Source organism: Streptomyces sp. NPDC059003, assembly GCF_042740445.1.
Taxonomy (GTDB): domain Bacteria; phylum Actinomycetota; class Actinomycetes; order Streptomycetales; family Streptomycetaceae; genus Streptomyces.
This window is the reverse complement of the sequence record NZ_JBHYJH010000017.1, coordinates 1-45325: the sequence shown is the minus strand read 5'-3', so window position 1 is coordinate 45325 and position 45325 is coordinate 1. Positions and strand designations below refer to the sequence as shown.

Genomic DNA, 45325 nt, shown 5'->3' with positions numbered 1-45325 from the left:
CTAGCACGCCGCCCTCTCAAGGCGGTAGCGCCGGTTCGAATCCGGTCGGGGGTACTGTGGTCTGGTCTAGACCACCTATGGGCTATGGTGTAATTGGCAACACGAAGGTTTCTGGTTCCTTTGTTCTAGGTTCGAGTCCTGGTAGCCCAGCGCAGTACAGCAGCACCAGCTAGCCCCCGTTGTGTAGCGGCCTAGCACGCCGCCCTCTCAAGGCGGTAGCGCCGGTTCGAATCCGGTCGGGGGTACGAGCAGGGCCCTCCCCACGCGGGGAGGGCCCTTTCTTGTTGTCGCCCGTTGGCGGTGCAGGTCGGCGCGCCTCCAACTCCTGCCCGCGGCTGCGGCGTTGGAGCCGCGGGCGAGGAGCGGGGCGCGCCGTGCGTCCGAGTGCGGAGGGCGGCTAGTTGGAGCGGCGCAGCGCGTCCGACAGGCGGCTCGCCGCGTCTATCACCGCTTGGGCGTGCATCCGCCCCGGGTGCCGCGTCAGGCGCTCGATCGGGCCCGAGACCGACACCGCCGCCACCACCCGGTTCGACGGGCCGCGCACCGGCGCCGACACCGACGCCACCCCCGGCTCCCGCTCACCGATCGACTGCGCCCAGCCCCGGCGCCGTACGCCGGACAGGGCCGTCGCCGTGAAGCGGGCGCCCTGCAGGCCCCGGTGCAGCCGCTCCGGCTCCTCCCAGGCCATCAGGATCTGCGCCGACGAGCCCGCCTTCATCGTGAGCGTCGAGCCGACCGGGACCGTGTCCCTGAGGCCCGAGAGGCGCTCCGCCGCGGCGACGCAGATGCGCATGTCGCCCTGGCGGCGGTAGAGCTGCGCGCTCTCGCCCGTCACGTCCCGCAGATGCGTGAGCACCGGGCCCGCCGTCGCGAGCAGGCGGTCCTCGCCCGCCGCCGCGGCCAGCTCGGCGAGGCGCGGGCCGAGGATGAAACGGCCCTGCATGTCCCGCGCCACCATCCGGTGGTGTTCCAGAGCCACGGCGAGACGATGTGCCGTGGGTCGTGCGAGCCCGGTGGCCGCGACCAACCCGGCGAGGGTGGCCGGACCGGACTCCAGAGCGCTCAGGACAAGGGCTGCCTTGTCCAGAACGCCTACGCCGCTAGAGTTGTCCATGAAACGATACTCGCGTCTCACTCTGTGAAACGCAAGTTCAAAAATCCCAGGAACCCGCCACCCTGGAGAAGCGATCCGCGGACCAACGGATACGCGACCGACGTCCGGCATGCGTGCTGAGGAGGCCGACGTCGGCGAACTCATTCTCTAGTTGGGTCGGCGCGTGACGCCGGTCGGAGGGAAAGCGATGGGTAGGACACTCGCGGAGAAGGTCTGGGACGACCACGTCGTCCGGCGCGCCGAAGGCGAGCCCGACCTCCTCTTCATCGATCTGCACCTGCTGCACGAGGTGACCAGCCCCCAGGCGTTCGACGGCCTCCGGCAGGCGGGCCGGAAGGTGCGGCGGCTCGACCTCACCATCGCCACCGAGGACCACAACACCCCGACCCTCGACATCGACAAGCCCATCGCGGACCCCGTCTCGCGGGCCCAGCTGGAGACGCTGCGCAAGAACTGCGCCGAGTTCGGCGTCCGCCTGCACCCGCTCGGCGACGTCGAGCAGGGCGTCGTCCATGTGGTGGGCCCCCAGCTGGGACTGACCCAGCCGGGCACGACGGTGGTCTGCGGCGACTCCCACACCTCCACGCACGGCGCGTTCGGCGCCCTCGCGTTCGGCATCGGCACCTCCCAGGTCGAGCACGTCCTCGCCACCCAGACGCTGCCGATGGCCCGGCCCAAGACCATGGCCATCACCGTCGACGGCGAACTGCCCGACGGCGTCACCGCCAAGGACCTGATCCTCGCCATCATCGCGAAGATCGGCACCGGCGGCGGCCAGGGCTACGTCCTGGAGTACCGCGGCTCCGCCATCGAGCGGCTGTCGATGGAAGCCCGCATGACCATCTGCAACATGTCCATCGAGGCTGGCGCCCGGGCCGGGATGATCGCCCCGGACGAGACGACCTTCGCGTACATCAAGGACCGCGCCCACGCCCCCCAGGGCGAGGACTGGGACGCCGCCGTGGCGTACTGGCGGACCCTGCGCACCGACGACGACGCCGTCTTCGACGCCGAGGTCTACATCGACGCCGCGTCCCTGTCGCCGTTCGTCACCTGGGGCACCAACCCGGGCCAGGGCCTGCCCCTGTCCGCCAACGTCCCCGACCCGGCTTCGTACGAGGACGCTTCGGAGCGCCTCGCCGCCGAAAAGGCCCTGGAGTACATGGGGTTGAGCGCCGGACAGCGGCTGCGGGACATCAAGGTCGACACCGTCTTCGTAGGCTCGTGCACCAACGGCCGCATCGAGGACCTGCGCTCGGCGGCCGCCGTGGTCGAGGGGCGCAAAGTCGCCGACGGCGTACGGATGCTGGTGGTGCCCGGCTCGGTGCGGGTCGCCCTGCAGGCCGTGGAGGAGGGTCTTGACAAGGTGTTCACCGCCGCAGGCGCCGAATGGCGGCACGCGGGCTGCTCGATGTGCCTCGGCATGAACCCCGACCAACTGGCGCCCGGCGAGCGCTCCGCGTCCACCTCCAACCGCAACTTCGAGGGCCGGCAGGGCAAGGGCGGCCGCACCCACCTGGTGTCCCCCCAGGTGGCCGCCGCCACCGCGGTGACCGGCCACCTCGCCTCGCCCGCCGACCTCACCGACACCCCCGCGACCGCCGGAGTCTGATCAGCCATGGAAGCCTTCACCACGCACACAGGACGGGCCGTCCCGCTGCGCCGCAGCAACGTCGACACCGACCAGATCATCCCCGCCCACTGGCTCAAGAAGGTCACCCGCGACGGCTTCGAGGACGGGCTCTTCGAGGCCTGGCGCAAGGACCCCGAGTTCGTGCTCAACCAGCCCGAGCGCCAGGGCGCCACCGTGCTGGTCGCGGGCCCCGACTTCGGCACAGGATCCTCGCGCGAGCACGCCGTCTGGGCGCTGCAGAACTACGGCTTCAAGGCCGTCATCTCCGCCCGTTTCGCCGATATCTTCCGCGGCAACTCGCTCAAGAACGGCCTGCTCACCGTGGTTCTCGAGCAGAAGACGGTGGACGCCCTCTGGGAGCTCACGGAGGCGGACCCGACCGCCGAGATCACCGTTGACCTGCACGATCGCCAAGTCCGCGCCCAGGGCGTCACGGCGGACTTCGAGCTCGACGAGAACGCCCGCTGGCGGCTCCTGAACGGACTGGACGACATCAGCATCACGCTCCAGAACGAGGCCGACATCGCCGCGTACGAGTCCGGGCGCCCCGCCCACAAGCCGAGCACGGCACGGGTCTGACACCCCCTCGCGGACCCTCCGCGGGCCCCGCCCGCATCCGATGTACCCCCAATCGTGGACGGTTGGGGGTACATCTGTGTCTGCCTCCGAAATGGCCCGGATGACCTGAACGGGTGGTCCCAACTGCCTTGATCCGAGGGGAAGAAGAGGCTGGAAATCCCCTTGCACCCGAGGAGTGCAGGTATCCTCAGGAAGGCGCCCGAGGAGGGTAGTTACCCCCTGCGGAGGCGACAACTCGCCCCAGATGGCACAATCGGTGCATGGGACGCGACGACCAACTCGAGCTCTACGGACTCGTCGCGGACCGGCTGAAGGAAGCGCACTCCCGAGTGCGCGCACTGCAAGTCCCGGAGGGCGTACGGATGGCGCTGACCCGGAAGCTGCTGGTCATTACGGCCGCGGCCAAACACGATCTCGCCGATGCGGCAAGGCGTCTGGAGCGATTGATGGCAGACCTCGACGAGGGCGTCGAGGGCCGAATCCCCGAAGACGACTGAGCATCAAGCCCCAACGGGCCTTCGAGGAACTCCTCGAGAGTCCAGAACGTTGCGGCACAAGGGTGATTAGCCCGTTTCGTGTTTGATTTGCGGTATATATCTGCCTAACGTGCGAAAAAGCCTGGCGCATTCGCTTCAGGCAATGTCTCCGAAGGGGAAGACGTGAACAAGGCGCAGCTCGTAGAAGCGATTGCCGACAAGGTCGGTGGCCGGCAGCAGGCCGCCGACGCCGTGGACGCGGTTCTGGACGCCATCGTCCGTGCCGTCGTCGGCGGTGACCGGGTTTCGGTCACCGGCTTCGGCTCGTTCGAGAAGGTCGACCGTCCGGCCCGGTACGCCCGCAACCCGCAGACCGGGGAGCGCGTCCGGGTCAAGAAGACCTCGGTGCCGCGCTTCCGCGCGGGCCAGGGCTTCAAGGACCTGGTGAGCGGCTCGAAGAAGCTCCCGAAGAACGACGTCGCGGTCAAGAAGGCGCCGAAGGGCAGCCTGTCGGGCGGCACCTCCACCCGTTCGACCGTCAAGAAGGCGGCGGCCAAGAAGGCGACCACCGCCAAGAAGGCCGCGCCGGCGAAGAAGGCGACCACGGCCAAGAAGGCCACCGCCAAGAAGACCACGGCGAAGAAGGCCACCGCCGCCAAGAAGGCGACGACGGCGAAGAAGGCCACGGCCAAGAAGACCGCCACGAAGGCGGCCGCCAAGAAGACCACGACGGCCAAGAAGGCCGCGCCGGCGAAGAAGGCGACCACGGCCAAGAAGGCCGCCGCCAAGAAGGCGCCCGCGAAGAAGGCCACGGCCAAGAAGGCGCCCGCCAAGAAGTCCACGGCGCGCAAGACCACCGCCAAGAAGACCACTGCCCGCAAGCGCTAAGGGCACTGGGGCACTCACGCGCCGGGCCGGGCTCCCCTCGGGGAGCCCGGCCCGCGGCGTGCGTGCCCGGAATCAGGCGGAGCCAGCCGGAACCAGCCGGGCTCAGAACGTCTGCAGCGTCACCAGCGTGATCCGGCGGTCCGTGCCCCCGCCGCTCCCGCTGCCCCCGCCGTCGACCTCGATGCGGACGCGCTGCCCCGGGCGCAGCAACCGCAGGCCGCCCGCGTCGAACGCGGGGGCGTCGAACGGCACGGGCGTGCCGTCGTCGAGGAGCACGCTGCCGGTGCGGGTGTCGGGGTCGTACGTGTACGCGGTCGCCTGCATGGGGGAAGCCTACTCAGTCCGGTATCAGGAGCCCCGCGGCCACGGCGGCCGTGCGCGGGCCCACGCCGAGGGCGAGCGCGGCCCGCAGGTCGTCGCCGGTGTCCACGTCCTGGCGTACGGAACCGACGCCGGTGAGCGCGAGTTCCACGGCTCCGGACGCCGTGTGCCGGGCGCGGGAATCGGTGCCGAATTGGGGGAGCAATTCCGTGTCCGGGGCCGCGGTCAGGAGCGTGGTCCCGATTCCGGCGGCATCGGGGAGAAACGACCGGGGGAATTCGGCGGCGCCGTCGAGGACCCGGGTCAATTCTCGGGGGCGCAGGGCCGGCAGATCGGCGTTCAGGGCCGCGACGGGAGCCTGGGGCCTGCTGCCGCGTATGAATGCCGCTCCGTGGGCCAGGGCGGCGTTGAGGCCGGACCGTGGCGTGTCGGGGGCGGTGCGGGCGCCGAGGGCGGCCAGGGCGCGGCTCGCGCGGGCGTCGTCCGTGATGACCACCACATCGCGCACCGCGGCGCAGGCGAGCGCGGCGGCCACCGTGTCCTGTGCGAACGCGAGGGCGAGCGCGGGGCGCAGTTCGTCGCCCGCGGCCGGGATGAGCCTGCTCTTGGCCCGCGCCAGGGGTTTGAGCGGTATCACCAGGGTCCACTGCACGGGCGCTCCGTCCTTCGCGTCGGGGCCCATTGTGGCCCGCGAGGAGCGGGCCGCCGGGGGCCGGGGTGTGTGAATCGGCCGGTCAGAGGCTTGGTGGCGGCCTGCGGGGGCGGTGGTGGCGGACGCGTGGGCGTACGGTGTTCTCGACAGGACGGCAGCCTGGGGCGACACTTGTGCGGCCGACCAGGCTCATGGAGGAAGGTGTCCGAGTGTCCCGCCGCAGAATCGGCTTCTGGTACCGCCTGGCGGCGGTGATCTGCAAACCGCCGCTGTTGGTTCTGTTCAAGCGGGACTGGCGGGGAATGGAGAACATTCCGGCCGACGGCGGTTTTATCACCGCCGTGAACCACAATTCGCATCTCGACCCGCTGGTGTACGCCCACTTTCAGTACAACACCGGACGGGTGCCGCGATTCCTCGCCAAGCACGGCCTCTTCAAGAAGGGCTTCGTCGGGGCGGTCATGCGCGGCACCGGGCAGATCCCGGTCTACCGCGAGACCACCGACGCCCTCAGCGCGTTCCGGGCCGCCATCGACGCGGTCGAGCGCGGCGAATGCGTCGCGTTCTACCCCGAGGGCACCCTCACCCGCGACCCGGACCTGTGGCCCATGACGGCCAAGACCGGCGTCGCGCGCGTGGCCCTGCAGACCAAGCGCCCGGTCATCCCGGTGGCCCAGTGGGGCGCCAACCACGTCCTGCCGCCGTACGCGAAGAAGCCCGAGATCCTGCCGCGCAAGACGCACCACGTCCTGGCCGGAGAGCCGGTGGACCTGGAGCGCTTCTACGACAAGGAGATGACCCCCGACCTCCTGAAGGAGGCCACGGAGGCCATCATGGCGGCCATCACCGCGCTCCTCGAGGAACTGCGCGGCGAGCAGGCCCCGCAGAAGCGTTACGACCCGCGTGAGGCGCGGATCGCACAGCGCCGCAAGGCCAGGGAGGCCGCCGCCGACAGCGGTGCCGAAGAGGCGGGCGGCCTTACGGGGCAAGGCAGTTCGGCGGAGCGCGAGAGCGGTTCGACGCGGCACGAGGGCAGCGCGGAGGAGAGCAAGTGACCCGATCCCTGAAGGCGGCCGTCTTCGGATCCGGCTCGTGGGGGACGGCCTTCGGCATGGTCCTCGCCGACGCCGGCTGCGACGTCACCCTGTGGGGCCGCCGCGCCGAGCTCGCCGACGCGGTCAACTCCACCCGCACCAACCCGGACTACCTGCCGGGCGTCGAGCTGCCCCGCACCCTGCGGGCCACGACCGACCCCGCCGAGGCCGCCGACGGCGCCGACTTCACCGTGCTCGCCGTGCCGTCCCAGACGCTCCGCGGCAACCTCGCCGACTGGACGCCGCTGCTCGCGCCCGACACCGTCCTCGTCTCCCTGATGAAGGGCGTCGAGCTCGGCTCCGCGATGCGCATGAGCGAGGTCATCGAGGACGTCACCAAGGCGCCCGCCGAGCGGATCGCCGTCGTCACCGGGCCGAACCTGGCCCGTGAGATCGCCGCCCGCCAGCCCGCCGCGTCCGTCGTCGCCTGCACCGACGAGTCGGTCGCCCAGCGCCTCCAGGCCGCCTGCCACACCCCGTACTTCCGGCCGTACACGAACACCGACGTCGTCGGCTGCGAGCTCGGCGGCGCCGTGAAGAACGTCATCGGCCTCGCCGTCGGCATCGCGGACGGCATGGGCCTCGGCGACAACACCAAGGGCTCGCTCATCACGCGCGGGCTCGCCGAGACCACCCGGCTCGGGCTCGCCATGGGCGCGGACCCGCTGACGTTCTCCGGGCTCGCGGGCCTCGGCGACCTGGTGGCCACCTGCTCGTCGCCGCTCTCGCGCAACCACACCTTCGGCACCAACCTGGGCAAGGGCATGACCCTGCAGGAGACGATCGCGGTCACCAAGCAGACCGCGGAAGGCGTCAAGTCCTGCGAGTCCGTGCTCGATCTGGCCCGCAGGCACGGCGTCGACATGCCGATCACGGAGACGGTCGTGGGCATCGTGCACGAGGGCACGCCGCCGCTGGTCGCGCTCAAGGAACTGATGTCGCGCAGCGCCAAGCCGGAGCGGCGCTGAGCCACCGGTCGCGGGCGGCACACCGCCGCAGCCCGGGCCAGCGGGTACCCTCGACGCGATATGAGCAGCGAGAACCTCCCCCAGAGCCCCCGCAAGCCGCGTGTCGCCGTCGTCTTCGGCGGCCGCAGCTCTGAACACGGCATTTCCGTCGTCACCGCCGGTGCCGTGCTGCGCGCCATCGACCGTTCCAAGTACGACGTGCTGCCCATCGGCATCACGACGGACGGCCGCTGGGCACTGACGGCCGACGAGCCCGACCGGATGGCCATCACCGACCGCAAGGTCCCGAGCGTCTCCGAGCTCGCGGAGTCCACCGACGGCGGCGTCCTCCTGCCCCTCGCCCCGGGCAACCGCGAGGTCGTCTACAGCGAGCCGGGCTCGGTGCCCAAGGCGCTCGGCGAGGTCGACGTCGTCTTCCCGATGCTGCACGGCCCCTACGGCGAGGACGGCACCCTGCAGGGCCTCCTGGAGCTGTCCGGCGTGCCGTACGTGGGCGCCGGCGTGCTCGCCTCGGCGGTCGGCCAGGACAAGGAGTACATGAAGCGGGTCTTCACCTCCTTCGGGCTTCCCGTCGGCCCGTACCTGGTGATCAGGCCGCGCGAGTGGGAGCGCGACGAGAAGGCCGCCCGCGCGCGGATCGCGGACTTCGCGGGCGAGCACGGCTGGCCGCTGTTCATCAAGCCCGCGCGCGCGGGATCGTCGATCGGCATCACCAAGGTCGACTCCTTCGAGGGCCTCGACGAGGCGATCGCGGAGGCCCAGGCGCACGACCCGAAGGTCATCGTCGAGGCGCTGCTGCGCGGCCGTGAGATCGAGTGCGGCGTCCTGGAGTTCGAGGACGGCCCGCGCGCGAGCGTGCCCGCCGAGATCCCGCCCGTGCAGGCGCACGCCTACTACGACTTCGAGGCGAAGTACATCGACTCGACGCCCGGGATCGTGCCCGCGCCGCTGACGCCCGAGGAGACCGCCGAGGTGCAGCGGCTCGCGGTCGCGGCCTTCGACGCCACGTCCTGCGAGGGGCTCGTGCGCGCGGACTTCTTCCTCACCGAGGACGGGCAGTTCGTGATCAACGAAATCAACACGATGCCGGGCTTCACGCCGATCTCCATGTACCCGCAGATGTGGGAGAAGAGCGGTGTCTCCTACGAGGAGCTCGTGGACCGGCTGATCCAGGCGGCGCTGCGGCGCTCCACGGGGTTGCGCTAGCGCGCGGCAGCGGGGGTGGCGCCCGCTCCGGGGGTGCCTTCGCTACGCGATGCCTTCCGGGATCGTCTTCTTGATGGGGGCGGCGAAGTCCGTGAGCGGACCCACGCCGTCCCCTGTCCGCTCCTCGGGGAGCGCCACCTCCACGTACGCCTTGCGCAGCGTCGTGGTGAAGCGGAACGACCCGTCCGGCCGCTTCTGCAGCAGCCAGCCCACGCCGTTCACGCTCACGCCGTCGGCCTTCGGGTCGTTCATCTCGGCCGGTCGCGGCACACCGCAGCGCAGTATGATCGCCGGGTCGCCCCACCCCGCGGTGAGCGGCGAGGCGGGCTTCGGGTCGTGCCGGGAGAGCCCGCTCACCTTCCCCGGCAGTTTTCCGTCCAGGTCACGGCAGAGCGCGGTGACGCCCGCGTCCGGAGAGGGAACCGCAGTCGTCCCGCTGTCGTCCGTTGAGGAGCAGCCCGCGGACGCGATCAGGAGTGCGAAGGCGGGCAGCCCGACAAGGGAGCGGAGCCGGCGGGAAACGTTCACCGGCCAAGGGTAGACGGGGGCTACAAGTGCACGACCGGGCAGGTCAGGGTGCGGGTGATGCCGTCCACTTGCTGGACCTTGGCGACCACCATGCGGCCGAGTTCGTCGACCGTCTCCGCCTGCGCGCGCACGATGACATCGTAGGGTCCGGTCACGTCCTCGGCCTGGATCACTCCCGGGATCTTGCCGATCAGCTCGGCGACGGTCGACGCCTTGCCGACCTCGGTCTGGATCAGGATGTACGCCTGTACCACGGAACCTCCAGGGCGGCCACGAGGATCATGTGGGGAGAAGGGACGCCACGGTACCGCGTCGCCGCTCGCCACGGGGAGACCCGGGGGAGCTGTGGCGCGCACATCGCGGCGGACGGACAACAGAGGTTGACGGTCACGTCGACCGTACCGACGACAGGGACGGCTCGCGACCGCAAGCGGACCGCGGCGACCGTGGCAATCGTGGCAGAAGTGCCAGAAGGAGCAGCACGCGCATGAAGGGCACCGTCGGCGAGTTGGGGGAGTTCGGGCTCATCAGGGAGCTCACCTCGCGGCTCACCTCAACTCCGGCCGTACGCATCGGGCCCGGCGACGACGCCGCGGTCGTGGCCGCCCCGGACCGCAGGGTCGTGGCGAGCACCGACGTCCTCCTGGAGGGGCGGCACTTCCGCCGTGACTGGTCGACGGCGTACGACGTGGGCCGCAAGGCCGCCGCGCAGAACCTCGCGGACATCGCCGCCATGGGCGCCGTGCCCACCGCGATCCTGCTCGGCCTGGTCGTGCCCGCCGAACTGCCCGCGAGCTGGCCGACGGAGCTGATGGACGGCCTGCGCGACGAGTGCCAGGTCGCGGGCGCCGCGGTGGTCGGCGGCGACGTCGTACGCGGCGACACCATCACCGTCGCCATCACCGCGCTCGGCGACCTGCGCAACCACGAGCCGGTCACGCGCGCCGGGGCGCAGCCCGGCGACGTCGTCGCCGTCACCGGCTGGCTCGGCTGGTCCGCCGCTGGGCACGCCGTGCTCTCCCGCGGCTTCCGCTCGCCGCGCGCCTTCGTGGAGGCCCACCGCAGGCCCGAGCCGCCGTACCACGCGGGTCCCGCGGCCGCCGGGCTCGGCGCCACCGCCATGACGGACGTCAGCGACGGCCTGATCGCCGACCTCGGTCACATCGCGGAGGCGAGCAAGGTCCGCATCGACATCCGCTCCGGCGACGTCGACGTGCCCTCGCAGATGAACGACATCGGGCAGGCCGTCGGCGTCGACCCGCTCCAGTGGGTGCTCGGCGGCGGCGAGGACCACGCGATCGTCGCGACGTTCCCGCAGGACGTGAAGCTGCCCGCGCGCTGGAAGGTCATCGGCGAGGTCCTCAACCCGTCGGCCATGCCCCAGGTGACGGTCGACGGCGCCCCCTGGACCAACAAGGGCTGGGACCACTTCGGGGACAACGGGGACGCGGAGTGAGGACGCCGCCGAGTGCCGCGACGAGTGCCCCGCCGCGGGTCCTCACGGTCGCGGGCTCCGACTCCGGGGGCGGCGCCGGGATCCAGGCGGACCTGAAGACCATGCTGGCGCTCGGCACGCACGGCATGAGCGTGCTCACGGCCGTCACCGCGCAGAACTCCCTGGGCGTGCAGGGCGTCTGGGAGCTGCCGGTGGAGGCGGTGCGCGCCCAGTACCGCAGCGTCGCCGACGACATCGGCGTCCAGGCCGTGAAGACCGGCATGCTGGCCTCCGCCGAACTCGTCGAGGCCGTCGCCGAGTTGATCGGGGGCACGGACGCGCCCGCCGTCGTCGACCCCGTCGGCGTGTCCAAGCACGGGGACGCGCTGCTCGCCGCGTCCGCGCTCGACGCGGTGCGCACGAAGCTCCTTCCGACCGCCGCCGTGGCTACCCCCAACCTCGACGAGGTCGCCCAACTCACCGGCGTCCGCGTCGAGTCCGAGGACGGGATGCGGCGCGCCGCGGCGGCCGTGCTCGCGTACGGCCCCGCGTGGGTCGTCATCAAGGGCGGCCATCTGCCCGGCGGCGCCGACGCGGTGGACCTGCTGACCGACGGCTCCGAAGAGCACTGGCTGCGCGCACCGCGCCACGACAACCGCCACACGCACGGCACGGGCTGCACCCTCGCCAGCGCGATCGCCGCGCAGCTGGCGAAGGGGCAGCCCGTGCCGGAGGCGGTGGCGGCCGCCAAGGAGTACGTCACCGGGGCGATCGCCGCCGGGTTCGCACTCGGCGGCGGGATCGGGCCGGTGGATCACGCCTGGCGGTTCAGGGACGGTACGTAGTCTCCGTCTCCGGAGGGCCGGTTTGCGTAGGCCGCGTCTCCGGAGGCGCGGTTTTCGCCAGCCGTGTCTCCGTAGGCACGGTGTTCGCAAGCCGCGTCTCCGTAGGCACGGGTTTCGTAGACCGGGTACTCCTTGAGCTGGATTCCGTTGGCGTCCTTCTCCGTGAGTCGCTTGAAGAGGCCCGCGAGGAAGCGGGAGCTCAGCATCCGGTACGCCCGGTCGCGGCTGCGGATCTTCTTCTCCGTCGGCGGCGCGAGGAACGGGCCCGCGTTGCCCGCGGTCTTCTGGCAGCCCTTCGCGAAGTCGGTGATCTCCGCCTCGTACGCGGCGAAGGCGGCCCGGTGGTCGCCGCGGGCCAGGGCCAGCTCACCCGCCAGGACGTACGCGCCCACCAGCGCCGCACCCGTGCCCATGCCGCCCATGGTGGCGCCGTACCCCGCGTCCCCGAGGAGCACGACCCGCCCCTGGGAGAGCCGGTCGACATGGGCCTGCGCGATCGCGTCGAAGTAGAGGTCGTCCGCGTCCTGAAGGGCCGCGAGGATGCCCGGCGCGTGCTTCCAGCGCACGTCGTCGAACCGCTCGGCGACGATCCGCTTCTGCTGCGCCAGGTCGTGCCGGTCGTAGGCGAGCTCCTCGGACCGGAACACCAGGAAGGCGCCCGCCCTGTCCGCGGCGCCGTCGTAGTTGGCGACGCCGAGGAGGCGGCCCGGCACGCTGCACAGGCGTGAGGTGCGGTCGAGGCCCAGGTGGTTGGGCATGTCGAAGCCCGCCACGTAGTAGTGCAGGAAGCGCACGTAGTGCGACTCGTCGCCGAAGGCGAGGCGGCGGGTGTGCGAGCGCAGGCCGTCCGCGCCCACGACGAGGTCGAAGCGGCGGGGCGCGGCGCGCTCGAAGGTGACGTCGACGCCGTCGGCGTCCTGCTCCAGGTGCGCGATGGAGTCCCCGAAGACGTACTCCACGGAGTCCCGGGTCCGCTCGTACATGATCTTGGAGAGTTCGCCGCGGAAGATCTCCACGTCGCCGCTCATCAGGAACGCGGGGAGGTCCACCTTCTCGCGGTCGTCGGCGTCGACGACCGTCTGGCGGCCCATGTGGGTCTGGCGGCGCAGGACCTCGTCCCAGATGCCCATGCGCCGCAGGACGGTGCGGTGCGCGTGGCCCCGGAAGTCGACGGCGAAGCCGCCCTCGCGCAGCGCGGGCGCCTTCTCGACGACGGTGACGCGTGCGCCGTACCGGGAGAGCCACAGGGCGAGCGCGGGGCCCGCGACGCTGGCGCCGGAGACGAGGACGGTGAGGTGGGCGAGGGGGCGGGCGGACTGCTGGGCGTGCGTCGATTGCGTCATGCCCCGAGCGTCGGGGGCCCCGCTTACCGAGGGCTTACCGTCGGCTGACCGCCGCCTCCCGCGCCGCGCGCCCCTGCTCGAAGGCCGTCGCGTACGCCGCCGTGCCGAGCCGAAGCCGGACCGCGGCCACCAGCGGGGCGACATCGGGATCGTCGGCGATCAGCGTGCCCCGCAGACCGGCCGCCGCGCCCAGGAGCCGGGCGGCCTCCTCCGCGGTGCCCGAGACGGCCGCGAGGGCCTCGGCCGTCTCGGCCAGCTCTTCGGCGCTCATGGAGTCGAGGGCGAGCCCTCTGGCCTGCTCGAACCAGTCGGCCGCCTCGTCGGGCCGGTCCTCGGCGAGGGCCGTGCGCCCGAGTCCCACGAAGATCCGCGTCGTCTCGGTCACGCTGAACCAGTTGGCGGCGCACGCGTGCAGGGCCTCTTCGTAGAGACCGCGTGCGCGGACCGTGTCTCCGGAGAGGCGGGCCACGTCACCAAGTCCGCGCAGGGTGGTCGCCACCTTGTCCCGCAGGCCGATGGCGCGGGCCGGCTCCCCGGCCTGCCGGTAGTGCTCGGCCGCCGCCTCCAGGGCCCCCTGGTGCAGCAGGACCGTGGCGCGCTGGTACAGCAGGTCGCCGGTCTCCTCCGGGGCGGCCAGTTCCCGTACGTGGATCAGGCCCTCGTCGATCAGCTCCAGGGCGCGGTCCCGCTCGCCGCGCCAGTCGGCGAACATCGCGAGCGGGTCGAGGCAGTTGGCCATGCCCCAGCGGTCGCCGTTGTCCCGGAAGCCCGCGAGGGCCCGTGCGAAGGACGCCTCCGCGGCGCCGGTCCGCCCCGCGAACAGGTCTTGGAACCCGCTGCCCAGGTCCAGCAGCGCCTGCCCCCAGGAGTCGCCGCCGATCTGCACCCGCACCTGCTCCTCCACGGCCGTGCGCGGACCGCCCGCCAGCGACCACAGCACGATCACGAAGGGCAGCCTGAGCGGGCCCTCCAGGGAGGTCAGCAGCGCGTCCACGCGGTCGAGCCGGTCCGCCTCACCCGGGTCGTCGCCCTCGCCCGAGACCGTGTTGATCAGACACAGGGCGTACTCCTCCACCAGGCCGTCCGGAGCGTCGTCCCCCACGGCCGCGAGCAGGTCGGCGGCGAGGCGGACCCGCTCCCCGTACAGGCCGCGCAGCCGCCAGTACCAGGACAGGGCGGCCATCAGACGCAGGCCCGCGCGCGGATCGGTGCGCGTGAGGCGGCGCAGGGCCGCGTCCAGGTTGCCGTGGTCGGCGGCGAGGTGGGCGAGCCAGGGCAGCTGCCCGCCCCCGTGCAGGAGCGGGGCGCCCTGTTCGGCGAAGCGCAGGAAGTACGCGGCGTGCGCTTCCTTCAGCCGGTCCTCCTCGCCCGCCTCGGCGAGCCGCCCCGCACAGAAGGCGCGGATGGTCTCCAGCATCCGGTAGCGCCCGTCGGCCGCCTCCACGAACGACTTCTCCACCAGCGAGGCAAGCACGTCCTCCGGATACGGCACCGCGCACACCGCCTCGACCGCGTCGAGCGTCGCCCCCGCCGGGAACACGGTCAGGCGCCGCGCAAGCTCCCGCTCCTCGTCGTCAAGCAGCTCCCAGCTCCACTCGACGACCGCGTGCAGGGTCCGGTGCCGCGGCGCCTTCGTGCGGTCCCCGCGCGACAGGAGCCGGAAGCGGTCGTCCAGGCGCGCGGCAAGCTCGTCGAGGGTGAGGGTGCGCAGGCGGGCCGCCGCCAGCTCGATGGCGAGCGGCAGGCCGTCGAGGGCGGCGCAGACCGCGTCGACGAGACCGTCGGCCGCCACGCGCGCGTGGGGCGCGAAGTCCGGTCGTACGGCGCTCGCCCGCTCCACGAAGAGCCGTGCCGCGGGCCCGGCCGCGAGCGGCGGCACCGGGCACAGCACCTCACCGGTGATGCCGAGCGCCTCCCTGCTGGTGGCCAGGACGCGCACCCCGGGGCAGGCGCCCAGCAGCAGCGCGGCGGTGCGGGCCGCGTCGTCGACCACGTGCTCGCAGTTGTCCAGGACGAGCAGCAGTTCGCGGCCCTCCAGAGCGGAGAGCAGCCTCTCCGTAGGGTCGCCCCCGCGCGTGTGGAAGCCGTCCCGCACTCCAAGGGCGCCGAGTATCGCGTACGTCACCTGGGAGCCGTCGGCGAGCGGTGCCAGCTCCACGAAGCACACGTCTACGGAGGCGGCCCCTTCCTGTGCCGCCTCCACGGCGAGCCGGGTCTTGCCCGTGCCGCCAGGACCGGTGAGCGTCACAAGGCGGCCATCCGCGAGCAGCTCCCGGATGCGGGCCAGCTCCCGCTCGCGTCCCACGAGGGGCGTCAGCTGTGCCGGGACGCCCGGTCTGCGGGCCGGTTCCGCGCCCCGCAGCAGCTCCAGGTGGAGCGCGGAGAGCTCGGCCGACGGGTCGGCGCCGAGTTCCCGCGCGAGCGTGCCCCGCGCCTCCTCGAACACCGCGAGGGCCTCGGCCGCCCGGCCGCCCGCGTGCAGCGCCCGCATCAGCTGCCCGTACAGGCGCTCGCTCAGCGGCCGGGCCGCGAGCAGCTCGCGCAGCTCCGGTACGAGGTCGGGGCCGCCGCCCGTCGCGAGGTCGGCGTCGATCCGGTCCTGCACGGCGGCGGTCCTCAGCTCGTCGAGCCGGGTACCTGCCCCGTGCGCCCCGGGCAGGTCGGCGAGGGCGGGACCCCGCCACAGGGCGAGCGCGTCCCGCAGGAGCCCGGCGGCCCGTACGGGCTCCCCGGCGGCCAGGGCCTCGCGTCCTTCGCGGGCCAGGCGCTCGAAGCGGTGGGCGTCCACGTCGTCGGGGGAGACCGCGAAGCGGTAGCCGGTGGGGGTGGCCTCGATGGCCGCACCGCTGGGGCCCAGGCGCCTGCGCAGCCGGGAGACCTGGGACTGCAGCGCGTTCGCGGCGCCCGCGGGGGGCCGCTCGCCGTACAGGCCGTCGGTGAGGCGCTCGACGGAGACGGCGCGGCCCGCGTCCAGGAGGAGCAGGGTGAGCAGGGCACGGGGGCGCGGTCCGCCCGGGTCGACGGGTTCGTCACCGGGGGTGCGTATGTCCAGGGGGCCGAGGATGCCGAAGCGCATTCGCCCGATTCTGGCAGGGCGGTAGCGCGGGTGCGGGGCGGGCGCGGGCGCGCGAAAAAGCCGGTCCCCGAGGGGACCGGCTTTTTCGGTAACCGGCCAGGTGGCCGCGCAGACTACGTCAGCGCGAGACCTTGCCGGCCTTGATGCACGAGGTGCAGGCGTTGAGCCGCTTCGGCGTCCCGCCGACCACGGCACGCACGCGCTGGATGTTCGGGTTCCAGCGACGGGGCGTACGGCGGTGCGAGTGCGAGATGTTGTTGCCGAAGCCCGGCCCCTTGCCGCAGACGTCGCAGTTGGCAGCCACGGGTCACTCCAAAGACTTCAGATGCACTTACGGTTAAACCCGGCATGCCGGGATCAGTGCGATGATCTGGGTGGCGTTGCCAGGGGAACGGCCCGATGAGTATCGGGCAACCGGAGCAGCATACAACGACCGCTTCGGTAGAACGAAACTACCATGTCTCGCCCGGGGCCCGCCCCGGGCACCCCCTCCGCCCCAGGTCTACGCTGCCTCCCATCCCGGACGCCATCCGGCCGGACGCTATCTAGGAGGCGACCTGTTGCCGCAGAACCTCGACGCTGCCGCGGTCCGCGCCTGGAGCGCTCTCGCTCTGGACGCGCTGGGGCAGGCCCGCGAGGAGATCGACGCGATCAATGTCTATCCGGTCGCGGACGGGGACACCGGGACCAACCTCTATCTGACCCTCGAATCGGCCGCCCAGGCCGTGGACGCGGTGTTCACGGGCCTCGAACCGGCCGAGCCCTCGCTCGCCGAGACGGTGCGCGCGATGGCGCACGGGGCGCTGATCGGGGCCCGCGGCAACTCGGGGACGATCCTCGCGCAGCTCCTGCGGGGCATGGCCCAGGTCCTCGCGGCCGCCCCCGACGGTGACGAGCATCACGTCGACGGGGCGCGGCTCGCGCTCGCCCTCGCCCGGGCGGCCGACTCCGCGTACCAGGCGGTCGCGCACCCCGTGGAGGGCACGGTCCTCACGGTCGCCAAGGCCGCGGCCCACGCCGCCGGGGAGGCCGGGGACGACTGCGGCACGGTGGCGCGGGCCGCGTACGACGGCGCCTGCGCGGCGCTCGACGCCACCCCGGACCAGCTGGCCGCGCTCGGCAGGGCAGGCGTCGTGGACGCGGGCGGCCGGGGCCTGGTGGCGGTCCTTGCCGCGCTGGTGGGGGTTCTTTCCGGGGAGACCGTGGCGGCGCTGCCCGTACGGGGAGCCGAGACGAATCCCGCACCGGCCGCCACCGGGACCCCCACCGCTGGGACCCCCACCGCTGGGACCCCCGCTGCCGAGACCCCCGTCCCCCCGGAGTGCGCCGCCGCCGAGGGGTCGGGCCCCGCCTTCGAGGTGATCTACCTCCTGGAGGCCGACGACGCCGCCGTGGCCCGGCTGCGCACCCGCCTCGACGCGCTCGGCGACTCGCTCGTCGTCGTCGGGGGCGACGGGCTGTGGAACGTCCACGTCCATGTGGACGACGCGGGCGCGGCCGTCGAGGCGGGCGTCGAGGCGGGGCGGCCGTACCGCATCCGGATCACGCACTTCGGCGTCGGCGACGCCCACACCGTGCGCACCGCCAAGCCGCCGCGCGAGCGCGCCCAGCGCGGGATCGTCGCCGTGGTGCCGGGCGAGGGCCTCGCGGGTCTGTACGCCGAGGCGGGGGCGACCACCGTGCCCACGCGCGTGGGGGAGCCGCCCGCCAGCGGCGAGCTCGTCGAGGCGGTGCGCCGGGCCCACGCGCGCGAGGTGGTGCTGCTCCCGAACGACCCCGAGCTGCGCCACACCGCGGCGGCCGCCGCCGAACAGGCCCGCTCCGAAGGCGTACGCGTCGCCCTGATCCCCACGCGCTCGGCGGTCCAGGGCATCGCGGCGCTCGCCGTGCACGAGCCCGACCGCCGCTTCGACGAGGACGTCGTCGCGATGACGGCGGCGGCCGGCGCGACCCGGTACGCCGAACTGGCCGTCGCCGAGCGGCAGTCGTGGACGACCGCGGGCATCTGCCAGGCCGGGGACGTCCTCGGCCTGATCGACGGCGACGTCGCCGTGATCGGCCCGGAGGTGGAGCCCACGGCTGCGGCGGTCCTGGACCGCATGCTGGCCGCGGGCGGCGAAATGGTCACGCTGATCCTGGGCGAAGCCGTACCCGACCCGGTGGCGGCCCACCTGGAACAACACGTACGCGACGGCCACCTGGCCGTGGACACGGTCACCTACCGAGGCGGCCCCCAGTCCCCCCTCCTCCTGATCGGCGTGGAGTGACCCTTGGCCCTAAAAGCCCGTCCGGCGTTTGAGGACGAGGCGCGAAGCGCCGAAAGGCGGGGGAGAGGGGGCGCAGCCCCCATCCGAACGCGGGGCCGCTGGGGTGCAACCCCAGCGCATTGTCAGTCCCATAGTGTGCAATGGATCTCGTGCTAGCGCTTCAAGAACCGCTGAAGAACGCCCTCGGCCAAGCCACCGCCAAGGTGATGGCCGAGCACCTCGACCTGCACACGGTCGGGGACCTGCTCCACCACTACCCGCGGCGCTACGCCGAGCGCGGCGAGCTGACCCGCCTCGCGGACCTCCCGCTGGACGAGCACGTCACGGTCGTGGCGCAGGTCGCGAGCGCCCGCATCCTGAAGTTCAACGGCGGCCGCGGCCAGCGGCTCGAAGTCACCATCACGGACGGCAGCGGCCAGCTCCAGCTCGTCTTCTTCGGCCGCGGCATCCACAAGCCGCACAAGGACCTGCTGCCCGGCACCCGCGCGATGTTCGCGGGCAAGGTTTCCGTCTTCAACCGCAAGACCCAGCTCGCCCACCCGGCGTACGAGCTGCTGCGGGGCGACGGCGACGCGGCCGCCGAGGCCGTCGACTCCTGGGCCGGCGCCCTCATCCCGATCTATCCGGCCACCGCCAAGCTGGAGTCCTGGAAGATCGCCAAGTCCGTCGACGCGGTCCTGGACCGCGCCAAGGACGCCCAGGACCCGCTGCCGCCCTCCCTGCGCGAGGGCCGCGGCCTGATCCCGCTCCCCGAGGCCCTGCTGAAGATCCACCGCCCCCACGCGAAGGCGGACATCGCCGCCGCCCGCGACCGGCTGAAGTGGGACGAGGCGTTCGTGCTCCAGGTCGCCCTGGCCAGGCGCCGGTTCGCGGACGCCCAGCTGCCCGCGGTCGCCCGCAGGCCCCGCCCGGACGGCATCCTGGCCGCGTTCGACGCGAAGCTGCCCTTCACGCTCACGGACGGCCAGCGCAGGGTCTCCGACGAGATCTTCACGGACCTGGCGACGGAGCACCCGATGCACCGCCTCCTCCAGGGAGAGGTCGGCAGCGGAAAAGCGCAGCCCTTGGACTCACTGGTGCTGACGCCTACAGGCTTCCGGCGCATGGGTGACGTGAAGGTGGGGGACGCGGTCGTCGTGCCCTCCGGGGAGATCGCCGCGATCGAGGGCGTCTTCCCACAAGGGGAGCGCGATGTGTGGCGCGTCGTCCTCTCCGACGGGAGTTCCGTGGAGTGTGACGACGAGCATCTCTGGATCGTGGGCACGAGCGCCGCGTGGCACCGCGGCCAGCAGCCCGAGGTGATCACGGCGCGTGAGATTCGCCACGACCTGCTCAAGCCGGACGGGTCATCGAAGTGGTATCTCCCCGTAGCCACTCCCGTCGATCTGGGTGGCGATGCTCCCTTGCCGCTCGACCCGTATCTGCTGGGGCTGCTCCTCGGCGACGGCTCGTTCCGGCACAGTCTGCGGCTGTCCACAGTCGACGGTGAGATGCGCGATGCAGTAGCCCGCACCGTGGCACCGGAGTGTCGGCTGGTCCCTGTCGTCGGCTCGCGGTGCGACTTCACGATTCAGCTCGCCGAGCGTTCCGAAGGCGCGCGGAATCCGGTCGTCCAAGCGCTGCGAGACCTGGCGCTGTGGGGGGCGTCGTCCCATGAGAAGTTCGTCCCGGACGCCTTCAAGAACACATCGATCAAGAACCGCCTGGCACTTCTGCAGGGCCTCATGGACACGGACGGCACGATTCACGCCGACGGCATGAGCCCCTCCTACCGCAGTGCGTCCTTGAGGCTTGCCGAGGACGTCGCGTGGCTGGTGCGCTCGCTCGGCGGGCGGGCAAGGGTGCGGCCGAAGAAGTCCGCGTTCACCGTGTCGGTCGCGCTGCCCGAAGAGTTTCCGCCGTTCAGACTGGGTCGCAAGGCCGAACGCGCGTGTTCGCGGCCGAAGTACAACACGTTCCGGCGGGGCATCCGAGCGGTGGAGTACGTGGGACGGAAGCCGGTCCAGTGCATCAGCGTCGGCCATCCGAGCCACGCGTACGTCACTGACCACTTCACTGTCACCCACAACACCATGGTCGCCCTGCGCGCCATGCTCGCCGTCGTCGACGCGGGCGGGCAGGCCGCGATGCTCGCGCCCACCGAGGTCCTGGCCCAGCAGCACCACCGTTCGATCACGGAGATGATGGGGGAGCTCGCCGAGGGAGGCATGCTGGGCGGCGCCGAGCACGCCACGAAGGTCACGCTCCTGACCGGCTCCATGGGCGCCGCGGCCCGCCGCCAGGCCCTGCTCGACTTCGTGACCGGCGACTCCGGCATCGTCATCGGGACGCACGCGCTGATCGAGGACAAGGTCCAGTTCCACGACCTGGGCCTGGTCGTCGTCGACGAGCAGCACCGGTTCGGCGTGGAGCAGCGCGACGCCCTGCGCGGCAAGGGCCACTCCCAGGGCGAGAAGCGCACGCCGCACCTCCTGGTCATGACGGCAACACCCATCCCGCGCACGGTCGCGATGACGGTCTTCGGCGACCTGGAGACCTCCGTCCTCGACCAGCTCCCCGCGGGCCGCTCCCCGATCTCCAGCCATGTCGTCCCGGCACAGGACAAGCCGCACTTCCTCGCCCGCGCGTGGGACCGCGTCCGCGAGGAGGTGGAGAACGGCCACCAGGCGTACGTGGTCTGCCCCCGCATCGGCGACGAGGAGGACGACCCGAAGAAGGGCGCCAAGAAGAAGTCCGCCGAGGACGACGCCGAGAAGCGGCCCCCGCTCGCCGTCCTCGACGTCGCGGAGGAGCTCGCCCACGGCCCCCTCAGGGGCCTGAAGGTCGAGGTCCTGCACGGCCGCATGCAGCCCGACGACAAGGACGCGGTGATGCGCCGCTTCGCCGCGGGCGAGACCCACGTCCTGGTCGCCACGACGGTCATCGAGGTCGGGGTGAACGTTCCGAACGCGACCGCCATGGTGATCATGGACGCGGACCGCTTCGGCGTCTCCCAGCTGCACCAGCTCCGCGGCCGCGTGGGCCGAGGCTCCGCGCCCGGCCTGTGCCTGCTCGTCACCGACATGCCCGAGGCGAGCCCGGCCCGCGCCCGCCTCAGCGCGGTGGCGTCCACGCTCGACGGCTTCGAGCTCTCCCGCATCGACCTGGAGCAGCGCCGCGAGGGCGATGTGCTCGGCCAGGCCCAGTCCGGCGTCCGCTCGTCGCTGCGCATGCTCGCCGTCATCGACGACGAGGAGATCATCGCCGCGGCCCGCGAGGAGGCCACCGCCGTGGTCGCCGAGGACCCGGACCTGGAGCACCTGCCCGCACTGCGCAACGCCCTGGACGCCCTCCTGGACGCCGAGCGCGAGCAGTACCTGGACAAGGGCTGACGGGGGTGCACGACATATCGTGAAGGGAAACCCCGCCCCCGGGGCACACCCGACCCCCGGGGCACGCCCCACCCGCAGGGCGGGCCCCACCCGCAGGGCGGGCCCCCACCCTCACCCCAGCCGAAGGACGCAGAGACCCCTATGACCCGCGTGATCGCCGGTGTGGCCGGCGGACGCCGCCTCGCCGTCCCGCCGGGGAACGGCACCCGGCCCACATCGGACCGCGCCCGCGAGGGCCTGTTCTCCACCTGGCAGGCCTTCCAGGGCACCCTGGACGGCGCCCGCGTCCTCGACCTGTACGCGGGCTCCGGCGCCGTCGGCCTGGAGGCGCTGTCCCGGGGCGCCGGGCACGCCCTCCTGGTCGAGGCCGACGCCCGAGCGGTCCGCACCATCCGCGAGAACGTGACGTCCCTCGCCCTGCCGGGCGCCGAGGTCAGAGCGGGCAAAGCCGCCCAGATCATCCGTGAGGCGACCCCCGCGACCCCGTACGACCTGGTCTTTCTCGACCCGCCGTACGCCGTGAGCGACGACGATCTTCGGGAGATCCTGCTCACACTCCGCTCGGGAGGCTGGCTCACGGACGACGCGCTCGTCACCGTTGAACGCAGTACAAGAGGCGGCGCATTCGGCTGGCCGGACGGGTTCGAGGGACTGAGGTCCCGTCGCTACGGCGAGGGCACGTTTTGGTACGGTCGCGCCGCCTCTGCGTGCGACGAACCAGACATCGCGCCATGACCCAACCACAAAGCGAGGGACTTCCGTTGCGCCGCGCCGTTTGTCCGGGGTCGTTCGACCCCATCACCAATGGACACCTCGACATCATCGCCCGCGCCTCCAAGCTGTACGACGAGGTGTACGTCGCGGTGATGATCAACAAGTCGAAGAAGGGCCTCTTCGAGATCGACGAGCGGATCGACCTGATCCGCGACGTCACCGCCGAGTTCGGCAACGTGCACGTCGAGTCCTTCCACGGCCTGCTCGTGGACTTCTGCAAGCAGCGCGACATCCCGGCCATCGTCAAGGGCCTGCGCGCGGTCAGCGACTTCGACTACGAGCTGCAGATGGCCCAGATGAACAACGGCCTCTCCGGCGTCGAGACCCTGTTCGTGCCCACCAACCCCACCTACAGCTTCCTGTCCTCCTCGCTGGTCAAGGAGGTCGCGGCCTGGGGTGGCGACATCGCGCACCTCGTGCCCCCGCTCGTGCTCGAAGCCCTCAACAAGCGCCTCGGGAAAGGCTGATCAGGGGCTACAGTCGTCACGTCCGTCTCCCCAACCCCTGTAGAGAGTGGCGAGCCCGCGGTGGACGTGCAGAAGAAGATCGACGAGATCGTCGAGGCGGTCGGCAGCGCCAAGTCCATGCCCATGTCCGCCTCGTGCGTGGTCAACCGCACAGCCCTCCTGTCGATGCTCGAAGAGGTGCGCCAGGCCCTGCCGGGCTCCCTCGCCCAGGCCCAGGAGGTCATCGGCGGGCGTGAGCAGATGGTCGAGCGGGCCCGCCAGGAGGCGGAGCGCATCATCGAGAGCGCCCACGCCGAGCGCGGCTCGCTGATCTCCGACACCGAGGTCGCCCGCCGCTCCCAGAACGAGGCCGACCGCATCCTCACCGACGCCCGCACGGAGGCCGACGAGATCCGCGCCGAGGCGGACGACTACGTGGACAGCAAGCTGGCCAACTTCGAGGTCGTCCTCACCAAGACGCTCGGCTCCGTCGGCCGCGGCCGCGAAAAGCTGCTCGGCACGGGCCCGGGCGTGGACGAGCAGGGCTACGAGGACGAGGACGCCCCCGAGCGCAGCCACGACCCGGAGACGCTCCGCCGCGACGCCGACGCGTACGTCGACGCCAAGCTCGGCGCCTTCGAGGCCGTCCTCGCCAAGACCCTGGAGGCCGTCGGCCGCGGCCGCCAGAAGCTCCAGGGCAGGGCCGCCGCCGACGAGCTCGGTGAGCTCGGCGCGCCCACCGCCAAGGGCCACGCCTCGGACGCCGACTACCTCGCGGACCTCGCCGAGACCCCCGAGCCGCCCCGCCCCCAGACCCCTCCGCGGATCCCCGCCCAGGAGCCGTACGCCCCGCCGGCGCCCCAGCAGGACCCGTACGCCTACGACCGGCAGGACCCGTACGACCAGCAGCCCCAGCAGGACCAGTACGGCCGCCAGGACGCGTACGCCCAGCAGGACCCGTACGCCTATCAGCAGCCGTACGGCCAGCAGGACCCCTACGGCTACCAGCAGGACCCGTACGCGTACCAGCAGCAGGGCTACGACCCCGGCCGGACGCCGCCGCAGCCGCAGCACCAGCCCTACGGGCAGGGGACCTCCGCTCCCGCCGTGCTCGACGAGACCAGCCTCTTCGACACCACCATGATCAGCGCGGAGCAGCTGCGCCGGTACGAGCAGGGGCGCTAGCGCCGTTCCGGCCGGTGCTCGCGCACCGGATTGGGCCGTGAGCGAAAGGTCCAGTATCCTGGCTCTTCGGTCGCGCGTATGTCCGCGATCCGTGCTGCCCGCCGAAGCCGCAGATCCGAGGCGTCGAGGGGGCGGCCACCTTGTTGAACCCCCAGGATTCGAAAGCAGGAAAAGCCCTGAGCACGCGCCTCGACCACCGCAACCCCCTCGTGTTCGACACGCACGAGCTGGGTCGGCGTCCCGGTGCGCTGCAGCGGGTGACCCGCACCATCGACGCCCCCGGCGCCCCGTCGCCGTTCGGCATCGACGGTGTCGTGGGCGTGCCGGAAGGCGCGCCGGTCGATCTTGAGATCCGCCTGGAGTCGGTCATGGAAGGGGTGCTTGTCACAGGCACCGCCCGTGCATCGGCCGAGGGGGAGTGCGTAAGGTGTCTGGAGCCGCTCGAGCTCGAGCTCGACGCGGACTTCCAGGAGATGTTCTCGTACCCTGACGCCGACGACCGGGGCCGCACCGCGGAACCGGCCGACGACGCCGAGGAAGACGAGGACAGGCTCTTTCTTGAGGACGGCATGTTCGACCTCGAGCCCGTGCTGCGCGATGCGGTGGTGCTCGCACTGCCGATGCAGCCGGTGTGCCAGGACGACTGTGAAGGCCTGTGCTCCGAATGCGGAGTGCGGCTCGCGGACGACCCGGACCACCACCACGACGCCGTCGACATCCGTTGGGCGGCACTGCAGGGACTCGCCGAATCCGCCAAGGGCGGCGAGAAGGACGAGATGAGCGGCGCCGAAGCGGGCGTCGACGAGAAGCAGGAGAAGTAGCCGTGGCTGTTCCGAAGCGGAAGATGTCGCGCAGCAACACGCGCCACCGCCGGTCGCAGTGGAAGGCTGCGGTCACCCCCCTGGTTTCGTGTGAGCGTTGCCAGGAGCCGAAGCAGCAGCACATCGCGTGCCCGAGCTGCGGCACCTACAACAAGCGTCAGGTCCTCGAGGTCTGAGCGGCTGGTGAGAGGCGCTGTGTCTAGCCCAAAGAAGGCGGATGACGCCAAGATGCAGGCAGACAGCAACAACGCAGCCTCGTCCCACACGCTTCTGGAAGGGCGGCTCGGCTATCAGCTCGAGTCCGCCCTTCTGGTGCGTGCGCTCACCCACCGTTCGTACGCGTACGAGAACGGCGGCCTGCCGACGAACGAGCGCCTTGAGTTCCTCGGGGACTCCGTGCTCGGTCTCGTCGTCACGGACACGCTGTACCGCACCCACCCCGACCTGCCCGAAGGCCAGCTGGCCAAGCTGCGGGCCGCGGTGGTCAACTCGCGTGCGCTGGCGGAGGTGGGCCGCGGGCTCGATCTCGGCTCCTTCATCCGGCTCGGCCGGGGCGAAGAGGGCACGGGCGGCCGGGACAAGGCGTCGATCCTCGCTGACACCCTCGAAGCGGTGATCGGTGCGGTCTACCTGGACCGGGGACTCGAAGCGGCGAGCGAGCTGGTGCACCGGCTCTTCGACCCGCTGATCGAGAAGTCCTCGAACCTCGGGGCGGGCCTGGACTGGAAGACCAGCCTCCAGGAGCTCACCGCGACGGAGAGCCTCGGCGTGCCCGAGTACCTTGTCACGGAGAGCGGACCCGACCACGAGAAGACCTTCACTGCTGCCGCCCGCGTCGGAGGCGTCTCGTACGGCACCGGCACCGGCCGCAGCAAGAAGGAAGCGGAGCAGCAGGCCGCCGAGGCCGCGTGGCGGGCGATCCGCTCCGCGGCGGACGAGCGGGCCAAGGCCGAGGGTTCGGCTTCGGACGCGGCTTCCGCCTGACGTAGTGCTGTGCGCCCGCCCCGGCCGTTCTCCGGCCGGGGCGGGCGTTTCGTGTACCGCTCACCCCTCCGGAGGAGAACATGCCCGAGTTGCCCGAGGTCGAAGTCGTGCGGCGGGGGCTCGAGCGGTGGGTGGCCCAGCGGACCGTCGCCGATGTGGAGGTCCTGCACCCGCGCGCGGTGCGGCGCCACCTCGCCGGCGCCGATGACTTCGCGTACCGCCTCAAAGGACAGCGCATCGGGGCGCCGAGCCGCCGCGGCAAGTACCTGTGGCTGCCGGTCGAGGACACCGGCACCGCCGTGCTCGCGCACCTCGGGATGAGCGGGCAGCTCCTGGTCAAGACCCAGCAGGCCCCGGACGAGAAGCACCTGAGGATCCGGGTCCGCTTCGCCGACTCCGTGGGCACCGAGCTGCGCTTCGTCGACCAGCGGACCTTCGGCGGCCTCTCGCTGCACGACACGACTGAGGACGGGCTCCCCGACGTCATCGGGCACATCGCGCGCGACCCGCTGGACGAGCGGTTCGACGACGAGGCCTTCCACCAGGCCCTGCGCCGCAGCCGCAGCACCATCAAGCGGGCGCTCCTGAACCAGTCGCTGATCAGCGGCGTCGGCAACATCTACGCCGACGAGGCGCTGTGGCGCGCGGGCCTCCACTACGAGCGGCCGACCGCCACCTTCACCCGGCCCCGCACGGCCGAACTCCTCGGCCACGTACGGGACGTGATGAACGCGGCGCTCGCCGTCGGCGGCACCAGCTTCGACAGCCTCTACGTCAATGTGAACGGCGAGTCCGGGTACTTCGACCGCTCCCTGGACGCGTACGGCCGCGAGGACGAGCCGTGCCGCCGCTGCGGGACGGCGATCCGGCGGCGGCCCTGGATGAACCGCTCCAGCTACTTCTGCCCGCGCTGTCAGCGCCCGCCGCGGCTCTCGCGGTCGTCGTAGTCGCGCTGCGCCGCGAGCACGGCGTCCTGGCTTCCCTCCACGAAGTGGATGAGGGTCAGCAGGCGCTCGGCGATCTGCCCGCCGAGGGGGGTGAGCCGGTAGTCCACGCGCGGCGGGTTGGTGGGCTGCGCCTCGCGGTGCACCAGGCCGTCCCGCTCCAGGGCGTGCAGCGTCTGCGACAGCATCTTCTCGCTCACGCCGTCGACGCGACGGCGCAGTTCGTTGAACCGGAACGTGCCGTCGTGCAGCGCGCCGAGCGTCAGCGCGCCCCAGCGTCCGGTGACGTGCTCCAGCGTGGCCCGGGACGGGCAGCTGCGGGCGAACACGTTGTACGCCAGGTCGGTGTCCACGGCGTCCTCGGGGCGTGCGGGAGAGTCCATACCACCAGCGTACTCCGCCGCAGCGCTGTGCATGAGTTTGCGCTAACCAAAAGTTAGTGCTTTCCTTTTGTGCAGCGGCGAGCACCTGTGCTCCGTCGCCATGAGCGCACCTGCCCAGCAGAGGAGTACGTCCCCATGTCCAGCCCTGTCGTCGCCATCGCCTACCACTCCGGCTTCGGTCACACCCAGGTCGTCGCCGAGGCCGTCCAGGCCGGTGCCGCGGAAGCCGGCGCCACCACGCACCTGATCAAGGTCGACGAGATCACCGAGGCCCAGTGGGAGACCCTGGACGCGGCCGACGCGATCATCTTCGGCTCGCCCACCTACATGGGCACCGCGTCGGGCGCCTTCCACGTCTTCGCCGAGGCCACGTCCAAGCGCTGGTTCACCCGTGCCTGGCAGGACAAGCTCGCCGCGGGCTTCACCAACTCGGCCTCCAAGAGCGGCGACAAGCTGCACACCCTCCAGTACTTCCAGACGCTGGCCGCGCAGCAGGGCATGCACTGGGTGAACCTGGGTCTGTTCCCGGGCTGGAACTCCTCCGAGGGCTCCGAGAACGACCTCAACCGCCTGGGCTTCTTCTCCGGTGCCGCGGCCCAGACCAACTCCGACGAGGGCCCGGAAGCCGTGCACAAGGCGGACATCGCCACGGCCGAACACCTGGGCCGCCGCGTCACCGAGACCGCGCGCGTCCTCACCGCGGGCCGCGCGGCCACCGCCCCCGTCGCCGCCTGAACTCCACGGCAGCTGACGGCACAACAGCAGCCACCGGCAGGAAACAGCAGGTAACGGCAGGTCAGAAGCCGAAGTCCTGCGTCCACCACGGGCCGCCCGGCGCGAAGTGCGCACCGACGCCCAGGGTCTTGTAGTCGCAGTTGAGGATGTTGGCGCGGTGGCCGGGGCTGTTCAGCCACGCGTCCATGACGGACCGCGCGTCGGCCTGGCCGCGGGCGATGTTCTCCCCGCCCAGGTCCCGGATGCCGGCCTTCTCGGCGCGGTCCCACGGGGTCGCGCCGTCCGGGTCGGTGTGGGCGAAGAAGCCGCGGTCGGCCATGTCCGTGCTGAACTCCTCGGCGAGCGAGGCGAGTCCGTTGTCCGCGCGCACCGGCCGGCAGCCCGCCTTGGCGCGCTCCTGGTTCACCAGGGCGAGCACCTGGGCCTCCGGCGAGCTGTCACCGGCGGGCTGCTTCGGCGGCGCCGACGACTCCTCGGGCTTGTCGGGCGTACGGGGCGGGGCGGGCGTCTTCCCGTCCTTGCCCTTGCCCTTGTCCCTGCCCGGCTCCTTGTCCCCGGTGTCCCCGGTGTCCCCGGCGTCCTTGCCCTTGCCGGTGTCCGCCGCGTCGTCGGTGCCGTCCTGCCGCTTCGGCGGCTCGGACGACGGCTTGCGGGACGGCTTCGCGGACGGGTCGCCGCTGGACGTCGACGGTTCGGGGGCCGGGGTGTCCGCGCGGCCCGTGCCCGAGCCGCCGCCGGGAGCGGTCCGGTCGCGGTCGGCGGTGCCGGACGCGCCGCCCTGCGGGTCGAGGCCCGCCGGGGAGCTCGCCGAGCGGATGGCGCCCGCGTCGTCGCCCCCGCCCAGGGAGTAGTTGGAGCTGCCGGGCACGAGCCCGGAGGCGACCGCGACGGCACCCATGGCCACGGCCGCGGAGACGCCGAGCAGGCCGGTGCGCACGGGCGCGGCGGCCCGGCCCCTGCGCCGGTGCGACGCCGGGCGCGGGCGGCCCGCGCGCACGGAGGGCGGGCGGAGCTCGGGGTCGTAGAGCGAGTCGGCGTAGGAGGAGCCGGTGGAGGCGGTGGAGCCGGTGGGGGCGGTGGAGGCGTCGGCGTCGGCGGAGTCGGCGTACCGGGAGTCGGAGGGGCTCGCGTGCTCGGCTCGGCCGGTGGCGGCGCGGCCGGCGGCGGAGCGTCGGTGGCGTCCCATCTCCTGGCCTTTCGTCCAGACGCCCGGTCATGTTCCCCGGCGTCGTCCTGACGGTCCACGTGGCTCACCCGTACGGGTGAGGCTCGTCGAGTCGCGACTGTACGCGATGGCGCAAGGGGGCGAAGTGCTCCGTGAGCAATTGGCCGGTTAGCGTGCACGTCATGAACGAAGAAGTCCGCCTCACCGCGTGGGTGCGCGGCCGGGTGCAAGGCGTGGGATTCCGCTGGTTCACGCGGGCCAGGGCTCTGGAGATCGGGGGCCTGAGTGGCTTTGCTCTCAATCTCGACGACGGCCGTGTGCAAGTGGTCGCCGAAGGTTCACGAGCCGGTTGCCAGGAGCTCCTCGACTGGCTGCGTGAGGGCGACACTCCCGGTCGCGTCGACGGTGTGACTGAGATCTGGAACACTCCGCGCGGCGGCTACGACTCGTTCGCGATTCGCTGACCGAGCCGCCCGTGACCCGCCGCGGGGGGCGCCCGCGGGTGTGGCCCCGGTGCCCGTCCGGGACAGGAAAGGCCTGGTGGTTGCCAAGAAGCGGTTGCCGTGGCAGGCTCCGACAGTAAGGATGATCTCCACGCCCCCAGGGTCCGAGGGAGAGGCAGCGCCGCTGTTGCAACGGCCGCGCGCCCCCCGGTCGCCCGTCAATACGGGGTGTGATCGTGTTGACCGTCAAACTTTTTGGTGAGACGCTGGAAGCCCCGCGCACCTTAGCTGTTTGGCATGTGAGAACGGCCAAGTAACACCCAGCGAGAACCAAAGAGTGCCAAGCACCGCGGGTGCGATTCCCTCACGACCCACACCGATTCGGTCGGTCACTCAGTGTGGAGGACCATCCATCATGGCAAAGGCGCTTCTCGGTTACGTCGGCGGCAGCGACCCGCGACTTCTCGCCGAGATGCGACGGCTCCAGCAGCGCGTCCAGGACCTGGAATCCGAGCTCGGCAGGATCCAGGCCGAGAACGACGCGCTGACGGCTGCCGCTTCTCACGAATCGCTCCTGGAGAGCATCGACGTACCCACGGCGGAGCCTGCGCTCACCTGACCCTCACAAGGCCTGAGCCCCGCCCGCGGGGCACCGTACGCATCCCCCGGGTGCCCGGGTACCGCAACGCACCCTGGCACTCGCCGTGCATGGTCAGGCTGTCCGTAACAGCCGCTTGAGACAACAAGCCCGGTTCAACAAGTCCGTTCAACCGGTTCAACGAAGAGATTTGCAAGGGACGCCTCGGCGTCCCTTCTTTCTTGCCCGGTCGTCACCCGATTCCTTTACCGTCTGATGTGCCCTGCATCTTCATGGGTGAAACGGACAGCGACAGGTAGAGTCCAGCGGCGTGCACCTCAAGGCCCTGACACTGCGTGGTTTCAAGTCCTTCGCGTCGGCCACGACGCTGAAGTTCGAGCCGGGCATCACCTGCGTCGTCGGACCGAACGGCTCCGGCAAGTCCAACGTCGTGGACGCGCTCAGCTGGGTCATGGGTGAGCAGGGGGCCAAGTCGCTGCGCGGCGGCAAGATGGAGGACGTCATCTTCGCCGGCACCACCGGGCGGCCGCCGCTCGGCCGGGCTGAGGTGTCCCTGACCATCGACAACTCCGACGGCGCCCTGCCCATCGAGTACGCCGAGGTCACCATCACGCGGATCATGTTCCGCAACGGCGGCAGCGAGTACCAGATCAACGGCGACACCTGCCGCCTCCTCGACATCCAGGAGCTGCTCTCCGACTCCGGCATCGGCCGCGAGATGCACGTCATCGTCGGGCAGGGCCAGCTCGACTCCGTCCTGCACGCCGACCCCATGGGCCGCAGGGCCTTCATCGAGGAGGCCGCGGGCGTCCTCAAGCACCGCAAGCGCAAGGAGAAGGCGCTGCGGAAGCTGGACGCGATGCAGGCCAACCTCGCGCGCGTGCAGGACCTCACCGACGAACTGCGCCGCCAGCTCAAGCCCCTCGGCCGGCAGGCCGCCGTCGCGCGCCGGGCCGCCGTCATCCAGGCCGACCTGCGCGACGCCCGCCTCAGGCTGCTCGCCGACGACCTCGTACGGCTGCGCGAGGCACTGACCGCGGAGGTCGCCGACGAGGCCGCGCTCAAGGCCCGCAAGGAGGCCGCCGAGGCCGAGCTGAAGACGGCGCTCCAGCGCGAGGCGGCCCTGGAGGACGAGGTACGGCGGCTCACGCCCCGGCTCCAGCGGGCCCAGCAGACCTGGTACGAGCTGTCCCAGCTGGCCGAGCGGGTGCGCGGGACGATCTCGCTCGCCGACGCCCGGGTCAAGAGCGCAAGCTCCGCGCCCGCCGAGGAGCGGCGCGGGCGCGACCCCGAGGACATGGAGCGCGAGGCAGCGCGCGTCCGTGAGCAGGAGGCGGAGCTGGAGGCCGCGCTCGAAGCGGCCAAGGGCGCCCTCGACGACACGGTCGCGCACCGCGCCGAGCTCGAACGGGAGCTCGCCGCCGAGGAGCGGCGCCTGAAGGACGTGGCGCGGGCCATCGCCGACCGCCGCGAGGGCCTCGCCCGGCTCGGCGGGCAGGTCAACGCCGCCCGGTCCCGGGCCGCGTCCGCGCAGGCCGAGATCGACCGGCTCGCGCTCGCCCGGGACGAGGCCCAGGAGCGGGCGGTCACGGCCCAGGAGGAGTACGAGCAGCTCAAGGCGGAGGTCGACGGGCTCGACGCGGGCGACGCGGAGCTCGCGGAGCGGCACGAGGAGGCCCGCCGTGCGCTCGCCGACGCCGAGGCCGCGCTGAGCGCGGCCCGTGAGGCGGCCACCGCGGCCGAGCGGGAGCGGGCCGCCGTGGCCGCACGGCACGACGCCCTCGCGCTCGGCCTGCGCCGCAAGGACGGCTCGGGCGCGCTGCTCGCCGCCAAGGACCGGCTGACCGGCCTCCTCGGCCCGGCGGCCGAGCTCCTGTCCGTGGCGCCGGGCTTCGAGGTGCCCGTGGCGGCGGCGTTCGGCGCGGCGGCGGACGCGATCGCCGTGACGACGCCCGCTTCGGCTGCAGAAGCGATCCGCCTGCTGCGCAAGCAGGACGCGGGGCGGGCCGCGCTGCTGCTCGCGGGGGAGCCGGACGCCGCCGGGGCCACCCCGACGGACGGCACCCCCGCCGACGTACCGCACACCACGCCCGACTGCCAGGCCCCGTCCGACCATCAGCCCCCGTCCGACTGCCAGGCCGTGCCCGGCCGCCAGGCTCCGTCCGATCGGCAGGCCGCGCCTGACCGCCAGGCCGCGCCCGAGCGGCAGGCCCCGTCCGGCCATCAGCCCCCGTCCGTCCGGCACGCCCCGCCCGAGCAGCAGGCTCCGTCCGACTGGCAGGCCGCGCCTGACCGCCAGGCCCCGTCCGACCACCAGCCCCCGTCCGCCCGGCACACCCCGCCCGAGCGGCACAGCCCGCCCCACCACCAGCCCCCCTCCGACCCGCGCGGCGACGGGCCGCCGTGGGCCGCCGAACTCGTGCGGGGGCCTGCCGAGTTGATGGCCGCCGTGCGGCGGCTGCTGCGGGACGTCGTCGTGGTCGGGACGCTGGAGGACGCCGAGGACCTGGTCTACGCGCACCCGGAGCTGACCGCCGTCACCGCCGAGGGCGATGTGCTCGCGGCGCACTTCGCGCAGGGCGGGTCCGCGGGGGCGCCCAGCCTCCTGGAGGTGCAGGCCTCCGTGGACGAGGCCGCGGCCGAGCTCGCCGAACTCGGCGTGCGGTGCCAGGAGTTGGCGACGGCTCAGGAGCGGGCGGGGGAGCGGCGCAAGGAGGCGGCCGCGCTCGTCGAGGAGCTGGGGGAGCGGCGGCGCGCCGCCGACCGGGAGAAGTCGGCCGTCGCGCAGCGCCTCGGCAGCCTCGCGGGCCAGGCGCGCGGCGCCGCCGGTGAGGCGACCCGGTCCGCCGCGGCCGCCGCCAAGGCCCAGGAGGCCCTGGAGCAGGCCCGGTCGGAGGTCGAGGAGCTGGCCGAGCGCCTGGCCGTCGCCGAGGAGATGCCGGTCGACGAGGAGCCGGACACGGGCGTGCGCGACCGGCTCGCCGCCGACGGCGCCAACGCCCGCCAGACCGAGATGGAGGCCCGGCTCCAGGTCCGTACGCACGAGGAGCGCGTGAAGGGCCTCGCCGGGCGCGCCGACTCGCTCGACCGGGCTGCCCGCGCCGAACGCGAGGCCCGCGCCCGTGCCGAGCGCCGCCGGGCCAGGCTCCGGCACGAGGCCACCGTCGCCGAGGCCGTCGCGTCGGGCGCCCGCCAGTTGCTCGCCCACATCGAGGTGTCCCTCACCCGGGCCGAGGAGGAGCGGGCCGGGGCCGAGCGGGCCAAGGAGGAGCGCGAGCGGGACCTGGTCGCCGAGCGGAACCAGGGGCGCGACCTCAAGGCGGAGCTCGACAAGCTGACGGATTCGGTTCACCGGGGCGAGGTACTCGGCGCGGAGAAGCGGCTGCGGATCGAGCAGCTGGAGACCAAGGCGCTGGAGGAGCTCGGTGTGGAACCCGCGGGGCTCGTCTCCGAGTACGGGCCCGACCAACTCGTGCCGCCCTCGCCCCCCGCCGAGGGCGAGGAGCTCCCGCAGGCTGAGTCCATCAGCGGCTCCGCCGCGGGGGAGCACCCGCGCAACCAGCCGCGGCCGTACGTCCGCGCCGAGCAGGAGAAGCGCCTCAAGTCAGCCGAACGGGCGTACCAGCAGCTCGGAAAGGTCAACCCGCTGGCCCTAGAGGAGTTCGCGGCGTTGGAGGAACGTCATAAGTTCCTCAGCGAGCAGCTGGAGGACCTGAAGAAGACGCGGGCCGATCTGCTCCAGGTGGTGAAGGAGGTCGACGAGCGCGTCGAGCAGGTCTTCACCGAGGCGTACCGGGACACGGCGCGGGAGTTCGAAGGGGTCTTCTCGCGGCTCTTCCCGGGCGGCGAGGGACGGCTGATCCTGACCGATCCCGACAACATGCTCGCCACGGGCGTCGACGTCGAGGCCCGCCCGCCGGGCAAGAAGGTCAAGCGGCTCTCGCTGCTCTCCGGCGGCGAGCGGTCGCTGACCGCCGTGGCGCTCCTCGTGTCGATCTTCAAGGCGCGGCCCAGCCCGTTCTACGTGATGGACGAGGTCGAGGCGGCGCTCGACGACACCAACCTGCAGCGCCTCATCCGCATCATGCAGGAGCTCCAGGAGGCCTCGCAGCTCATCGTGATCACGCACCAGAAGCGCACGATGGAGGTCGCCGACGCGCTGTACGGCGTGTCGATGCAGGGCGACGGCGTGTCCAAGGTGATCAGCCAGCGGCTTCGCTAGCCGCCGCGCTGCCGTTCTTGATCAACTCTCTTGATCAACTTCATTTAGCTTCAAGTCCTGAAGTCAAACCGTGATCCGTGGGGTTCAGATTCGTTCCTGAGGAACTATTGACTTCGAAACTTGAAGGCATAGTCTCTGCAACGTTGCTTTTACCTTCAGGTGGTGGGCGGCGTGAAGTTGTGCGCCACTTGAAGGGCTCGCCCCCACCCCGGCAGCGCTGCCGGTGGCCCGAGGAGTACACGTGACCAGCACCGCGCAGGCACCCGAACCCGGAGCTCCGCAGTCCGGAGCCCGAGAGGCCCAGCCCGATCACCTCGGGCACGTCATCTTCATCACGGCGGCAGCCGCGATGGGCGGCTTCCTCTTCGGCTACGACAGCTCCGTGATCAACGGCGCGACGGTGGCCATCAAGGACCGCTTCGAGGTGGACGCCAACCTGCTCGGCTGGATCATCGCCACCGCACTCCTCGGCTGTGCCGTCGGCGCCGCCGTCGCGGGCCGCATCGCCGACCGCATCGGCCGCATCCGCTGCATGCAGATCGCGTCCGTCCTCTTCGCGGCCAGCGCCGTCGGCTCGGCCCTGCCCTTCGCGGCCTGGGACCTGACGATGTGGCGCTTCATCGGCGGCATCGGCATCGGCATGGCCTCGGTCATCGGCCCCGCGTACATCGCCGAGGTCGCGCCGCCCGCCTACCGCGGCCGGCTCGCCTCCTTCCAGCAGGCCGCCATCGTCATCGGCATCGCGGTCTCGCAGCTGGTCAACTGGGGCATCCTCAACATGGCCGACGGCGATCAGCGCGGCAAGCTCGCGGGCCTGGAGGCCTGGCAGTGGATGCTCGGCGTCATGGTCGTCCCGGCCGTGCTCTACGGCCTGCTGTCCCTCGCGATCCCCGAGTCCCCGCGCTTCCTGATCTCCGCGGGCCGCAGCGCCCAGGCCCGCAAGGTGCTCGCCGAGGTCGAGGGCACGCACATCGACCTGGACGCGCGCGTCGCCGAGATCGAGCAGGGCATGCGCAGCGAGCACAAGTCGACGTTCAAGGACCTGCTCGGCGGCAAGGCCGGCTTCCTGCCGATCATCTGGATCGGCATCGGGCTCTCGGTCTTCCAGCAGCTCGTCGGCATCAACGTGATCTTCTACTACTCGAACCAGCTGTGGCAGTCCATCGGCAAGGACCCCTCCAGCTCGTTCCTGTACTCCTTCGAGACCTCGATCGTGAACATCGTCGGCACGGTGATCGCGATGGTCCTGGTCGACCGCATCGGCCGCAAGCCGCTCGCCCTGATCGGCTCCGCGGGCATGGCGGCCGCCCTGTTCACGATGGCGTGGGCGTTCTCGTACCGGACCGGATCCGGTGACGACGTCTCGCTGCCGCACGCCCAGGGTCTGACCGCGATCATCGCCGCCAACGCCTTCGTGCTCTTCTTCGCCTTCTCGTGGGGCGTGGTGGTCTGGGTGCTGCTCGGCGAGATCTTCCCCAACCGCATCCGCGCCGCCGGTCTCGGCGTGGCCGCCTCCGCCCAGTGGCTCGCCAACTTCGCGATCACCAAGACCTTCCCGAGCATGTCCGAGTGGTCCCTGACCGGCTCGTACATCATCTACGGCGCCTTCGCGGCGCTCTCGATCCCCTTCGTCCTGAAGTTCGTCAAGGAGACGAAGGGCAAGGCCCTGGAGGAGATGGGCTAAGTCCCCGCTGCCCCTCCTCCTGTGGATAGCTGCCCCGGCTCAAGGCCCTGGTCCTTGAGCCGGGGCAGTACGTTTTCCGCGAAGAGCCGCAGGCCGCGCCAGCCCTCGTCGAGCGGCATCCCGCCGACCAGCGGATGCAGAATGAGACTCGGGGCGCCGCCCGCCGCGAGCGCCACGCACGCGTCCGGCGTCAGGATCCGGTAGACGCCCTCCGCGCGCAGTTCCTCGACGGTCGTGGCCGCCGACCGCACGGCCGAGCGGATGTCCTTCGACTGCCAGGACGCGTACGTCCGCGCCTCGTGCAGGAAGTGCTCCCCGTACACCGCCCAGGCGCGGTCCGGGTCCTCGGCGATGTGCAGGAGCGGGGTCTCGGCGGCGGGCATCATGGTCCACCCCTCGGTGCCGTACTCCGCCGACTTCTCGTTGTAGTACGCCTCCAGGTCCGGCAGGTACGCGCTCGGGAAGAACGGCAGGCCGAGCCGCGCCGCGCGCCGGGCCGCCGCCTTCGACGAGCCGCCGACCAGGAGCAGCGGGTGCGGCCGCGTCCCCGGGCGCGGAGTGACCCGCACCGTGCGGCCGCGGAAGGTGAACTCCTCGCCGGTCCAGGCCGCGAGAAGCGTCTCGAGCAGCTCGTCCTGGAGCGCGCCGCGCCGCGCGAAGTCGACGCCGAAGGCCGCGTACTCCTCGCGCCGGTAGCCGATCCCCGCGACCGTGACGAGCCGGCCCCCGCTCAGCAGGTCGAGCACGGCGATGTCCTCGGCCAGGCGCAGCGGGTCGTGCAGCGGCCCGATGGCCGCAGAGACGGTGACCGCGATCCTCCGCGTCGCCCCGAACACCGCGCCCGCGAAGGCGAAGGGCGAGGGCAGCCAGTTGTTCGCGGCGCCGTGGTGCTCCTCGGTCTGGATCGTGGAGACGCCGTGCTCGTCGGCGTACGCGGCCATCTCCAGGGCGGTGCGATAGCGCTCGCCGAGGGCGTCCGCGCGCGGGTCGACGAGGTTGAAACGTACGACGGTTACGGGCATACGAGCGTCCCCCTTCACCGGGACGGCGGGGCCGTGGGCGGCGAAGGGGGACGGTAGCTGACGCTGCGTCAGATGACCAGGGTCGTTCGGGGTTCGGGGCCGGGGCTCAGGCCTTGGCGGTGGCCGCGGCCAGCTCGGCCTCGGTCGTGGGGGCCGTCTCCGTCAGCGGCTGGCGCGGCAGGGCCGCGTAGAGCACCGCGGCGACCACGATGGTGACGAGCCAGCCGAGGCCGTTGCGCCCGATCCAGGACGAGGCGAGCGGCCCGGTGAACCAGTCGACCTTCGTGAAGAGCAGGCCCACCACGAGCGCCAGGCCCCAGGCGGTCATGGCCTGCCAGGCGAAGCCCGCCTTGTACCAGTAGACGCTGGTGCGCTTGGTGTCCATCAGGCCCTCGGCGTCGTACGTCTTGCGGCGCAGCATGTCGATGCCGAAGACGCCGATCCAGGCGGAGAAGGCGACCGCGAGGAGGGTGAGGAAGGAGATGAACGAGCCCATGAAGCTGGTCGCCACGTTCATCAGGAGGTAGCCGAAGATCAGGCTGATGATCGCGTTCACGCTGACCGCCCACGCGCGCGGGACCTTGATGCCGAGCGTCATGGCGGTGAAGCCCGCCGAGTACATCGACATCGAGTTGATCAGGAGCATGCCGATCAGGGCCATGATCAGGTACGGCACCGCGATCCAGGTCGGCAGTAGGTCGCCGAGGAAGGCGACCGGGTCCTGGGCCGAGGAGAGCTCCGGCTGCGAGACCGCCATGACCGCGCCCATCAGGACCATCGGGACGACGACGATGGCGGCGCCGCCGACGGCGTGGCCGACCAGCGGCTTGTTCGGCGCCGTGCGCGGCAGGTAGCGCGTGAAGTCCGGGCCGGTGGGCACCCAGCTGATGCCGCCCGCGGCGATCGTGCCGATGCCCGCGATCATCATCGCCGTGGAGCCCGCCGGCTTGTCGAAGACCTTCGACCAGTCGGTGTCCGCCAGGAGGTAGATCAGCACCAGGATGCTGAACGCGCCGAACAGATACGTCGACCACGTGCTGCACACGTGCAGGACCTTGCGGCCGAGGCCCGAGATCAGGAACGTGGCGGCGACGAAGGCGAGCAGCGTGATGACCTTCAGGGCCGTGTTCTGCCGCACGCCGAAGCAGATGTCGAGGACCGTGAGGATCGCGTACGCGCCCGTGACCGCGTTGATCGTCTCCCAGCCCCAGCGGGCGACCCAGATCAGCGCGCCCGGGAAGAGGTTGCCGCGCTGGCCGAAGACCGCGCGCGAGAGCGTCATGCCCGGCGAGCCGCCGCGCTTGCCCGCGATGGAGACGAGGCCCACGAGGCCGTAGCTGAGGACGGGCGAGACGAGGGCGACGACCAGGACCTGCCAGAAGTTCAGGCCGTTCGAGACGATCAGGCCCGCGCCCATCGTCAGGAGCAGAACGCTGATGTTGGCGGCCACCCAGGTGGGGAACAGCTCACGGGTCTTGCCGTGGCGCTCGGAGTCCGGGACCGGTTCGAGGCCCCGGGTCTCCAGGGCGCCTTCGTGTTCGGCGGATTCGGCGGTGGTGCTCATGAGGGGTGGTTCCGTGCCTCTCGCTCGGCGTACGTCGACGTTGTCGCAGCCGGTGGGGGTTTTCTTCGGATGGGACTCTACGCGCGTTGACGCAGCCTCTTCCATCGTACTTTAGTCCGAGTAATCCCGGCTAGTGGCCTATGTCTTTTGGAGGAAGTGACAAGAGGGGTCCGTCGACGGGCCATGACTGATACTGGGTGGGTTATGGAAATCGTCATCCTCGCTGTAGTCATCGCCGTGGTCGTGGTCGGCGCGATCGGCGGGCTCGTCGTCGGCAGCCGCAAGAAGAAGCAGCTGCCCCCGTCCCAGGCCCCGTCCGGCACGCCCACCATCACCGCACCCCCGGCCGAGCCGCACGTCGGCGACGAGGCCGAGACGCCGCGCGACGAAGCGCGCCGCACGATCGAGGAGGTGGACCTGCCGGACGCCGGCGCGGAGCCCTCCGCGGCCGTCGCCGTCGAGGAGCCGCCCGCCGCCGAGGTCCCCGAGGCCCCCTCGGCCCCCGAGATCGAGACCCCCGAGCCCACCGCGGGCCGCCTGGTCCGGCTGCGCGCCCGCCTGTCCCGCTCCCAGAACGCGCTCGGCAAGGGCCTGCTCACCCTCCTGTCCCGCGAGCACCTCGACGAGGACACGTGGGAGGAGATCGAGGACACCCTGCTCACCGCCGACGTCGGCGTCGCGCCCACCCAGGAGCTCGTCGACCGCCTGCGCGAGCGCGTGAAGGTGCTCGGCACCCGCACGCCCGACGAGCTGCGCGCCCTGCTGCGCGAGGAGCTCCTGAACCTCGTCGGCACGGACTTCGACCGCGCCGTGAAGACCGAGTCGGGCCTGGAGACGCCGGGCATCGTGATGGTCGTCGGCGTCAACGGCACCGGCAAGACCACCACCACCGGCAAGCTCGCCCGCGTCCTCGTCGCCGACGGCCGCTCCGTGGTCCTCGGCGCCGCCGACACCTTCCGCGCCGCCGCCGCCGACCAGCTCCAGACCTGGGGCGAGCGCGTCGGCGCCCGCACCGTGCGCGGCCCCGAGGGCGGCGACCCGGCGTCGATCGCCTTCGACGCCGTCAAGGAGGGCATCGCCGACGGTGCCGACGTCGTCCTCATCGACACGGCGGGCCGGCTGCACACGAAGACCGGCCTCATGGACGAGCTCGGCAAGGTCAAGCGCGTCGTCGAGAAGCACGCGCCGCTGGACGAGGTCCTGCTCGTCCTCGACGCCACCACCGGCCAGAACGGCCTGGTCCAGGCGCGCGTCTTCGCCGAGGTCGTCGACATCACCGGCATCGTCCTGACCAAGCTCGACGGCACCGCCAAGGGCGGCATCGTGGTCGCGGTCCAGCGCGAACTGGGCGTGCCGGTCAAGCTGGTGGGCCTCGGCGAGGGCGCGGACGACCTCGCGCCCTTCGAGCCGGAGGCGTTCGTGGATGCCCTTATCGGCGACTGAGCGTCCGCGGCACGCCGGACACGTACGCAAGGAAGGGCCCCACGCCCAGGGTGCAGCTGGGAGTGGGGCCCTTCGCTGTGTGGCGGCCGCCCGGGTGGAGTGCTACGCCGGGGACCGGTGTGCCACGTACGCCAGGGTGCCCAGGAGCAGGCGGGCGTGCGGGGGGCTGGTCGCCGAGTCGGGGTCGGGGGCGCGGAGCCAGCGGACCGGGCCGAGGCCGCCGCGGTCGGACGGCGGTGCCGTGATGTGCGTGCCGGGGCCGAGGGCGCCGAGGTCCAGGGCCGCGTCGTCCCAGCCCATGCGGTAGAGCAGCTGGGGGAGTTCGGCGGCGGCGCCCGGGGCGACGAGGAAGTGCGTACGGCCGTCCGGCGTGGCCGTCACCGGGCCGAGCGGCAAACCCATCCGTTCGAGGCGCACCAGCGCCCGCCGCCCCGCGGTCTCCGCCACCTCGATGACGTCGAACGCGCGGCCGACGGGCAGCATCACCGCCGCGCCCGGGAACTGCGCCCACGCGTCGGTCACCTCGTCGAGCGTGGCCCCGGCCGGGAGCTCCGGGGCGAAGTCGAGCGGATGGGCGCCGGGGGCCCGGCAGTCGGCGGCGCCGCAGGAGCAGCGGCCGTCCTGGGCCCGTGCCCCGGGCACCGCCGCCCAGCCCCACAGGCCCGTGTACTCGGCGACCGCGGTGCACTCGGACGCGATCGCCCGGCCGCGCCGCCGCGCCGCCGCGCGTGCCTCCCTGCACTCCCGGTCGTCCTTGACGCCCTTGCTGTCCCTGCTGTCGTTGTCGTTCTTGCTGTCCTGAGTGCCCCGAGCGGTGCTCCGGTCCGTTTCCTTCGCTCCCCGGAAAACGGAATCCTTTGCCCCCCTGTCACCGGAACGGGGCTCTTTGGTCCCCCGGATGCCGCCGATCGTGAAGCCCATGCCCCCTCCAACGGGTCGAGTGCGCCGCGGTTACGTGACGGAATCGGATCGTGACCCTGTGTCCTGAGTCGTCGTTTGGACGTCTCAAGCCGACTTTCGCTGACTTTCGCCGTCTTCTGCCGCCAGGTGTTGACGGCGCTCGGGGGCTTTACGGGTGGTGCGTCCCGTGCCCTGCGCCCCTGCGCGCTCCGCTCCGCCCACTCTCGGTTGTGGTGTGTCAAGTGAATCGCGTGCGGCGAGCCAGGAGTTCATTCGAAGGGGTGGCGAATGGTGGCGTTTCCGGGATCGCCCTCGCCGGAGGGGTGATCGTAGGATTACTTTCAGTGCATGAGGCCCGGAGACTTGCACGCTCGTGGGTATGCCGGAGGCAAGTCGGATTCCCGTTCGATGGGTGGCATTCTCCGGACGGACCGCCGCAAGGCGCGGCATTCTGTTAGGGCTTGACGTGAACCACGTGCAAGTGTCTTGAGGGATGGGGGCGTTCCAGTGGGCGGCAGTAGCGGAAGCGGTACGAACGCTGAGAAGCGCCCCAATGAGATGCTCAGCTCCTGGTTCGTGCGCAGCGGCTGGTCCAAGGGCGAGCTGGCGCGCCAAGTGAACCGCAGAGCCCGCCAGTTGGGCGCGCACCACATCTCCACGGACACCTCCCGGGTACGCCGCTGGCTCGACGGCGAGAACCCGCGCGAGCCCATCCCGCGCATCCTCTCCGAGCTGTTCTCCGAGCGGTTCGGCTGCGTCGTCGCCGTGGAGGACCTCGGCCTGCGCGCCGCCCACCGGTCGCCGTCGGTCTCCGGCGTCGACCTGCCCTGGACGGGACCGCAGACGGTCGCCCTCATCAGCGAGTTCAGCCGCAGCGACCTGATGCTGGCCCGGCGCGGCTTCCTCGGCACCTCGCTCGCGCTCTCCGCGGGCCCCGCCCTGATCGAGCCCATGCAGCGCTGGCTGGTGCCGGGCCCCTCCGCGGCGCAGGTGACCGAGCCCGATCCGGGCGCGTTCGCCCCGCGCCGCCCCGGCCGCCTGTCCAAGCCGGAGATGGACCTCCTGGAGTCCACGACGGTGATGTTCCGCCAGTGGGACGCCCAGTGCGGCGGCGGCCTGCGCCGCAAGGCCGTCGTCGGCCAGCTGCACGAGGTGACGGACCTGCTCCAGGAGCCCCAGCCCGAGGCCACCGCCAAGCGCCTGTTCAAGGTCGCGGGCGAGCTGGCCGAGCTGGCGGGCTGGATGAGCTACGACGTGGGGCTCCAGCCCACCGCCCAGAAGTACTTCGTCCTCGCGCTGCACGCCGCGAAGGAGGCGGGCGAGAAGTCCCTCGGCTCGTACATCCTCTCCAGCATGAGCCGCCAGATGATCCACCTCGGCCGCCCCGACGACGCCCTGGAGCTCATCCACCTCGCGCAGTACGGCAGCCGCGACTGCGCGAGCCCGCGCACCCAGGCGATGCTGTATGCGATGGAGGCCCGCGCCTACGCCGGAATGGGCCAGCCGGGCCGCTGCAAACGGGCGGTCCGCATGGCCGAGGACACCTTCGGCGACGCGGACGACTGGGACGAGCCCGATCCGGACTGGATCCGCTTCTTCTCCGAGGCCGAGCTCAACGGCGAGAACGCCCACTCGTACCGCGACCTCGCCTACGTCGCGGGCCGCAGCCCCACCTACGCCTCGCTCTCCGAGCCCGTCATGGCGCGCGCCGTCGAGCTCTTCGGCAAGGACCCCGAGCACCAGCGGTCGTACGCGCTGAACCTGATCGGCATGGCCACCGTGCACCTCCTGCAGAAGGAGCCCGAGCAGAGCACCGAGCTCGCCAGGGAGGCCCTGTCCATCGCCAAGAAGGTCCGCTCCGAGCGGGTCAACACCCGGCTCCGCAAGACCGTCGACAACGCCGTGCGGGACTTCGGCGACGTGCCGGAAGTGGTCCAGCTGACCGAGCAGCTCGCCATCGACATGCCGGACACCGTGGAGGCCGTCTGACACCCCGGACGGCCCCCTGCCCACCGCTCCGGCCGCGGCAGCCCATCCCGAACAAGTCCGACTCGGCTCCCCCATGCCAGGTCAACCGGATGGCCGCCGCGGCCGGGTAGTTCCCGGCCGCGGAGCTTCGGGAGGATATGTCCCCAGCCCCGCGCGCACCTCACGGTTCATGCACGCGTAACACGCCCGACCTCTTCGTCACTGCGGTGAAACATCGAGCGGCACTGGCCGAAACCGCACTGCGCCAACCTCATGCGGCATAACCGGCCCACCGCCCTCGCCCCGCCGAGGCCCTGGCACCCCGCACGGGCCGTATCCGACGACTCCGACGACGAGGTGACGCCGATGCCCCCAGGTATCACGCTGGCCGCAGACACCCCGCAGCTGTCCGCCGCCAACACCGGGTTCATGCTCATCTGCTCCGCCCTGGTGATGCTCATGACGCCGGGCCTCGCCTTCTTCTACGGAGGCATGGTCCGCGTCAAGTCCACCCTGAACATGCTGATGATGAGCTTCATCAGCCTGGGCATCGTCACCGTCCTGTGGGTGCTGTACGGCTTCTCCGCCGCCTTCGGCACCGACCACGGGAGCCTCATCGGCTGGGACTCCGACTACGTCGGCCTCAGCGGCATCGGCCTCACCCAGCTGTGGGACGGCTACACCGTCCCCGTGTACGTCTTCGCCGTGTTCCAGCTGATGTTCGCGATCATCACGCCCGCGCTGATCAGCGGCGCGCTCGCGGACCGCGTGAAGTTCTCCGCCTGGGCGCTCTTCGTCGCGCTGTGGGCCACGGTCGTGTACTTCCCCGTGGCGCACTGGGTGTGGGGCACCGGCGGCTGGGCCTTCGAGCTCGGCGTGATCGACTTCGCGGGCGGCACGGCCGTGCACATCAACGCCGGTGCCGCGGCGCTCGGCGTGATCCTCGTCATCGGCAAGCGCGTCGGCTTCAAGAAGGACCCGATGCGGCCGCACAGCCTGCCGCTCGTGATGCTCGGCGCCGGACTGCTCTGGTTCGGCTGGTTCGGCTTCAACGCCGGATCCTGGCTCGGCAACGACGACGGCGTGGGCGCGCTGATGTTCCTCAACACCCAGGTCGCCACCGCCGCCGCCATGCTCTCCTGGCTCGTCTACGAGAAGCTCCGCCACGGCGCGTTCACCACCCTCGGCGCCGCGTCCGGCGCCGTCGCGGGCCTCGTCGCCATCACCCCGTCCGGCGGCTCCTGCTCGCCGCTCGGCGCCATCGCCATCGGCGCCATCGCGGGGCTGCTCTGCGCCATGGCCGTCGGCCTGAAGTTCCGGTTCGGCTACGACGACTCCCTCGACGTCGTCGGCGTCCACCTCGTCGGCGGCATCGCGGGCTCGCTCCTCGTCGGCCTCTTCGCCACCGGCGGCGGGCAGTCCAAGGCCCAGGGGCTCTTCTACGGCGGTGGCCTCGACCAGCTCGGCAAGCAGGCCGCGGGCGTCGGCGCCGTCCTCGCGTACTCCTTCCTCGCCTCCGCCGTGCTCGCCCTCCTCATCGACAGGACGATCGGGATGCGCGTCAGCGAGGACGAGGAGGTCGGCGGCATCGACCAGGTCCAGCACGCCGAGACCGCGTACGACTTCAGCGGGGCGGGCGGCGGCACCGCGCCGCGCACCGCGACCGCCGTGCCGGGCCCGGTCCAGGACACCGCGTCGGCGGGGGTCCCGAAGAACAAGAAGGTGGACGCATGAAGCTCATCACCGCGGTCGTCAAGCCGCACCGGCTCGACGAGATCAAGGAAGCCCTCCAGGCCTTCGGGGTCCAGGGCCTGACCGTCACCGAGGCCAGCGGCTACGGACGGCAGCGCGGCCACACCGAGGTCTACCGCGGCGCCGAGTACACCGTGGATCTCGTACCGAAGATCCGCATCGAGGTGCTCGTCGAGGACGACGACGCCGAACAGCTCATGGAAGTGATCGTGAAGGCCGCCCGCACCGGCAAGATCGGCGACGGCAAGGTCTGGAGCATCCCCGTCGAGACGGCCGTCCGGGTGCGCACCGGCGAGCGCGGCCCCGACGCGCTGTAACACCGTGACGCACAGCGACGCCGTGACGTGCCGTCGCACCACGAGGTGCCGTCACACCGTGAGGAACAGGAGCCGCCGGTGACGAGTGTGGACGAACGAACCGAAGCTGAAGACTCCGGCCCGAGCGGTTACGCGGCGGCCCGGCTGCGCCTCCTGCAGGAGGAGGCGCGGTCCGGGCC

40 protein-coding genes and 3 tRNA genes (1 of these 43 cut by a window edge) are annotated in these 45325 nt (G+C 71.8%); 30 read left to right on the top strand and 13 right to left on the bottom strand.

Annotation, left to right across the window (positions count from 1 at the left end):
- The 3 genes from ACFWZ5_RS10040 to ACFWZ5_RS10030 all read left to right on the top strand — a co-directional run.
- Positions 1-54 (top strand) — tRNA-Glu (locus ACFWZ5_RS10040) (it extends 119 nt beyond the left edge of the window).
- A gap of 24 nt (positions 55-78) precedes the next feature.
- Positions 79-150: transfer RNA gene (locus tag ACFWZ5_RS10035), tRNA-Gln, on the top strand.
- 22 nt (positions 151-172) lie between these two features.
- Positions 173-245 (top strand) — tRNA-Glu (locus ACFWZ5_RS10030).
- A 152-nt stretch (positions 246-397) separates the two neighbouring features.
- On the opposite strand, the gene ndgR is transcribed toward ACFWZ5_RS10030, so the two are convergent.
- Positions 398-1114, bottom strand: a complete 717-nt coding sequence (ndgR, locus tag ACFWZ5_RS10025; protein WP_384799853.1) for an IclR family transcriptional regulator NdgR — start codon at positions 1112-1114, stop codon at positions 398-400.
- A gap of 187 nt (positions 1115-1301) precedes the next feature.
- Here ndgR and leuC point away from each other — a divergent pair, with 187 nt between their 5' ends.
- From leuC to ACFWZ5_RS10005, 4 genes are all read left to right on the top strand, one after another.
- Positions 1302-2726 (top strand): 3-isopropylmalate dehydratase large subunit, encoded by a 1425-nt coding sequence (leuC, locus tag ACFWZ5_RS10020; RefSeq protein WP_384799850.1) that lies wholly within the window; start codon positions 1302-1304, stop codon positions 2724-2726.
- Positions 2727-2732: 6 nt separating this feature from the next.
- Entirely contained in the window at positions 2733-3326 is a 594-nt protein-coding gene (gene leuD, locus ACFWZ5_RS10015) for a 3-isopropylmalate dehydratase small subunit (RefSeq protein WP_384799847.1), read from the top strand.
- Positions 3327-3586: 260 nt separating this feature from the next.
- Positions 3587-3823 (top strand): hypothetical protein, encoded by a 237-nt coding sequence (locus ACFWZ5_RS10010; protein ID WP_384799845.1) that lies wholly within the window; start codon positions 3587-3589, stop codon positions 3821-3823.
- Between the two features lie 162 nt (positions 3824-3985).
- A complete protein-coding gene (locus ACFWZ5_RS10005) occupies positions 3986-4690 on the top strand; it encodes an HU family DNA-binding protein (RefSeq protein WP_384890591.1) in 705 nt (234 codons plus the stop codon).
- Between the two features lie 102 nt (positions 4691-4792).
- Here the strand turns inward: ACFWZ5_RS10005 and ACFWZ5_RS10000 are convergent, their stop codons facing one another.
- Complete coding sequence (locus ACFWZ5_RS10000) at positions 4793-5014, bottom strand: hypothetical protein (protein WP_384803242.1); 222 nt, start codon at positions 5012-5014, stop codon at positions 4793-4795.
- Between the two features lie 13 nt (positions 5015-5027).
- A complete protein-coding gene (cofC, locus tag ACFWZ5_RS09995; protein ID WP_384803245.1) occupies positions 5028-5663 on the bottom strand; it encodes a 2-phospho-L-lactate guanylyltransferase in 636 nt (211 codons plus the stop codon).
- Positions 5664-5872: 209 nt separating this feature from the next.
- On the opposite strand from cofC, the gene ACFWZ5_RS09990 reads away from it, so the two are divergent.
- From ACFWZ5_RS09990 to ACFWZ5_RS09980, 3 genes are read left to right on the top strand one after another with little or no spacing between them, the layout of a single operon-like run.
- Entirely contained in the window at positions 5873-6718 is an 846-nt protein-coding gene (locus ACFWZ5_RS09990; protein ID WP_384803248.1) for a lysophospholipid acyltransferase family protein, read from the top strand.
- Complete coding sequence (locus ACFWZ5_RS09985) at positions 6715-7725, top strand: NAD(P)H-dependent glycerol-3-phosphate dehydrogenase (RefSeq protein ID WP_384803251.1); 1011 nt, start codon at positions 6715-6717, stop codon at positions 7723-7725. Before ACFWZ5_RS09990 ends, ACFWZ5_RS09985 begins: the two co-directional genes overlap by 4 nt.
- 60 nt (positions 7726-7785) lie before the next feature.
- Positions 7786-8931 (top strand): D-alanine--D-alanine ligase family protein, encoded by a 1146-nt coding sequence (locus ACFWZ5_RS09980; protein ID WP_384803254.1) that lies wholly within the window; start codon positions 7786-7788, stop codon positions 8929-8931.
- A gap of 42 nt (positions 8932-8973) precedes the next feature.
- Here ACFWZ5_RS09980 and ACFWZ5_RS09975 read toward each other — a convergent pair whose 3' ends face one another.
- Positions 8974-9459, bottom strand: coding sequence for a DUF3515 domain-containing protein (locus tag ACFWZ5_RS09975; RefSeq protein WP_384803257.1), 486 nt, complete (start codon positions 9457-9459; stop codon positions 8974-8976).
- Between the two features lie 20 nt (positions 9460-9479).
- Positions 9480-9713 carry an Lrp/AsnC ligand binding domain-containing protein gene (locus ACFWZ5_RS09970; RefSeq protein ID WP_362904783.1) on the bottom strand — a complete coding sequence of 78 codons (234 nt, stop codon included), beginning with the start codon at positions 9711-9713 and terminating at the stop codon, positions 9480-9482.
- A gap of 233 nt (positions 9714-9946) precedes the next feature.
- On the opposite strand from ACFWZ5_RS09970, the gene ACFWZ5_RS09965 reads away from it, so the two are divergent.
- Positions 9947-10915, top strand: a complete 969-nt coding sequence (locus tag ACFWZ5_RS09965; protein WP_384803260.1) for a thiamine-phosphate kinase — start codon at positions 9947-9949, stop codon at positions 10913-10915.
- On the top strand, positions 10912-11739 hold the full coding sequence (gene thiD, locus ACFWZ5_RS09960) for a bifunctional hydroxymethylpyrimidine kinase/phosphomethylpyrimidine kinase (RefSeq protein WP_384803264.1): 828 nt from the start codon (positions 10912-10914) through the stop codon (positions 11737-11739). Before ACFWZ5_RS09965 ends, thiD begins: the two co-directional genes overlap by 4 nt.
- Here thiD and ACFWZ5_RS09955 read toward each other — a convergent pair.
- From ACFWZ5_RS09955 to rpmB, 3 genes are all read right to left on the bottom strand, one after another.
- A complete protein-coding gene (locus tag ACFWZ5_RS09955; protein ID WP_384803267.1) occupies positions 11709-13082 on the bottom strand; it encodes an FAD-dependent monooxygenase in 1374 nt (457 codons plus the stop codon). The two genes, thiD and ACFWZ5_RS09955, sit on opposite strands and share 31 nt — an antisense overlap.
- A gap of 34 nt (positions 13083-13116) precedes the next feature.
- The gene (locus ACFWZ5_RS09950; RefSeq protein WP_384803270.1) at positions 13117-16158 is read right to left on the bottom strand and encodes a BTAD domain-containing putative transcriptional regulator; all 3042 of its coding nucleotides are present in this window, start codon (positions 16156-16158) and stop codon (positions 13117-13119) included.
- 118 nt (positions 16159-16276) lie between these two features.
- On the bottom strand, positions 16277-16462 hold the full coding sequence (gene rpmB, locus ACFWZ5_RS09945) for a 50S ribosomal protein L28 (RefSeq protein WP_030195073.1): 186 nt from the start codon (positions 16460-16462) through the stop codon (positions 16277-16279).
- A 256-nt stretch (positions 16463-16718) separates the two neighbouring features.
- Here rpmB and ACFWZ5_RS09940 point away from each other — a divergent pair, with 256 nt between their 5' ends.
- From ACFWZ5_RS09940 to mutM, 9 genes are all read left to right on the top strand, one after another.
- Positions 16719-18425, top strand: coding sequence for a DAK2 domain-containing protein (locus tag ACFWZ5_RS09940; RefSeq protein ID WP_384796390.1), 1707 nt, complete (start codon positions 16719-16721; stop codon positions 18423-18425).
- A 140-nt stretch (positions 18426-18565) separates the two neighbouring features.
- Positions 18566-21796 (top strand): helicase-related protein, encoded by a 3231-nt coding sequence (locus tag ACFWZ5_RS09935; protein ID WP_384796388.1) that lies wholly within the window; start codon positions 18566-18568, stop codon positions 21794-21796.
- Positions 21797-21937: 141 nt separating this feature from the next.
- Positions 21938-22531, top strand: coding sequence for a 16S rRNA (guanine(966)-N(2))-methyltransferase RsmD (gene rsmD, locus ACFWZ5_RS09930; protein ID WP_384796386.1), 594 nt, complete (start codon positions 21938-21940; stop codon positions 22529-22531).
- Between the two features lie 26 nt (positions 22532-22557).
- A complete protein-coding gene (coaD, locus tag ACFWZ5_RS09925; protein WP_384796395.1) occupies positions 22558-23037 on the top strand; it encodes a pantetheine-phosphate adenylyltransferase in 480 nt (159 codons plus the stop codon).
- A gap of 60 nt (positions 23038-23097) precedes the next feature.
- Positions 23098-24201 carry a cell division initiation protein gene (locus tag ACFWZ5_RS09920; RefSeq protein WP_384796384.1) on the top strand — a complete coding sequence of 368 codons (1104 nt, stop codon included), beginning with the start codon at positions 23098-23100 and terminating at the stop codon, positions 24199-24201.
- Positions 24202-24344: 143 nt separating this feature from the next.
- Positions 24345-25022 (top strand): YceD family protein, encoded by a 678-nt coding sequence (locus tag ACFWZ5_RS09915; RefSeq protein WP_384890603.1) that lies wholly within the window; start codon positions 24345-24347, stop codon positions 25020-25022.
- A gap of 2 nt (positions 25023-25024) precedes the next feature.
- Complete coding sequence (gene rpmF / locus ACFWZ5_RS09910) at positions 25025-25198, top strand: 50S ribosomal protein L32 (RefSeq protein ID WP_030676011.1); 174 nt, start codon at positions 25025-25027, stop codon at positions 25196-25198.
- Positions 25199-25205: 7 nt separating this feature from the next.
- Complete coding sequence (gene rnc / locus ACFWZ5_RS09905; protein WP_384796382.1) at positions 25206-26006, top strand: ribonuclease III; 801 nt, start codon at positions 25206-25208, stop codon at positions 26004-26006.
- Between the two features lie 80 nt (positions 26007-26086).
- A complete protein-coding gene (mutM, locus tag ACFWZ5_RS09900) occupies positions 26087-26953 on the top strand; it encodes a bifunctional DNA-formamidopyrimidine glycosylase/DNA-(apurinic or apyrimidinic site) lyase (protein ID WP_384796380.1) in 867 nt (288 codons plus the stop codon).
- Here mutM and ACFWZ5_RS09895 read toward each other — a convergent pair.
- Positions 26920-27333: a winged helix-turn-helix transcriptional regulator gene (locus ACFWZ5_RS09895; protein ID WP_384796378.1), complete on the bottom strand. Its 414-nt coding sequence runs from the start codon at positions 27331-27333 to the stop codon at positions 26920-26922. The genes mutM and ACFWZ5_RS09895 overlap by 34 nt on opposite strands.
- 135 nt (positions 27334-27468) lie before the next feature.
- Between ACFWZ5_RS09895 and ACFWZ5_RS09890 the strand changes: the two genes are divergently transcribed.
- Positions 27469-28068, top strand: a complete 600-nt coding sequence (locus ACFWZ5_RS09890) for an NAD(P)H-dependent oxidoreductase (protein WP_384796376.1) — start codon at positions 27469-27471, stop codon at positions 28066-28068.
- 61 nt (positions 28069-28129) lie between these two features.
- Here the strand turns inward: ACFWZ5_RS09890 and ACFWZ5_RS09885 are convergent, their stop codons facing one another.
- Positions 28130-29254, bottom strand: a complete 1125-nt coding sequence (locus ACFWZ5_RS09885; protein WP_384796374.1) for a CAP domain-containing protein — start codon at positions 29252-29254, stop codon at positions 28130-28132.
- A gap of 161 nt (positions 29255-29415) precedes the next feature.
- On the opposite strand from ACFWZ5_RS09885, the gene ACFWZ5_RS09880 reads away from it, so the two are divergent.
- From ACFWZ5_RS09880 to ACFWZ5_RS09865, 4 genes are all read left to right on the top strand, one after another.
- On the top strand, positions 29416-29697 hold the full coding sequence (locus tag ACFWZ5_RS09880) for an acylphosphatase (RefSeq protein ID WP_384796372.1): 282 nt from the start codon (positions 29416-29418) through the stop codon (positions 29695-29697).
- Positions 29698-30091: 394 nt separating this feature from the next.
- A complete protein-coding gene (locus ACFWZ5_RS09875) occupies positions 30092-30295 on the top strand; it encodes a hypothetical protein (RefSeq protein WP_384796370.1) in 204 nt (67 codons plus the stop codon).
- A 289-nt stretch (positions 30296-30584) separates the two neighbouring features.
- Positions 30585-34496 (top strand): AAA family ATPase, encoded by a 3912-nt coding sequence (locus tag ACFWZ5_RS09870; RefSeq protein WP_384796368.1) that lies wholly within the window; start codon positions 30585-30587, stop codon positions 34494-34496.
- Positions 34497-34737: 241 nt separating this feature from the next.
- Positions 34738-36180 carry a sugar porter family MFS transporter gene (locus tag ACFWZ5_RS09865; RefSeq protein ID WP_384796366.1) on the top strand — a complete coding sequence of 481 codons (1443 nt, stop codon included), beginning with the start codon at positions 34738-34740 and terminating at the stop codon, positions 36178-36180.
- On the opposite strand, the gene ACFWZ5_RS09860 is transcribed toward ACFWZ5_RS09865, so the two are convergent.
- Together ACFWZ5_RS09860 and ACFWZ5_RS09855 are read right to left on the bottom strand one after the other, a co-directional pair.
- Entirely contained in the window at positions 36177-37202 is a 1026-nt protein-coding gene (locus ACFWZ5_RS09860; protein ID WP_384796364.1) for an LLM class flavin-dependent oxidoreductase, read from the bottom strand. The genes ACFWZ5_RS09865 and ACFWZ5_RS09860 overlap by 4 nt on opposite strands.
- A 106-nt stretch (positions 37203-37308) precedes the next feature.
- On the bottom strand, positions 37309-38766 hold the full coding sequence (locus ACFWZ5_RS09855; protein ID WP_384796362.1) for a purine-cytosine permease family protein: 1458 nt from the start codon (positions 38764-38766) through the stop codon (positions 37309-37311).
- A 204-nt stretch (positions 38767-38970) separates the two neighbouring features.
- Here ACFWZ5_RS09855 and ftsY point away from each other — a divergent pair, with 204 nt between their 5' ends.
- Positions 38971-40209, top strand: coding sequence for a signal recognition particle-docking protein FtsY (gene ftsY, locus ACFWZ5_RS09850; RefSeq protein WP_384796360.1), 1239 nt, complete (start codon positions 38971-38973; stop codon positions 40207-40209).
- A 102-nt stretch (positions 40210-40311) separates the two neighbouring features.
- Here ftsY and ACFWZ5_RS09845 read toward each other — a convergent pair whose 3' ends face one another.
- Complete coding sequence (locus ACFWZ5_RS09845; RefSeq protein ID WP_384796358.1) at positions 40312-41130, bottom strand: bifunctional DNA primase/polymerase; 819 nt, start codon at positions 41128-41130, stop codon at positions 40312-40314.
- Between the two features lie 486 nt (positions 41131-41616).
- Here ACFWZ5_RS09845 and ACFWZ5_RS09840 point away from each other — a divergent pair, with 486 nt between their 5' ends.
- From ACFWZ5_RS09840 to ACFWZ5_RS09830, 3 genes are all read left to right on the top strand, one after another.
- Entirely contained in the window at positions 41617-43098 is a 1482-nt protein-coding gene (locus ACFWZ5_RS09840; RefSeq protein WP_384796356.1) for a hypothetical protein, read from the top strand.
- A 345-nt stretch (positions 43099-43443) separates the two neighbouring features.
- Positions 43444-44811 (top strand): ammonium transporter, encoded by a 1368-nt coding sequence (locus ACFWZ5_RS09835; protein WP_384796354.1) that lies wholly within the window; start codon positions 43444-43446, stop codon positions 44809-44811.
- The gene (locus tag ACFWZ5_RS09830; protein WP_384796352.1) at positions 44808-45146 is read left to right on the top strand and encodes a P-II family nitrogen regulator; all 339 of its coding nucleotides are present in this window, start codon (positions 44808-44810) and stop codon (positions 45144-45146) included. Before ACFWZ5_RS09835 ends, ACFWZ5_RS09830 begins: the two co-directional genes overlap by 4 nt.
- Positions 45147-45325: the final 179 nt, after the last annotated feature.

Coding starts and splice junctions, on each gene's coding strand:
- ndgR (WP_384799853.1), bottom strand. CDS start 1,114: ATGGACAACTCTAGCGGCGTAGGCGTTCTGGACAAGGCAGCCCTTGTC.
- leuC (WP_384799850.1), top strand. CDS start 1,302: ATGGGTAGGACACTCGCGGAGAAGGTCTGGGACGACCACGTCGTCCGG.
- leuD (WP_384799847.1), top strand. CDS start 2,733: ATGGAAGCCTTCACCACGCACACAGGACGGGCCGTCCCGCTGCGCCGC.
- ACFWZ5_RS10010 (WP_384799845.1), top strand. CDS start 3,587: ATGGGACGCGACGACCAACTCGAGCTCTACGGACTCGTCGCGGACCGG.
- ACFWZ5_RS10000 (WP_384803242.1), bottom strand. CDS start 5,014: ATGCAGGCGACCGCGTACACGTACGACCCCGACACCCGCACCGGCAGC.
- ACFWZ5_RS09980 (WP_384803254.1), top strand. CDS start 7,786: ATGAGCAGCGAGAACCTCCCCCAGAGCCCCCGCAAGCCGCGTGTCGCC.
- ACFWZ5_RS09965 (WP_384803260.1), top strand. CDS start 9,947: ATGAAGGGCACCGTCGGCGAGTTGGGGGAGTTCGGGCTCATCAGGGAG.
- ACFWZ5_RS09955 (WP_384803267.1), bottom strand. CDS start 13,082: ATGACGCAATCGACGCACGCCCAGCAGTCCGCCCGCCCCCTCGCCCAC.
- ACFWZ5_RS09950 (WP_384803270.1), bottom strand. CDS start 16,158: ATGCGCTTCGGCATCCTCGGCCCCCTGGACATACGCACCCCCGGTGAC.
- ACFWZ5_RS09935 (WP_384796388.1), top strand. CDS start 18,566: ATGGATCTCGTGCTAGCGCTTCAAGAACCGCTGAAGAACGCCCTCGGC.
- rsmD (WP_384796386.1), top strand. CDS start 21,938: ATGACCCGCGTGATCGCCGGTGTGGCCGGCGGACGCCGCCTCGCCGTC.
- mutM (WP_384796380.1), top strand. CDS start 26,087: ATGCCCGAGTTGCCCGAGGTCGAAGTCGTGCGGCGGGGGCTCGAGCGG.
- ACFWZ5_RS09895 (WP_384796378.1), bottom strand. CDS start 27,333: ATGGACTCTCCCGCACGCCCCGAGGACGCCGTGGACACCGACCTGGCG.
- ACFWZ5_RS09890 (WP_384796376.1), top strand. CDS start 27,469: ATGTCCAGCCCTGTCGTCGCCATCGCCTACCACTCCGGCTTCGGTCAC.
- ACFWZ5_RS09885 (WP_384796374.1), bottom strand. CDS start 29,254: ATGGGACGCCACCGACGCTCCGCCGCCGGCCGCGCCGCCACCGGCCGA.
- ACFWZ5_RS09880 (WP_384796372.1), top strand. CDS start 29,416: ATGAACGAAGAAGTCCGCCTCACCGCGTGGGTGCGCGGCCGGGTGCAA.
- ACFWZ5_RS09875 (WP_384796370.1), top strand. CDS start 30,092: ATGGCAAAGGCGCTTCTCGGTTACGTCGGCGGCAGCGACCCGCGACTT.
- ACFWZ5_RS09860 (WP_384796364.1), bottom strand. CDS start 37,202: ATGCCCGTAACCGTCGTACGTTTCAACCTCGTCGACCCGCGCGCGGAC.
- ACFWZ5_RS09855 (WP_384796362.1), bottom strand. CDS start 38,766: ATGAGCACCACCGCCGAATCCGCCGAACACGAAGGCGCCCTGGAGACC.
- ftsY (WP_384796360.1), top strand. CDS start 38,971: ATGGAAATCGTCATCCTCGCTGTAGTCATCGCCGTGGTCGTGGTCGGC.
- ACFWZ5_RS09845 (WP_384796358.1), bottom strand. CDS start 41,130: ATGGGCTTCACGATCGGCGGCATCCGGGGGACCAAAGAGCCCCGTTCC.
- ACFWZ5_RS09835 (WP_384796354.1), top strand. CDS start 43,444: ATGCCCCCAGGTATCACGCTGGCCGCAGACACCCCGCAGCTGTCCGCC.
- ACFWZ5_RS09830 (WP_384796352.1), top strand. CDS start 44,808: ATGAAGCTCATCACCGCGGTCGTCAAGCCGCACCGGCTCGACGAGATC.